This is a genomic window from Amazonocrinis nigriterrae CENA67 (assembly GCF_016056305.1).
Taxonomy (GTDB): Bacteria; Cyanobacteriota; Cyanobacteriia; order Cyanobacteriales; family Nostocaceae; genus Amazonocrinis; species Amazonocrinis nigriterrae.
Genome location: NZ_JAECZC010000027.1, coordinates 1 through 57,671 on the forward strand (window position 1 = coordinate 1; position 57,671 = coordinate 57,671).

49 protein-coding genes and 1 pseudogene are annotated in these 57,671 nt (G+C 41.0%); 24 read left to right on the forward strand and 26 right to left on the reverse strand.

All coding sequences use genetic code 11. The features are described 5' to 3' along the window. Positions 1-41: 41 nt before the first annotated feature. The 8 genes from I8748_RS15200 to I8748_RS15235 all read right to left on the reverse strand — a co-directional run bounded on the left by I8748_RS15200 (position 42) and on the right by I8748_RS15235 (position 8,124). A complete protein-coding gene (locus I8748_RS15200; RefSeq protein ID WP_198125418.1) occupies positions 42-500 on the reverse strand; it encodes a PPC domain-containing protein in 459 nt (152 codons plus the stop codon). A 271-nt stretch (positions 501-771) separates the two neighbouring features. Then, the gene (locus I8748_RS15205) at positions 772-1,446 is read right to left on the reverse strand and encodes a ComF family protein (RefSeq protein WP_198125419.1); all 675 of its coding nucleotides are present in this window, start codon (positions 1,444-1,446) and stop codon (positions 772-774) included. Between the two features lie 73 nt (positions 1,447-1,519). After that, positions 1,520-2,011: a GNAT family N-acetyltransferase gene (locus tag I8748_RS15210; RefSeq protein WP_198125420.1), complete on the reverse strand. Its 492-nt coding sequence runs from the start codon at positions 2,009-2,011 to the stop codon at positions 1,520-1,522. 312 nt (positions 2,012-2,323) lie between these two features. Next, positions 2,324-3,025, reverse strand: a complete 702-nt coding sequence (locus tag I8748_RS15215; RefSeq protein WP_198125421.1) for a DUF4142 domain-containing protein — start codon at positions 3,023-3,025, stop codon at positions 2,324-2,326. A gap of 615 nt (positions 3,026-3,640) precedes the next feature. After that, complete coding sequence (locus tag I8748_RS15220; RefSeq protein ID WP_198125422.1) at positions 3,641-4,042, reverse strand: VOC family protein; 402 nt, start codon at positions 4,040-4,042, stop codon at positions 3,641-3,643. A gap of 108 nt (positions 4,043-4,150) precedes the next feature. Continuing rightward, on the reverse strand, positions 4,151-4,750 hold the full coding sequence (miaE, locus tag I8748_RS15225) for a tRNA-(ms[2]io[6]A)-hydroxylase (RefSeq protein ID WP_198125423.1): 600 nt from the start codon (positions 4,748-4,750) through the stop codon (positions 4,151-4,153). 1,149 nt (positions 4,751-5,899) lie between these two features. After that, complete coding sequence (locus I8748_RS15230) at positions 5,900-7,312, reverse strand: cytochrome P450 (RefSeq protein WP_198125424.1); 1,413 nt, start codon at positions 7,310-7,312, stop codon at positions 5,900-5,902. A 38-nt stretch (positions 7,313-7,350) separates the two neighbouring features. After that, positions 7,351-8,124, reverse strand: coding sequence for an SDR family oxidoreductase (locus tag I8748_RS15235; RefSeq protein WP_198125425.1), 774 nt, complete (start codon positions 8,122-8,124; stop codon positions 7,351-7,353). 205 nt (positions 8,125-8,329) lie between these two features. Between I8748_RS15235 and I8748_RS15240 the strand changes: the two genes are divergently transcribed. Further along, a complete protein-coding gene (locus tag I8748_RS15240; RefSeq protein ID WP_198125426.1) occupies positions 8,330-9,868 on the forward strand; it encodes a hypothetical protein in 1,539 nt (512 codons plus the stop codon). Between the two features lie 142 nt (positions 9,869-10,010). On the opposite strand, the gene I8748_RS15245 is transcribed toward I8748_RS15240, so the two are convergent. Further along, positions 10,011-10,817, reverse strand: coding sequence for a nuclear transport factor 2 family protein (locus I8748_RS15245; RefSeq protein ID WP_198125427.1), 807 nt, complete (start codon positions 10,815-10,817; stop codon positions 10,011-10,013). An 84-nt stretch (positions 10,818-10,901) separates the two neighbouring features. Between I8748_RS15245 and murG the strand changes: the two genes are divergently transcribed. The 5 genes from murG (at position 10,902) to I8748_RS15270 (ending at position 14,968) form a co-directional block, all read left to right on the forward strand. After that, positions 10,902-11,975, forward strand: a complete 1,074-nt coding sequence (murG, locus tag I8748_RS15250) for an undecaprenyldiphospho-muramoylpentapeptide beta-N-acetylglucosaminyltransferase (RefSeq protein ID WP_198125428.1) — start codon at positions 10,902-10,904, stop codon at positions 11,973-11,975. 46 nt (positions 11,976-12,021) lie between these two features. Next, positions 12,022-13,035 (forward strand): DNA cytosine methyltransferase, encoded by a 1,014-nt coding sequence (locus I8748_RS15255; protein ID WP_198125429.1) that lies wholly within the window; start codon positions 12,022-12,024, stop codon positions 13,033-13,035. Between the two features lie 51 nt (positions 13,036-13,086). After that, positions 13,087-14,052, forward strand: coding sequence for a BsuBI/PstI family type II restriction endonuclease (locus I8748_RS15260; protein ID WP_198125430.1), 966 nt, complete (start codon positions 13,087-13,089; stop codon positions 14,050-14,052). Between the two features lie 52 nt (positions 14,053-14,104). Further along, positions 14,105-14,563 carry a hypothetical protein gene (locus tag I8748_RS15265; protein WP_225896427.1) on the forward strand — a complete coding sequence of 153 codons (459 nt, stop codon included), beginning with the start codon at positions 14,105-14,107 and terminating at the stop codon, positions 14,561-14,563. A gap of 162 nt (positions 14,564-14,725) precedes the next feature. Further along, a complete protein-coding gene (locus tag I8748_RS15270) occupies positions 14,726-14,968 on the forward strand; it encodes a DUF6737 family protein (protein WP_198125431.1) in 243 nt (80 codons plus the stop codon). A gap of 75 nt (positions 14,969-15,043) precedes the next feature. On the opposite strand, the gene I8748_RS15275 is transcribed toward I8748_RS15270, so the two are convergent. Further along, positions 15,044-15,634: a thioredoxin family protein gene (locus tag I8748_RS15275; RefSeq protein WP_198125432.1), complete on the reverse strand. Its 591-nt coding sequence runs from the start codon at positions 15,632-15,634 to the stop codon at positions 15,044-15,046. Between the two features lie 311 nt (positions 15,635-15,945). Here I8748_RS15275 and I8748_RS15280 point away from each other — a divergent pair, with 311 nt between their 5' ends. Both I8748_RS15280 and I8748_RS15285 read left to right on the forward strand, forming a co-directional pair. Further along, complete coding sequence (locus I8748_RS15280; protein ID WP_198125433.1) at positions 15,946-16,350, forward strand: NIL domain-containing protein; 405 nt, start codon at positions 15,946-15,948, stop codon at positions 16,348-16,350. 60 nt (positions 16,351-16,410) lie between these two features. Continuing rightward, positions 16,411-16,779, forward strand: coding sequence for a hypothetical protein (locus I8748_RS15285; protein ID WP_198125434.1), 369 nt, complete (start codon positions 16,411-16,413; stop codon positions 16,777-16,779). A gap of 67 nt (positions 16,780-16,846) precedes the next feature. Here the strand turns inward: I8748_RS15285 and I8748_RS15290 are convergent, their stop codons facing one another. Further along, positions 16,847-17,914, reverse strand: a complete 1,068-nt coding sequence (locus I8748_RS15290; protein WP_198125435.1) for a DUF3616 domain-containing protein — start codon at positions 17,912-17,914, stop codon at positions 16,847-16,849. Between the two features lie 296 nt (positions 17,915-18,210). Here I8748_RS15290 and I8748_RS15295 point away from each other — a divergent pair, with 296 nt between their 5' ends. Beyond that, on the forward strand, positions 18,211-19,179 hold the full coding sequence (locus I8748_RS15295; RefSeq protein WP_198125436.1) for a CHAD domain-containing protein: 969 nt from the start codon (positions 18,211-18,213) through the stop codon (positions 19,177-19,179). 85 nt (positions 19,180-19,264) lie between these two features. Here I8748_RS15295 and I8748_RS15300 read toward each other — a convergent pair whose 3' ends face one another. Next, on the reverse strand, positions 19,265-19,918 hold the full coding sequence (locus tag I8748_RS15300; protein ID WP_198125437.1) for a hypothetical protein: 654 nt from the start codon (positions 19,916-19,918) through the stop codon (positions 19,265-19,267). An 82-nt stretch (positions 19,919-20,000) separates the two neighbouring features. On the opposite strand from I8748_RS15300, the gene I8748_RS15305 reads away from it, so the two are divergent. Next, entirely contained in the window at positions 20,001-20,306 is a 306-nt protein-coding gene (locus I8748_RS15305) for a hypothetical protein (protein WP_198125438.1), read from the forward strand. A gap of 22 nt (positions 20,307-20,328) precedes the next feature. On the opposite strand, the gene I8748_RS15310 is transcribed toward I8748_RS15305, so the two are convergent. After that, positions 20,329-22,029, reverse strand: coding sequence for a serine/threonine protein kinase (locus I8748_RS15310; protein WP_198125439.1), 1,701 nt, complete (start codon positions 22,027-22,029; stop codon positions 20,329-20,331). Between the two features lie 79 nt (positions 22,030-22,108). After that, the gene (locus I8748_RS15315) at positions 22,109-22,948 is read right to left on the reverse strand and encodes an alpha/beta fold hydrolase (RefSeq protein ID WP_198125440.1); all 840 of its coding nucleotides are present in this window, start codon (positions 22,946-22,948) and stop codon (positions 22,109-22,111) included. 330 nt (positions 22,949-23,278) lie between these two features. Here I8748_RS15315 and I8748_RS15320 point away from each other — a divergent pair, with 330 nt between their 5' ends. From I8748_RS15320 to I8748_RS15355, 8 genes are all read left to right on the forward strand, one after another. After that, positions 23,279-23,566, forward strand: a complete 288-nt coding sequence (locus I8748_RS15320; protein WP_198125441.1) for a 2Fe-2S iron-sulfur cluster-binding protein — start codon at positions 23,279-23,281, stop codon at positions 23,564-23,566. 65 nt (positions 23,567-23,631) lie between these two features. Then, positions 23,632-23,844, forward strand: coding sequence for a hypothetical protein (locus I8748_RS15325; RefSeq protein WP_198125442.1), 213 nt, complete (start codon positions 23,632-23,634; stop codon positions 23,842-23,844). 178 nt (positions 23,845-24,022) lie between these two features. After that, on the forward strand, positions 24,023-24,778 hold the full coding sequence (locus tag I8748_RS15330; RefSeq protein WP_198125443.1) for a heme oxygenase-like domain-containing protein: 756 nt from the start codon (positions 24,023-24,025) through the stop codon (positions 24,776-24,778). A 7-nt stretch (positions 24,779-24,785) separates the two neighbouring features. Next, complete coding sequence (locus I8748_RS15335; protein ID WP_198125444.1) at positions 24,786-26,099, forward strand: ATP-grasp domain-containing protein; 1,314 nt, start codon at positions 24,786-24,788, stop codon at positions 26,097-26,099. A 233-nt stretch (positions 26,100-26,332) separates the two neighbouring features. Then, a complete protein-coding gene (locus I8748_RS15340) occupies positions 26,333-27,667 on the forward strand; it encodes an ATP-grasp domain-containing protein (protein ID WP_198125445.1) in 1,335 nt (444 codons plus the stop codon). A 136-nt stretch (positions 27,668-27,803) separates the two neighbouring features. Beyond that, the gene (locus I8748_RS15345; RefSeq protein WP_198125446.1) at positions 27,804-29,027 is read left to right on the forward strand and encodes an ATP-grasp domain-containing protein; all 1,224 of its coding nucleotides are present in this window, start codon (positions 27,804-27,806) and stop codon (positions 29,025-29,027) included. Positions 29,028-29,094: 67 nt separating this feature from the next. Next, positions 29,095-30,294, forward strand: a complete 1,200-nt coding sequence (locus I8748_RS15350; RefSeq protein WP_198125447.1) for an MFS transporter — start codon at positions 29,095-29,097, stop codon at positions 30,292-30,294. Positions 30,295-30,614: 320 nt separating this feature from the next. Continuing rightward, positions 30,615-31,727 (forward strand): LLM class flavin-dependent oxidoreductase, encoded by a 1,113-nt coding sequence (locus I8748_RS15355; RefSeq protein ID WP_198125448.1) that lies wholly within the window; start codon positions 30,615-30,617, stop codon positions 31,725-31,727. Positions 31,728-32,021: 294 nt separating this feature from the next. Here the strand turns inward: I8748_RS15355 and I8748_RS15360 are convergent, their stop codons facing one another. The 3 genes from I8748_RS15360 to I8748_RS15370 all read right to left on the reverse strand — a co-directional run bounded on the left by I8748_RS15360 (position 32,022) and on the right by I8748_RS15370 (position 41,619). Further along, positions 32,022-32,216, reverse strand: coding sequence for a hypothetical protein (locus I8748_RS15360; protein WP_198125449.1), 195 nt, complete (start codon positions 32,214-32,216; stop codon positions 32,022-32,024). A 904-nt stretch (positions 32,217-33,120) separates the two neighbouring features. Beyond that, a complete protein-coding gene (locus I8748_RS15365; RefSeq protein ID WP_198125450.1) occupies positions 33,121-36,699 on the reverse strand; it encodes a N,N-dimethylformamidase beta subunit family domain-containing protein in 3,579 nt (1,192 codons plus the stop codon). A 417-nt stretch (positions 36,700-37,116) separates the two neighbouring features. Beyond that, positions 37,117-41,619, reverse strand: coding sequence for a DUF4082 domain-containing protein (locus I8748_RS15370; protein WP_225896428.1), 4,503 nt, complete (start codon positions 41,617-41,619; stop codon positions 37,117-37,119). A gap of 530 nt (positions 41,620-42,149) precedes the next feature. On the opposite strand from I8748_RS15370, the gene I8748_RS34605 reads away from it, so the two are divergent. Next, the gene (locus I8748_RS34605) at positions 42,150-42,344 is read left to right on the forward strand and encodes a hypothetical protein (RefSeq protein WP_214662584.1); all 195 of its coding nucleotides are present in this window, start codon (positions 42,150-42,152) and stop codon (positions 42,342-42,344) included. A gap of 5 nt (positions 42,345-42,349) precedes the next feature. Here I8748_RS34605 and I8748_RS15375 read toward each other — a convergent pair whose 3' ends face one another. Next, positions 42,350-42,997, reverse strand: a complete 648-nt coding sequence (locus I8748_RS15375) for a GNAT family N-acetyltransferase (protein WP_198125452.1) — start codon at positions 42,995-42,997, stop codon at positions 42,350-42,352. A 77-nt stretch (positions 42,998-43,074) separates the two neighbouring features. Next, positions 43,075-43,452 carry a peptidoglycan-binding domain-containing protein gene (locus I8748_RS15380; protein ID WP_198125453.1) on the reverse strand — a complete coding sequence of 126 codons (378 nt, stop codon included), beginning with the start codon at positions 43,450-43,452 and terminating at the stop codon, positions 43,075-43,077. Positions 43,453-44,465: 1,013 nt separating this feature from the next. Between I8748_RS15380 and I8748_RS15385 the strand changes: the two genes are divergently transcribed. Further along, positions 44,466-45,074: a hypothetical protein gene (locus tag I8748_RS15385; RefSeq protein WP_198125454.1), complete on the forward strand. Its 609-nt coding sequence runs from the start codon at positions 44,466-44,468 to the stop codon at positions 45,072-45,074. Between the two features lie 337 nt (positions 45,075-45,411). On the opposite strand, the gene I8748_RS15390 is transcribed toward I8748_RS15385, so the two are convergent. From I8748_RS15390 to I8748_RS15405, 4 genes are all read right to left on the reverse strand, one after another. After that, a complete protein-coding gene (locus I8748_RS15390; protein WP_198125455.1) occupies positions 45,412-46,848 on the reverse strand; it encodes a carotenoid oxygenase family protein in 1,437 nt (478 codons plus the stop codon). Between the two features lie 707 nt (positions 46,849-47,555). Further along, positions 47,556-49,643: an NACHT domain-containing protein gene (locus I8748_RS15395; protein ID WP_198125456.1), complete on the reverse strand. Its 2,088-nt coding sequence runs from the start codon at positions 49,641-49,643 to the stop codon at positions 47,556-47,558. A gap of 152 nt (positions 49,644-49,795) precedes the next feature. Then, the gene (locus tag I8748_RS15400) at positions 49,796-50,170 is read right to left on the reverse strand and encodes a hypothetical protein (RefSeq protein ID WP_198125457.1); all 375 of its coding nucleotides are present in this window, start codon (positions 50,168-50,170) and stop codon (positions 49,796-49,798) included. Between the two features lie 170 nt (positions 50,171-50,340). Further along, a complete protein-coding gene (locus I8748_RS15405) occupies positions 50,341-50,706 on the reverse strand; it encodes a hypothetical protein (protein ID WP_198125458.1) in 366 nt (121 codons plus the stop codon). A gap of 526 nt (positions 50,707-51,232) precedes the next feature. On the opposite strand from I8748_RS15405, the gene I8748_RS15410 reads away from it, so the two are divergent. From I8748_RS15410 to I8748_RS15420, 3 genes are all read left to right on the forward strand, one after another. Beyond that, a complete protein-coding gene (locus tag I8748_RS15410) occupies positions 51,233-52,360 on the forward strand; it encodes a substrate-binding domain-containing protein (RefSeq protein WP_198125459.1) in 1,128 nt (375 codons plus the stop codon). 439 nt (positions 52,361-52,799) lie between these two features. Further along, a complete protein-coding gene (gene nifH / locus I8748_RS15415; protein WP_198125460.1) occupies positions 52,800-53,768 on the forward strand; it encodes a nitrogenase iron protein in 969 nt (322 codons plus the stop codon). A 607-nt stretch (positions 53,769-54,375) separates the two neighbouring features. Further along, positions 54,376-55,266: a type I restriction endonuclease gene (locus I8748_RS15420; protein WP_198125461.1), complete on the forward strand. Its 891-nt coding sequence runs from the start codon at positions 54,376-54,378 to the stop codon at positions 55,264-55,266. A gap of 19 nt (positions 55,267-55,285) precedes the next feature. Here the strand turns inward: I8748_RS15420 and I8748_RS15425 are convergent, their stop codons facing one another. From I8748_RS15425 to I8748_RS15430, 3 genes and pseudogenes are all read right to left on the reverse strand, one after another. After that, positions 55,286-56,014, reverse strand: coding sequence for an AIM24 family protein (locus tag I8748_RS15425; protein ID WP_198125462.1), 729 nt, complete (start codon positions 56,012-56,014; stop codon positions 55,286-55,288). Positions 56,015-56,324: 310 nt separating this feature from the next. Continuing rightward, a pseudogene (locus I8748_RS36060) lies at positions 56,325-56,441 on the reverse strand (DUF4350 domain-containing protein); the annotation flags it as partial. Next, positions 56,404-56,916: a DUF2243 domain-containing protein gene (locus tag I8748_RS15430; protein ID WP_198125463.1), complete on the reverse strand. Its 513-nt coding sequence runs from the start codon at positions 56,914-56,916 to the stop codon at positions 56,404-56,406. The gene I8748_RS15430 and the pseudogene I8748_RS36060, both read right to left, overlap by 38 nt. Positions 56,917-57,074: 158 nt before the next feature. Here I8748_RS15430 and I8748_RS15435 point away from each other — a divergent pair, with 158 nt between their 5' ends. Then, positions 57,075-57,560 carry an NADAR family protein gene (locus I8748_RS15435; RefSeq protein ID WP_198125464.1) on the forward strand — a complete coding sequence of 162 codons (486 nt, stop codon included), beginning with the start codon at positions 57,075-57,077 and terminating at the stop codon, positions 57,558-57,560. The last annotated feature ends 111 nt before the right edge of the window (positions 57,561-57,671 follow it).

The window sequence follows — 57,671 nt, forward strand, 5'->3', positions numbered from 1 at the left end:
CCTCATCCCCCTCATCCCCCTCATCCCCCTCACTCAGCACTTTACTTAATCGGTTGCAGCTTTGTCACTTTCAGTTTAAAGGCGCCAACCCCAGTTTCTCCAAAAGACCGGACACGAATAATATACGTTCCAGTTTCGTTGATGCGAGTAAACAGTAGGGAATTACTAGTGCCGTCGGGGCCATCATCATTTTCTGCTATTGTCGAGCCATCGGGCGCTAACAATGTGATGATGCTGTCAAAATTATCCGAGGATAAATCAACTGCTAGATTATCGCCCTTATTCAACTTCACCGCATAATCACGGGCGAATCCACCTTGACCTGTGGGAATGTCTTTATCTGAAAGCGTATCAGAAAGTTCTGTGCTGCCGGTAGTTAGAGGAATTGGACTGTATAACTTATTTTGAGCAAATGCCGTTCTTGTACTTATACCAATTGCCAACAATGTAGCAGGAACGATAATTAATTTTCTTAAATCCGCAGCAAAAGCTTTATTCATACATTTTAAGTAGTGTTCCCACAAACACGGGATAATCGTTTACCTAAAGTATGAAGTATGTAGACGGTTTGGCAGCTTGCTTAAGGCTAGGATGAAGTGTAAAGTGAAACACACGGATGAATCAGTTGATTCTGAATCCGATTTGTTACCTTCTTTTTCAAACTACCCTAGCCTGTGGCAACCCCACCGGGGAACGGTAATAACTTCGTAGAACGTCCTTTATACTTCATCCTTTCTTTGGTTAATTATAGATTTCTCAGCGAGAGCTTGCCTATGAATTCTTAATGTGTCTATCTTTGACAGTAGTGGCAACAGCTGCTAACCCTAAGACTGTAAGGCCACACTGACGAAGTGTTTGCACAGCAGAATTAGCAGTAGCACCTGTAGTGTAAATGTCGTCCACTAACAACACAGGAGTATCTAGGCGGCGATCGCGAAGTTCTGACCCAACAGCAAAAGCTTCAGCTAAGTTATTTTCTCGCTCAGATGCTGATAAACCAAACTGCGCTTTTGTCTCTCGCAACCGTTGTAAACCATTTTGTTTTAATTTTAACCCAGTTACTTGGCAGAAACTTTGTGCTATGAGTGCAGCTTGGTTGTAACCGCGTTGTTTTTGCTTACTAGCGTGGAGTGGAATAGGTACTACTACTAAGTGTCGCTCATTAGAGGGTAAATTTAATAACCATGCCTCTGCTAGATATTGACCCAAAGGACGAGCAATCTGGGGTTGATTTTCATATTTCATCACAGCGATCGCTCGTTTGAGAGAACCACCGTATACTCCCCAACTGAATATCGGTATTGGCTTTTGCCATAAACAGCTAGGGTCTTTGTGGTGACAGCTTTGCAATTGTTTAGCACAATATTGACATAAATCATCAGGTGTGCTTCTTTGACACAAGGGACAATTGGATTGCAGAAAAAGGTTGAGTAAGCCTTTGAGCATTTGTTAGTTGTTAGTTGTTAGTTGTCAGTTGTTAGTTGTCAGTTGTTAGTTGCTTTTTATCATTGACCACTGACTACTGACCATAGCGTAGCGACTTCACATAAACGCGATCGCAGCGTTTTGTTTCTACACCTGTTGCTGGTTTGTAGCCGTTGCTTTCATATAACTTGACTGCTTCCACCAAAACGCTGGCGGTTTCAATCCAAATTTGCTGAAAACCACGGGCGGCGATCGCTGCTTCTAGTTGTTGTAATAAATATTTCCCTAGACCCAAACCTCTGACGCTTGGTAAAAGATACATTTTGCGTATTTCTACGGCTTTTTCCCCACGCTGTACGGGGTAGTATGCCCCAGTACCTACTATCTGAGTTTGGTGTTCAATTACCCAAAATTCACCCCCAGTTGCTAAGTAATGTTCCTCTACTTGCAACACATCTTTGTCTGCGCCCTTGGGTTCCCAACCCAGACCATATTCTGATAGTACATAACTAATGACTGCGGCGGCTCTGGTGCGATCGCCCGCCTCCCAGTTACGAATCAAAAAATCTCTGTAATAATCTCTCATTACCATTTGTGGGTCAGGTTTGCACAGAAAAATCTTCTGGATATATATCCCAATTTACCCACTGAATAGCAATTCTGGCAGAACTCACATTAGACGATACTCTCAAAGCGTCAAAAATTTTGTTGATCATAATAATCAAATAAAGGGGGGAGGATGCAAGCGACGCTTGCCTTCTCCCCCTCCCTCACGCACAATTGTTATTTGCAGGCAGAGGATTTTGAGTATTTTAATTGATTGACAAAATACGCTTTATTTTAAATTCTCACGGAAGACTAGATCCAGATTTTGGTGGGCTAAGCCCACTCTACATGACTACGGGGTAGTGGTTGGCGTTGGGGTACTTTTTGAAGTTGGGGTAGTGGTTGGAGTTGGAGTGCTAGTTGAACTTCCAGCATTAACAATCGAACGAGCCTGTTGTAGATGTTCTTGAAGGGTTGGTAGGGCTTGAGCCGCAAATGCTTTCACGTCTGGATCTTGTCCCTGTTGAGCTTGAGTTTGAAATGCAGAAACATCCTTTTCATGATCTTGAAGCATCTGATTCATATATTCGCGATCAAAGTTAGCACCAGAAAGCCTAGATAAGCGTTGTTTCAGTTGCTGATTTTGGCTGTCGAGAGTAGTTGGCAGGGTGATACCTTTTTGGGTTGCCAACTGTTTGAGTTGATTATTGACTTGGGTATGATCTCTAACCATACGTTGTCCAAACTGTTTAACCTCATTGTTGGCTGCACGTTGTGATGCAAGTTGTCCTAGCTGGACTTCTGCTAAACCACCTTGAGCAGCTTCATTGATAAACTGTCTGTCTGAAGAACTAAGAGTATTTCGCCCTGATGGAGTTGGTGATACAGTTGGGGATATGGTTGGAGATGGACTGTTAGTCGCTTGTACAGGCTTACTTGTAACAGGTGGAGCTTCAGATGTGTTTTGGTTTTGCCGAGAAGCTGGTGTGCAACCAGTGGACACAGATAAGGCGATCGCCACCATACTAGTAGAGAGTATTTTAAAATTGGGCATGATTAATGTTCTCCTGGGATAAAGCTGTATCTTGCAACGTACACTTACAGGAATTTACATATCAATTTAGCGATCGCCCATTTAAGTACAATCACTAATTACAAACAAAATCTATTAATTCTAGTAGTGCTGAGTGAAATCGTTCTTTTTCTCGATAACTTAATTCCCTTGCTTTTTCTCCAGTCCAAAGCATCAACGTTAAAACCTCAGCCTCATATCTATAATTTTTAGATTTGTCAGTTTACCTCGAATAGTAAAAGAAATATTATTGAAAGATACCTGCCCAAAGACTGAAGATTTCTTTCATACAAAACATACTTTGTTATAACCGAAGAGGGTTAACAAAAGTATTAGGTTAAATAGGCGAGCGCTTTTTCCTTTAAAATTTCAGCAAGGAAAACGAGCTTTTAGAGAAAATGAAAATTATGTAACCTTTAGAGGTGTAGGATGAAAAAATTAGGTTTGAAATCAAGCAATGAAAATTTACTCGGCGCTTGCTTCTTTCCTAAATCCTCACACCCCTATACTTCTACACCCAGTGATAGCAGCAGTCAAAATCTACTCAATTGAAAAAAGAAAAAGTCTTGGCTAGTTGCTAACAGAGAAACTGTAATTTCAACTGCCCAAATTGCTAAATATTTCAATTAAATTGCCATCGGGATCGCGAAAATGTGCAGTTCGTAGTCCCCATGCTGGTCGGTCTTGAGGTTGAGTCACAATTATGGCGTTATTTTCTTTGAGATACTCGTAGAATTCATCTACATTATCTACAGCGAAAATCAAGGCAACTTTGTTGTGGCATTCAATAGCCGAAGGTTGATAGGCGCTGGGGACTGCTTCAGCCATTAACTCCTTTCTGAACAAAGCCAGCTTAATATTATCTCCGGTGTGTAATTCGGCGTACCAACTATTTTCATCGCCCCAATCAATAGCAAATCCCAGCACATCACGGTAAAACAGAAAACATTCTTTAAAGTTGGAGACTAACAGCCTGATATGTGTTAACTGAAGCATCATATCTATTAGATGATTATTAAGTATAAGACAGGAAGCAGGAGAAAAAAGGCCGAACAGCAACTGGTTTATCTGGTTGGCATTTTACATTTAATTATGTTTGTCAGCTTACTAGCTATGAATTCTAGGCTCTGGATGTAAACTTGTGAGTAACTCACTTTCGACTGTAGCCAATTCATCAAGCCGTTGCATGACAATTTCGCGGTCAAAATAAGTATCAGCTAAAACCCAGTATGTACCGTAGTGACGTGCCTCAGATGCCATTAAGCCGCGATAAAACTTGGCTAATTCTGGTTCTGGACAGTAAGTAGCTAATAGTCCTAAGCGTTCGTGACTGCGGGCTTCTATTAAACCTGTCACGAGTAAAGAATCTAAAAAGCGTTCTGGTTCCTGGGGTTTGACTTGGGCTTTGAGACCTGCACCGTAGGGAGGCGGCGACAAAGGCGCCAGGGGTATATTTCGGCGTTCTAGCCACTGGTTAACTAGTTCAAAGTGTTCTAGTTCTTCACGGGCGATCGCTGTTAATTCCCGTACCATTTTAGTATTGGAAGGATAGCGAAACATAAAATTTAATGCCACGCCTGCTGCTTTGCGTTCGCAGTGGGAATGGTCAAGCAATATAATGTCTAAATTCGCGATCGCTTGTTCTATCCAAGCATCACTGCTGGGTTGCTTGAGGGCGTTGATTGTCGGTAACACGGAAGTAAGCACAGTCTTGACAAAACTCCAGAAATCTCAATGCTTGCTGATTATGCCAGCAAATTGATTTTAATGGCTGATGGGGCGATCGGGTATGTGCTATCAAAATATAGCGGTTTTGATTCGAGTTCGGTACGGGCTTATTGTAGAAGCAATTTAGATAGCAAAGAACCCTGGCGACTAGAAGTCGCGGCTACACAAACAAAACCCCTTCGGGTGACGCTCGCAAGCTCGCTAACGCTGCGCTAAAGTTGCCTGCGGAGGGAAACCCTCCCGCAGCACTGGTCTCACCGCCTGCGCGGGTTAAAAACCTGACTTTTTTATTAGTCCACGGAGGTGGACTTAGCCTGTGTAGTAGCGAATTATATTCGCCCAAAACTTTTCAAACATACTCTTAAAATATATTTAATTATTCATCTAACAAGTATTATGATGATTACGTAACTTTCAAAACAGAAATTTACAACTTGCATTAATATAATTTAAAAAAGTTTCAAATAAGTAAATACCAGGGCGTAGGAAATTACTTACACCTGTTCAGAAGTATTACGATTGATAAATATCAACCTTACTGACTCAGGGGTAACTTCCTATCGCTCTGGTGTTTCCTAGCGGAAATTTCCGCAATAAGGGTAAAAGTAAAGGGCTTAGAAAGCATATAACAGTTATTTGGGAATTATTGTATCAAGCCACACATTTTTTCTCCTTCACTTGGAGATCAACAAGTAAACTTGACTGTCCGTTCCACCTTACCTGAAGAGATACATATGAGGCTTGTTGCTGTTCAAGCGAAATCATACCATTTTGGATTTTGGATTGTGAAACTCAGTAGGGGCGGGTTCACCCAGATCATCATTAATAATTGATCATCTTTTTAAACCCGCTCCTACCAGTCTTCCATCTGTCGCAATCATTTTTCCAATTGGTATCAGCAATCAGTACTTTGCTATAACTCAAGAAAAAATCGTAGGTATTTTTTTACCCACGAATTTAAAGCCTATATCTTTGGGACGATAAATAATTTGACTAGTAGCCTGCCAAAAAGATTTTGACAGGCGGGGGAAAGGATAAGGGGAAAAGGGGCGCATGTTTTTAATTTCTTTCCCTTTCCCCTTTTCCCTTTCCCCAGTCTTCACCTGTCATAATTTGTGTGGCGGACTACTAGTTTCTGTTGATTATATCAATTTGATAATCATCCTTAATCCGCTTCAGAGGAAATTGGATAAACTTTGCTTTCCCTGTTAACTGCCAATCAAACAAACGCAGTACATGAGATGTGAAGACTTTAGTAACTGCGATCGCCATTTGTGCGCCTAAACAAGCGTGTACACCACCACCAAAAGGAAAAAATTCGTACATTTTACCCTCGCCACGCTCTGGTAAAAAGCGTTCTGGGGCAAATACTTCTGGTTGGTGAAAATGCTCTGGCATGATGTGTGCAATGCGTGGTTCAGCCATCAAGACACAGCCTTTTTCATAAAGCATACCATCCAAGACCACTGATTTGGTAAGCAAACGGCTGGCTGTACCACTAGGAGGTAACTGACGCAAGGTTTCTTTAATAGTCGCCTCTAAAAAGACCATTTGCCGCAAATTATCAGGTGAAAATCCACTGAAATTGCTTTGATTACCGACGATGTTTGCTTGCTCTTCCCGTAAGTGCTGAATTACCTGGGGATATTCAGCAACCTGATAGATGAACGAAGATACGAGTGCTGTAATCTCGTAGAGTGAAGCCCACAGTTGCAACAGACACTGATTTTCTATGAAGGCGTTGCTAAATACTCCTTCAGGATTTTGCTGTTGGCTGGCTAGCATCATACCTAAGAAGTCTGTTGTGGTATTGGATTTATCCTCTGCTTGCCGCCGTCGGATGACTGCACGCATAAAATCAATGAGGGCGTCGCGTGCTTTGAGTCCTCTACCGTATTTCGTTAAGGAAGATTTCCACTTAGACAACCCATAGAAGCCGTCAAAGTATGTTTTGTACAAAGCTTTTAACTCTGCTTTGGAAGATAAAGGTAGCCCTGCAAAAGTTTCCGAATCAGAGTCATGCAAGCGGACTCCTAACAACAGGGGGACAAGTACATCAAAGCAGATTTTTTCCACAGCTGGATACAATGCAATTTTGCCAGGACTTACCCAAGTTTGCAGTCCACGAGCGATCGCATCATTAGTATAGGGCGTATATTCATCAAGCAAACGCCCTGTAAGTCCGGGGGCTAGGGCATTTTTCCGCTGGCGATGTAAGTCAGGGCGCTGAAACAAACTATACTCGCCGAACATATCCATCATGGTTGCCGGCAAAGCAATTTCTGTGTATTTTAAGTCCCCATTAAACGCCATTTGTACTGCTTTAGCAGAGCCAACAAAGATGTTAGTGCGACCAAAGAAATTGGTTTTGAATATGGGGCCATATTCTTGCAAATTTTGACGACAGAACTTTTCGGGGTCGGCAATATAATTAAATGTGTCGTACCACTTTGGTTGGCGTGGTGCAGTAACAGTACCTGGAGGCGGTGCTTGACCATCTTCAAGTATGAGTATTTCTTCTGTGTTGGCGGTAGTCTGCATAGCCTTACCAAACCTAATCTTGTAGAAATGTTTTTATTCTAACTACGCCGATATACTTGAGTAGCGCTAGCTTGGTCAACTGGCATGAGTATTACTTCATTAATATTGACATGAGGCGATCGCGTGACGCAGAAAAAGACTACATCAGCTACATCATCTGGGGTTAGGGGTGTAACTCCTTGGTAAACCTTATCTGCGCGTTCAGTATCTCCATGAAAGCGCACTTGACTAAATTCAGTTTCTACCATACCTGGGTCAACGGAAGTTACTCTGATGGAAGTTCCCAACAAATCTTGTTTTAATCCTTCAGTAATTAATTTCACTGCCGCTTTCGTACCACAATATACATTACCACCAGGGTAAGCTTGGTGTCCGGCAATGGAACCGAGATTGACCACATGACCGCGACCACGGCTAACCATACCGGGAACAACATAGCGGGTGAGGTAAAGCAAACCTTTGATGTTGGTATCAATCATTTCTTCCCAATCTTGAAAGTCGCCTTCGTGCAACTTGTCTAAACTGCGACTGAGACCAGCGTTGTTAATGAGGATGTCGATATTAGACCAGGCGGCGGGTAGGTTAGAAATGGCAGATTCCACAGCATTGCGATCGCGCACATCTAGCTGTATTAAATGAATATCTGTACCAAACTCTTTAGTGAGTGCATCTGCTAGCTGTTGCAAACGTTCCCAGCGCCGTGCTGCTAAAATCAGCTTTGCACCTGCACCAGCGAAAACTTTAGCACAAGCAGTACCAATACCACTACTTGCACCTGTAATCAAAATAATTTGATTTTGTAGGGAAATCATTGTTTGTCAATTGTCAATTGTCAATTGTCAATTGTCCAACAATTTGGAACTATATACCCGACTGATTGAAGAAATCGGTTATTTAATTTTTAAAATTTTTGCCCAATAAGATAAAATACTGTAGTCAAAGCCTATCATAAATCTATTATCAGAACAACTTATATTTAAAAAGCTTTAATTTTAATTAAATACTCAAAATTAAGCAATGCTAGCAAAAAAAGTAATTAATCGAATTTCGAGTTTACCTTTTCATTCTCCTTGGTTGATTATAATTCTTTTTTCAGTTCTCGGTTTAATAGGTATTCTCAACCATTCGATGTGGCGAGATGAACTAAATCCTTGGCTGATTGTCAGAGATAGTGAATCTTTTCAAGATTTAATTGCAAATATTCATTATGAAGGTCATCCTATTTTGTGGTATTTCTCTTTGGCATTTGTCAGACGAATCGCTGACACTCCCGTTGCCATGCAAATCTTTCATCTAGCGATTACAATTGCTGCAATTACTATTTTTTGCTTATACAGTCCTTTTAACTATAAACAAAAGTTTTTCTTTTCATTTGGTTTTTTCCCTTTTTATGAATATTTTATAATTTGTCGAAATTATGCGTTTAGCTTGCTGTTTATTTTCGCCTTTTGTAAAATTTTTACATCTAGAAAAAGAACTTATTTATATTTAGCAATTTTATTAGGTTTACTTGCTAATAGTAGTATCTACGCTTTCTTTGTATCATTTTCTCTGGCATTAACTTTGCTAGTCGAATTTTGTTTTGATAGTGAACATCGAAAGCAGTATTTTAGCCAAAGCCACAAATACGACTTATTTTTAAGTATTGGAATTATTATATTTTCTTTTATTTTGACAATTTATATTGTTACTCCTCCAGTAGATAGTTATCTTCATGGCGGATTAAATAATGGATGGATAATGCAATTAGATATCCGCAATTTATTGAGAAGTATAGATAGATTGTTTGCTAGTTACTTTTTAATTGTTCCACATAAAAGATGGCTGGATTTAACTGTATGTGCTTTTATTGCTCTATCTATCGTTACTTTCATCGTAATTAAATTATGTAAAAAGCCATTTCCTCTGTTTTTTTATATTATAGGTAATGGCGTAATCCTGGCATTTACATATTTGAGATTTGCAGGAAGTCCTCGGCATTTTGGACATTTTTATTTAGTCCTGATTGCAGCGTTATGGCTGGCAAGTTATTATCAGGATTCTACATTTTTAACCAATAAATTTTCTATCGGAACCAACTTACTGCAATTTGGTCAAAAATGGCATCATATTGCTTTTATGATAATTCTCTATGCCCAATTTCTGGGAGGAATTTCTAGTTTTGCAAGAGATTTAATCATTCCATTTTCAGCCAGTCGTGAAACGGCTCATTATATCCAAAAATCTCACTTAGAGAAGGAATTTATTGTTGCCAGTAGAGATGCAAATATGGCTGCATTATCGGGTTATCTTAATCGCCAGTTTTACTATCCAGAACGTCAAGAAATGGGTAGTTTTACATTATTTAAAAAAGGGCGTCAAGAAGTCGAACAACCTGAGATATTAAGACAAATAAGTGATTTATTAAAGAGTCAAGAGTCTCCAAAGAGAATTTTGCTGATTTTACATAGAAAACTGAAATTAAATCCAAATAATTTAAAGATTACTCCTATCAAAAATTTTGAGAGAGCATGGGTGGATAGTGAACGATTTTATCTTTATTGGGTAGATGAATGAATTGGGAGATGGGGGGGATTGGTAATTGGTAATTGGTAATTGGTAATTGGTTTTTACTATTACCCATTACCCATCACCCGTTACCCATTACCCATTCCCCATTCCCCATTCCCCACTCCCAATTCCCGCGCGCAGCGCCTTACTATTTCACCACTTGCAAACGCTGAGTTATCATTGTGATACCATTACCCCGGAGGATCACCGCAGAAATCCATTGATTACCAGGGATGGATGGTGCGCGTCCTGTTTTAAAAATTCCGCCAGATGTCAGTGGTTGCAAATCCACGGGTGTGGGGTTGAGATATTTGTTGGCTTGGACGGATTCTTCTAATGCCGATCCCAAGAGAAAATCATCACCCAGCGGTTCTTTGACAATGGCATCAAAACTATACTGCTGACCGACTTTTACCTGCTGTGGTAATTGAAAATCAACTTGGGGTGGCTGATTACCAGATGTAATCAAGGTACGTTCAGATAAAATGTCTTGGCGGACAATTTTTGCATCTGTAATACGCTGACGAGATGTAATTGTGGCATTCAAAGCCAAATTATTCGCGTTAGCAGAAGGTAAACCAGTTATTTTAGTCACTGTTTCGGCGACAATAGTATTACCCTCAGATTTCCAAGATTGTAGCTGTGTGCTGTATCGCAATTTGGGATATTGTTTCCACAGTGCAGTTAAAGATTGTTGCAGTGTCTGGCGGTTTAATCCATCTCCATGCACGAAATTGGGGCTATAGAATTGCATCACTTTGTTGACATCGCCAGCGCTTGCTGATGTATCAATTTCTGTCAACAGGTTTTTGAGATCAGCTGGTGCATTATTAGGTGTATTAGCTTGAGCAGATTGCATACTGGTTACACCGAGTGTCAGTAGCGATACAATCAGTCCGATACCAGCGGAAAAATTGTGTTGGCGTTTCAGTAATAAAGCAATAATGTTAGTCATTTGGTAAGAGTTTACTGATTTGAGTACAGAAGTCAGGAAATTGTTTTATCTTAGTGAAGCTAGGCGCTAAACGGTAGGGGTTCGATGGCAAACACACCGATAAAATTACTAATAGCTGCCAGTGGGACTGGTGGACACTTGTTTCCCGCGATCGCATTGGCGCAAGAACTCCCAGATTATGATATCGAATGGCTGGGTGTGCCCAATCGGCTGGAAACTCAACTTGTCCCCAAACAGTATCCTTTGAATACTATTGCAGTTGAAGGGTTTCAGCAAGGGTTTGGATTTTCCTCTGTTGTGATTTTGGGTAAACTCATTGGTTCGATTATCAAAGTTAGGCGCATCCTCAAACAGGGTAATTTTCAAGGAGTGTTCACTACAGGGGGTTATATCGCTGGGCCAGCAGTAATAGCGGCGCGTTCCCTGGGTTTACCTGTAGTTTTTCATGAGTCTAACGCTTTACCAGGAAAGGTGACACGTTTTTTTGGGCCTTGGTGTACGGCGGTGGCGTTAGGATTTGACGTGGCGGCGAAATATTTACCCCGCGCCACAAATGTATGTGTGGGTACTCCGGTGCGTTCCCAATTCCTAGATGCAGCCAGCAATGTGACGCTGGATTTACCAATTCCTGATGATGTTCCTTTAATTCTCGTGTTTGGTGGTAGTCAGGGTGCGGTTGCTGTCAACAAATTGGTACGCCAAGCGGCGCCAGCTTGGTTTGATGCGGGTGCGTATGTGGTACATTTAACAGGCGATCGCGATCCTGATGCCAATAGCCTCAAGCATCCGCAATACATAGAATTACCCTTCTACAACAATATGGCACCATTATTGCGACGCGCTTGTTTAGCAATTAGTCGTTCTGGTGCTGGTAGTTTGACAGAATTAGCGGTGTGTGGAACACCAGCAATTTTGATTCCTTATCCTTTTGCTGCTGAAGATCATCAATCTTACAATGCAGAGGTATTTACGAAAGCGGGTGCGGCGTTAGCGTTTAAACAATCGGAGTTAACAGCGCAAAGTTTGCAAAATCAGGTTTTGCATTTGTTGCAATCAACAGCAGAATTAGCAAAAATGAGCGAAAATGCCAAGGCGATCGCTGTTCCTGATAGTGCTGAGAAATTGGCTGCTTTAGTGCGTGAAGTGGTGGAGAGGTAAAAAGCTTATGATAGACAAACAATAAATTTGAGTAAACTAGTGCAGGATGAGCTACATCAATCAAATAAATCATCTACTGAAACCTAAATCTTCCCGCAGTCCATTAGTGGTAGACTTATTTGCTGGTTGTGGCGGTTTATCCCTTGGTTTTGAAGCACAGGGTTTTGAAACGCACGGTTTTGAAATGGATGCTGACTCATGTGCAACATATCGACGCAACTTAAAGGGAAACTGCACTCAAGTTATACTCACACCGGATATAGAATTACCATCGGCAACAGTGCTGATAGGTGGGCCACCTTGTCAACCTTTTAGTGTCGGAGGAAACCAAAAAGGGTTGCAAGATTCACGAGATGGCTTTCCAATTTTTATTAGCGCAGTCAAGAAACTTTGTCCTGAAATTTGGCTGTTTGAAAACGTTAGAGGACTGCTATATAAGAACAAGTGGTACTTAGATGAAGTTGTTCAAACTCTACAGAATTTAGGTTACATAGTAGACTGTAACTTATTAAATGCTGTTGACTTTGGCGTTCCTCAAAATCGTGAGCGCTTGATAGTAGTAGGTCATAAAGGAAACTTTAAATTACCGAAATTCTTGACAAGAAAAATTACTGCTGGTGAAGCTTTAGAAGAACTAGCTTTTTTATCTCCTCCAGAATCAAAGTTTCTCACACCTAGCATGGATGAATATGTAGCCAAGTATGAAAAAGCATCTTTTTGTAAACGTCCTCGTGACCTACATTTAGATAAACCAGCAAGAACTTTAACCTGTAGAAATTTGGCTGGGGCGACAGGTGATATGCATAGAATTAAACTTGCTGATGGTAGGCGGCGGCGTTTATTTCTCAGAGAAGCTGCTAGATTACAAAGTTTTCCTGATTGGTTTGAATTTGTTGGCACAGAAACCAGTTGTTTTAATCAAGTGGGTAATGCAGTACCACCATTATTTGCATTTCACCTAGCTGCAAGTGTTCGAGATTATCTACAATCAGATTACAGGTTGTCATCAAAAGAGATACAACAACGTCAACCACCAATTCAATTATCGTTACCTTTATAATTCTTTTGGATGTCTCAAATACCACAGTATGTTTCCAAATTAAATAAACCGATGCAACTGCAACGGCTGATTAATGAAGCTTTATACATACTTGAAAAATTTGGTGTACCTCTAGCAGGAATTACACAAAGGCGTATTGAAAGGATAGCAATGGCTTTTTTAGCTGTAGCTAACGTCAAACAAAGCAGTGATTGGGCAAATGTTGATCACTCCTATGCTTTAAGAACTAGAGAGATTATCAGATACTGGAATAATAATTTTGATGAAAATGTTTCTGAAAGTTCTTATGATGATATCCGAAGGAAAGATTTAAAGCTAACTGTTTTGGCGGGAATTATTAATGCAAGTGCTGCGAATCCAAATGCTGCACGAAATGATGGTACACGGCGATTTGCATTAAATCCAGAGTATGCTGCTTTAATCAAAGCCTTTGGGTCTAAAACTTGGGAAAACGATGTAGCAGAATTTTTAAAAAATAAGATTACACTAAAAGAACAGCTTTTAGATAATCGCAACTTACATACAATTTCTGTCATATTCCCATCAGGTAAAACTTTAGATTTCAGTCCAGGTAAGCATAATGAGTTGCAGAAAAAGATTATAGAAGAGTTTTTACCACGTTATGGATATGGTGCTGAAGTATTATATGTAGGTGACACTGCTAAGAGATTTTTGCATTTAGAATCTGACCGTCTAAAGGCTTTGAATTTTTTTGAATTATCAGATGGTGAATTACCTGACGTAGTAGCATATTCAAAGCAAAGAAATTGGCTGTATCTAATAGAAGCTGTACATAGTTCTGGTGTAATTTCTCCCATACGACTTTTAGAATTGAAAAAGCTTACAGAGCAATGTCAAGCTGATATCATTTTTGTTACAGCTTTTCTTGATCGTCAAACCTTCCGTCAATTTGCACCAGATATTGCCTGGGAAACTGAGGTTTGGATTGCTGATGTACCCGATCATATAATCCATTTCGATGGCGAGAAATTTTTAGGCCCCTACTCTCCCAAATAGTAGAATGTTAAAGTTGCATTGGGAATGAACAAAAACTTTTAGGTATCGCTTTATGACAAGTTTACTCTGGTATTCTCTCATGGCTTCTTTGTTAGTAGGAGTAAAAAGTCACGCGGACATTACTCAAATTCCTACAAACCATTTTGATATCAAGCTAAACACCTCCCAACTTGTCTCTGATTTAAACAACTATACCACTGCGAATGTTGTTCAGGATTCCAAAGAGATTGATGAAAAGACAGCTTTGAACTTAGTGTGGAAACTACGACAAGTACAACGTAAGGCAAAAGAAATTGAAAGACTCTCTAAGGGAAGTATACGAGTTGGGGCGATGGTTAATGGTTCTCCGACTCCAGATGAACCTTACTACACAGTTCAAGTATTTGAAAAACATCCCAACGAAAATGTCACAATTTATTGGTTCCGTGTTCTAAATCCAAGTGGCAGTATTCAGGCTTTAGATTTGTTAAAGAACGAATATGTATCTTTAGACAAATGGAAACCTGATTAAAATAATTCGTAATTAAGTTTTGCAATGGGGATTTAGACTGCGCCACAAAACTTACCGATAACCAAGTGGGGGACTTCAACCCCCAGAATTTATTAATTAAAAAAAACTTGAATTTGGTTTTCTTAACTTTGATGCTAATTGCCAATTTACTCAATAAAACTAATGTCTGAACAAAAGCCTTTAAGTCCTTGGAACTACAAACCTTGGTGGTGTCAGCCCTGGTCTATAATGCTTACGGGTGTAACCATGATTAGTGGTAGCTGGTTGTTATTTAAAGCTATCTGGTTAACAATCTTGATATCTATCCCTGTGTTAACATGGATGGGCTTTTTTTTGTTGATATGGCCGCAACTAGTTATTCGCAGTGGAATTTTAGATTCTTATCATAGTAGCGATGGGAGATAGGGAGTGGGGAGATAGGGAGATGGGGAGAAATAACAAACTCCTAACTCCTAACTCCTCAATTCTGCGATAAATTTGCTAATTCACTACTTGACTGCCATGACTGCGGGGATCATCTTGGCTAGGTGTTGGTGCAACTGGGGCTGAGAATTTAGAAACTTGACCACTAGCTTGAGCATATGGTAAGGAGGAATTAGTAACTAAAGCTTCTAAGTTGCTTGCCATCACCATGCGGGGTTGATCGCCGATCGCTTGGGCTATGGTTTCTCCATTTTTAGACAAAAACACAAAATGGGGAATGCCATCAACTCGATATTTCAGCATCTCTGGCAACCACTTGGTATTATCTACATTCAGCATGACAAAATTCACCTTGTCAGCGTATTGCTTTTCTAGTTCGGCGATGTCTGGCGCCATTTTCTGGCAGACAGTACACCAGTCAGCATAAAATTCCACTATTGAAGGCTTGCCGTTGCTAACAGCTACTTCTAGGGGTGTGGATGACTCGCCTAACTGACTCACAGAAGCTGTAGTTGTCTGGGTTCGTAGTCCCAAGATTAAGGCAACGCTGAGGGCGATCGCTACTATGGCAATTAAGAAATTTCTTACACGCGCCCCAAAGTTAGATTCTGGCTTGTCGGGAGAATTAACTGGTGAATCTGTACTCATAACTAATTTATTAAAACTTATTAAGCAATCTCTTTTTTAGTTTAACTGACCACAGCCGCTGTCCTAGCTGATATGAAGTAGGCAAGATTCAGAATCAAGCCATCAATTGTTAGTATTTTGTTATGGCAAAGTGCTGAGTGCTGAGTGCTGAGTAGAAAGCAAGTTATTTCAAGGCTAGTAGCAATCAGCACTGTCTTAAACTATGCTTCGACCGCTATAACTCCTGACTCCTTTACGGGTGCAAGGCATTGCACCCCTACTAACTCCTAACTCCCAACTCCTAACTTTTAACTCTCCACTCTTGTAAACCTGTGAAAAAACGAGTCACTCTCACCTTTCCCAAGCGTGCCATTCAAATGCCAGTGACTTACCTGCTGGCAAAAGAATTTAACGTAGCCGCAAGTATTATCCGCGCCCAAGTTGCCCCAAATCAAATTGGCAAACTAGTTTTAGAACTATCAGGAGACATCGATCAGTTAGATGCGGCTATCGAGTGGATGCGATCGCGCAATATTACTGTCTCCTCTACTTTAGGCGAAATTGCGATCGATGAAGATGTGTGCGTCCACTGTGGCTTGTGTACTGGGGTTTGTCCTACTGAAGCCCTCACCCTGAATCCAGAAACGTATAAACTGACGTTTACGCGATCGCGTTGTATTGTCTGTGAACAATGTATCCCTACCTGTCCTGTACAGGCAATTTCCACCAACCTTTAAATTCCCAAGAGCAAGTAATATAAGATACATTAATTACCTTGCTAAGTTGGTGGGGTGTGGATGAGGGAGAATTTTGTTGTGCGATCGCTTCTGTTTCATCCTCGCATCAAGATGCTGTTAGCAATGCTGCGTTGGGATGTTACTCCTGAAAAAGACGAAACTCGGTATATGACAATTGAGCCTAATGAATATACAGAACGTCCAGTTTTACCAACACCATTACAAATAATGGGTATTCGAGATAACCGCAGATTTCCTCCTCTGTCAGTAGCATCATCTCAGGTTATTGAAAAGCCAAAGCCAAAGAAGAAGATTAAAGACTCTCAGGACGACTCCCAAGAAAATACAAAAAGAGGTAATTCAGGAGACGGAAATAGTTACAATGCTGCAACAGCTAGACCTGCAAAACCACCAAAGCCAAAAAAATGAAATTGTAAGTGAGCGATCGCTACTTTTGTCGGTTTAATAAAAAACTAACTGCGATCGCAATTCATTCCTATCCCAGCCTGAACACATCAGCTAGCACGCTGCTATCATCCACCAGCCTAGCCTTTGCCGGGGAGTCATAAACAACCAGCAGCGAAGGTTCTCCAATAACATCCTCAAATAAAGTCATGCCTTCAGCATGATCATCTCGATTTCCATAAGGAATTTCTTGTATAACCTCTGGATTGTTCAGCACATTTTCTGACAAATGCACACCATTTTTTAAGCGATAAACTTGCACAGGCCCATCTAAATCCATTGTGGGCCCGGCTAAAATCAACAAATCTTCACCTTGCACGAGCAAATCCCGAATTCCCAACCCATTTAGCCAGATAAAATGCTTTTTATATCCTTTATTATCTTCTCCAATTTTTCGCAATTTCATCAAACCTGGTTTAGAATCTTCTAACTCTATTTCCATAATCATAGCCCAACCCCGGACAACAGGGCCGCGTAAACCTAGAAAAATTGAGTTTTGATAAATAGCTAACCCTTCAATATCAAAGCCATTGTCTTTTCCCGGAATTGCTGCTTTAATAAATGAACTCAAATGTGGATCATTCGCTAAAGCTTCCATGAGCAAGTTACCTTGACTTGTTACCTCTAGTTTCGCAGCACTCAACTGGACATCTGGATTTTGGGGGTGTGGACAAGACGAGAATAACTTACCATTTACAAGGGGAATTCTTCCTAAAATGTAGCGATTGAGTTCTGATTCAATTTTTGTGAGCCTGATAATATTTTTCTTATCGTTATTACCAGGTTTGGGTTTCTTGCGTTTGTAACTATGAGAACCTACTAGCCATAAATAATAATCAGCATAAGCCAGCCCTTCAATATCAATTTCTTGATCTTCTGGTGCAGGTAAATCAATAAATTCTGCCACCCGAAATTCTTGATGACCTGTAAATTTTTCAGTATCAACTAAAGAAAGACGTTCAATCGTTGAGGTTTCATCTGACCCTAACCATAAATGACTATCAGGAGTTAATAGCAAACCTGAAAGGTTTTCCCTATGTTCTTTAAAGCTATCAGCAAAGGTTAAAGAAACTTGATGGAGTAGATGCGAATTTGACATTTTAGCTCATCTCTCAGGTTTAAAAGTTGTTAATCCTGCTATCTTAGTGTGTCATCTAATACTTGGCAATAGACAATCATCTAACAACCTAACCAAAATACAAATTTGCAAGGTAAATAAATAACCTTAACTTATCCTAGCATTTGTATCTTGTCATCAAGATATCAAGTATCAATGGTAATAATAATATTTATATCCCAAGATTTATATGAAAAATAAATATCAAAAGATAGATGAAATTTTTTAACTAATGCTATCATGCAAGAACTTGATTAAGTAGTTTATTGCTATCAATTATGAAATTAGCTACAGAAACCACTGTAAAAACTTTAGGAGACTACGCTTACCAAGCGATTCAAAAACACTTTAAGAAAACCTTGAAGTGGGAAAAATCAGTTAAGAAAGATGAAGACCCAGAAGCATTACACCAAATGCGAGTAGGGATGCGTCGCCTACGCACAGCCATAAGTAGGTTTGAAATCGCACTAAAGTTGTCGAAGCCAGCCAGTGATAAAAATATAGGTAAAATTGCCCGTCGTCTTGGTAATCTCCGAGACTTAGATGTCCTCAAAGAAAGTTTAGAAACACTTTATCAACCAAATTTACCTCGCAAAGAACAGGAAACTCTGCAAACAGCTTTTGATGCTTTAGCTAAACAACGTAAAGATGCTTTCTCCAATGTAGAGTCAACTTTAAAGGATGAACCTTACAAATCTTTAAAACATGCATTAGAAGATTGGTTGGAAAAACCCAGTTATCAACCCTTAGCATCTCTACAAATTCAGCAGGTGCTACCAGATTTACTATTACCTGAAATCAGCCGTTTCTTGCTACATCCAGGTTGGCTAGTTGGCACCCAAGTTGTAAATTCAGAGGTAATAGTCATCACCGACTGGAAAGCAGAAAAGCTAGAACAACAATTGGCAACTCAAGGCGAAACTATTCATGATTTACGGAAACAAGCTAAACGCGTGCGTTACCAGATGGAGTTATTTACAGACTTATATGGAGAGTCTTACGCTGCTTACATTGCAGAAGTGAAAAGTATCCAAGACATTTTAGGTACTATGCAAGATAGTGTAGTGATGGGTGAGTGGCTTGTGGATGTCTTCAAGTCAGAAATTCACACAAAATTACCAACACTTGCTAGTTTGTTAGCACAAAATCGTTTCAAATCGTGGCAGCAGTGGCAACCTTTGCAGGAGAGGTATTTGAAACCTGAAAACAAACATAACTTCCATTTAACAATACTGCATCCAATTTAAGAAAGCGTTCTTCTTGGCGCTTCTGCATGAGGCACAAAAATCTGATTAATTCAGCTGAAAACAGCTGCATTTAGTCAAGTTCAAATTAGTGGTTAGTAGACAAACTAATTGGAGCTTCAAGGGACAAGACATAAACACTACTCTGTGGAATCTGTACAACACGAGTATTTTCTGGGGAGCGCAAGCCGGCGATCAATCCTACAGCGCTTCCTAGCATTGCTCCTCTGTCAAACTGATCCGGATCACCTTGGCTCAAAAAGCCCAACGTACTGCCACCAATTCTGCCCCAAACAGAACCATTTTCCACAGCTTTTTCATTAGCTCGTTTATGGGTGATGGTAGTGCCTGGAATTACTTGACTTGATGCTTGAATCGAGACAATTCGACCATTAATTACCAAAGACTGCGCCACAATTTTAGCACCTCCATCTTTTGGTTTAAGAACAATCGTTACAGGAGTATTTTCAGGCGCTATAGTGTTACCTTGAGCATCTTTAATTGGATTAGCTAAAGGAACTGTGAGGGGATAATCCTTTTTTTGACCAACATCTACGGTAACGGGCGCAGGAAATGAGATGATAATCGCTGTATCTTGAGGAATGCTAATCTCTTCATTAACTGTTTGAGACTGAGGTTGCACGGTAGGTTGAGTTGTAACTGGTTGGGCATTAGCTGGCATTACAAATGAACCCAACAAAGACATAGAACAGGCAAGACTCAACAAAATTTGCATTTTCATAACCGTTTCTCCGTTTAATATGAGTGTTTTATTCTGGGCTTGAATCCCTTCACTCAATCAATAGGTTTGTCGCTTTTAGTTTATGCAGCACCAAGTTGAACGACTGAAAATTGCAGCCTCAGTAGGGGAGCCAGTACGCTCGTTGCCTGACCACGCAGCTGGCTCCACGATAGCGGGTTCGCCGTTAGGCGTTCTCCTCGTACCCCTACGCTTAAGCAAGCTAGCAAGAGCGTCTTTGAAGGAGAAGAGTAGCCGCTTGGTGCGTCTACAGCACTCAGCAACGCCAGGTGCTTCAAGGCGGGAAACCCGTCCAACGCGCTGCCTCCCCAACGCACTGGCTCCTCAGCACTTTGCTATAAATCCTGAAAATCCAAAATCTAAAATCTAAAATTCCAAAAATATGAGATAAACTACAAATTACTAGATATAGTTTTAAACTTATCCACCGAACCCAAGGAATAATCCTTTAATTTAAAATCACCAAAAGGCTTCTTATCTAACCTATCTCTTAACGCTTCATCCAGAATTACACCTGCTGACTTTTTTTTGACACCCATAATAATTACACTTCTCTGGTATGCAGTTAAATCTTGATTTTTTTGACAATTATTCCGGAGAAATTGACCAAGATTTAATAAGCGATAATTTTTCACGCTTGGTGTATTATTAAATAACTTTTTTGCTAAAAATTGTACCTGCTTAGAACGCTCTAAAGCTATGCGTTGTCCAACCCCTACATTACCCTCACAAGTAGCTGTACCTACAGAGATAATTTCATTGGGATTTTCCATTATCTGCTGTATACCTTCTTGTTGTAAATTTAACTTTAAAACTTCAATACTAATAACTTGATCGTTATATTTTATTTGAAAATTGCTCCCGTAAAGCCATTTATACTCTATTGATAAAACAGCTATATTAAATTCGGCAATTCTACCTTGACTATCTCTACCTTCTGCATACGGAAAGTAATCAATCTTGCCTTTTCTTTGTGGATGTTGTCCATTGTTGGGAAAGGCGGTCAATTTGGGATAGCCTGTAACTAAACCTATGACATTCAGTAATCCCAATGACACCAGCAACGCTGCAAATAGTGCTGGGAGAGCCAATTTTTCTGGTTGCTTATGTGGTGATGACGAGAGTATATTCTGTTTTGGTTGGGCTAACTGTTCAGGTTGATAAATACCCAACGCATTGATGCGAGTATGTTGCTGTTCAATTTCTTCTAAGCGCTGCAAAATTTCCTGGGCATTAGTAGGACGGTTCTCTACCTCCGGCATCATTAACCAATCAATTAAATTCAACAGCAAGGGTGAGATATGAGTAGCATGACCTTGCCACTGCCATACATTTTGGTGAACATCGTACATATCTAGAGGATGATGCCCAGTTAGCAAAAACACAAAGGTGTGTCCCAAAGCAAAAAAATCTGATTGCGGTACAGCGATCGCGTTTATTTGTTCAGGAGCGCTGTAACTTGATGGTATCATTTTTGTGATGTTGCCACTGTCTTTGCTGAGTTGCGATAGGTAGGTTCTTGTTAGTTCGTTGATAGTGCCAAAATCAATCAATACCAACTGTCTATCCCTGCGGATCATGATGTTAGATGGCTGAATATTTCCATGCAGATATAGCTTGCCATGCACTAGATCTAAAATTTCTGCCAACTGTTTGAGCCAAGTTATAGCCTGTTCTTGAGAAATGAAATGATTTTGCTGTTGCTTTAGCCATTGTTCTAAGTTCAACCCGTCGATTTTTTCCATTACTATGCAGTGCAACACCAAATTATTTCTAGTTTGATGCTGAAAATAGTCATCAATTTTGGGAATGCCGGGATGATGCAACTTTTTCAACACATCTGCTTCTTGCCGAAACATTTTCACTGCTTTGGCGTCGTTTGATAAATTGTGTGCAAGTACCTTGAGGATTTTTGGTGTGTCTTGTTCGTATACTTCATAGACTTTGCCAAAATCAGTTTTGTCACTCAGCAAGTGCATCACCCGATAACGCCCCAGCAATTCTAGTGGAGAACCACAATTTTGACAGAAACGGTTTTGATGATTATCAGGGTTATTAGGTTTGAGACAAACTGGATTGATACAAAGGCTCATGACTGGCTGAATCTGTGGTAAAAGTAGCGATCGCTCTTGTTGAATTTTTGTCTTGGGTCGAGCGATAATGAGATGTATCTCACCTATATTCTTCTGCGAGGAAAGCTGCTACAGTCCGGTTAAATGCCTCTGGATTACTCAAAAAGGGCCAATGATTGCCGGGAACTCGGCACAAACGTAAGTTTTTCAAGTAGGTTTTGTAAGGTTGGAGTTGCCAATCTTGGCGGTTAACACCTTTTTCCGGTTGTATGAATAAACTAGGAATGTCAAGGGGAATTGTAAAACCTGGGACTTGCAGTACTTCCTCAAAAATCTCATTGCGGGCTGCAACAGTAAACTTGCTACCCCAACTACCATCAGGTTTTTGTTCAATTCCTGCTTGGAACACTTGCTGCTGTAAAACAGTCCATCCTTGATATAGGCTCAATTGACGTGCTTGCTGTTCTGCTTCCTCGTAACTTGTAAACGGCCCCATACCTTTGAGGAAAGGTAAGACACGGTACAAAATTGGCAATGTTAACTTCAGGAAATTAGGCATTTTCCAGATGAAAATCGGATCGACCAAAATCAAACTCCGCAAACGTTTAGGATTTTGTCTTGCCCAGATAGCAGCTAATTTACCCGTCCAAGAGTGACTGACAACATGAGCAGAAGACCATCCCAGCTGATCCATGAGTACTTCCAAGTCTGCGATCGCACTTGCAAAACTATAATCTTTCTCTGGTTTGCTGCTTTCACCATGACCACGCATATCTGGTGCAACTATGTGATAGTCTGCTGCCAAGTAATCACCTAAGCTAGACCAAACCACAGCGTTGTCTGCCAAGCCATGTAATAGCAGTAAAGGTTTTTGTCCTTGATGCCACTCCAAGTAAGAAAGTTGAATATCAGACTTAAATAAGGTTTTACGTTGAGCCATTATTATGCATCCACCTTCAGAAATAACTTTGCGCTTATATGTTACTGCCAAAGCTCTTGTCCACCAAGGGTAGAGTCCAAGGTATGAAGGTAAAGTCAATCACGGTTATTTAGGGAACTCTAAGAATTTACAGCTTATGCCTTGAGGGCTTTTTTTACTGCCTAACAGACTTTCCAAACATCCTTTAAGCTATGTAAGGTACTGCTCTTAAACTGATCTAGATTTTTTTTTCTTTTTTTGCGTAATTTAAAAGTTGGCGATTGTAGATTCAAGAGGAAATTAAAAAAATGCCTAAAAGCAAGGGCTTTTTCTACACCGCCAAAAAAATGTATGCCAAATGTATTAATTAAGCCTTCAGGCGAATTAATTGAACTACCAAAGAACTCAGCTTTAACTCTTTTAGAAGAAGTCAAAGAAACTATAATTCCCTTTGGCTGTCGTGCTGGAGCCTGTGGTGCATGTGTTATTGAAGTACTAGAAGGTACCAAAAATCTGACTGAAGCCAAGTATATAGAACGGGAATTTTTAACTACTTTAGGTTATCCCGAAGAGTACTATCGACTTGCCTGCCAATGTCGCTTACAAGGTGATATCACGATTCAACCTGTTAGCAGTTAGACTATTTATCCATCTCTTATTTTTTTTCATTTCATCATTCGTTAATTACTAACAGTAAATTAGCCATGAACGCTTCCACAAACACCGAATCAAATCCTAAAATGTCTTTTTTATATCGATTAGAATCTGCAATTGATTATGATAGAATCAATCACTATGATGGACAAGATATTGATATCAATAGCCACATCATATCTTATGCAAGAAGCTTTGAAAATGCATCATTTAATGAGTTTTCTTATCACTTTGATCAAGAATATACAAGTACCGATATTTAGTGAGACTAGAACAGTCACTACTCCTATATATTGGCTTGTGTAGTCATGTTTCACGGAAATTTATTAGAACTGAATATACCAGCACTTCAATCTGGAGATATTGTTCAGTATTTCAATCTTCTACTTTTAACTAATTTGTTCCATTTTCACCAATATCAACAATAACAGGAGACAAAATATGAATCGTTGTCAAAATATCGGCTTAGTTCGTCAAAAACCTTTCCTAAATCCCATTGCATCTGCTAATCTGCGTCAGGAAATTGATAAATTTATTGATTTACAAATTGAGAAATGGCAACAAACAGTTCCTTTTGCAAGCCATTTTGAAGGCGAACTCATAAATCAGCGTTATTATCAACGGCACTTGATTGAAACTGTTTGGCGTATTCGCCTCTTACGAGTAGTTGAATCCAAAGCCATAGCAGAAATAGCCAAACAAAGCCCAGAAGCAGCACAGATTTGGGCAAATTACGAAATGGAAGAAATGTTGCACGATGAACTGTTTATCCAAGACTTAGAAAAAGCTGGTGTATCCCGCGAACAGTTATTGAATACTGAACCCTACCTCTCTACTAAACTATTAGTTGGTTTCTTCTCTTATCTGTTAGATCACGAAGGGCCTCTTGGCGTTTTAGCTTATTCCTATCTTGTAGAATATGTCAACGTCAAAATGGAGCCAAAGAAGATTGATGCCATGACAAAATCCCTTGGTGCCGATCAAATTGGTGGTCAAATTGCTCATTCTTATACTGATACCAATGATGACCATCCTGGTGAAGTGTGGAATGCTATCCGTTACATCATCAAGAACGAACAAGACATTGCTAACTTGAAGAAATATCTGCAAGAACAACAGGACATTCTAGCTATGTACTTCCGTGAGATTTATGCAGATATCGTTGATTCTGCTCAAAAAAAATCAGTAGCAGCATAAGAAAACTATGAATAAAACAGGTGTTTTATTACTAAGCCACTGCGGTTATTCCTTCATGGAAGAGCTGATTAGTAATGCTGCTAAACACAGCTTAGAGAGTTTTGTACTCTCTTCCCTTCCCCTCCCAGCTAACAGTTACCGGATTCAGGAATTGCAAGAAAAAAGTGCGTGGTTGGCAGTGAGCGAAAACCATGCCCTCACCTGGGAAGATGTAGAGCAGGTAATGCAAGAATTAGCAGCACAGGGTTACCACATAGTTTGCTGTCTGAGCGTTTGGGAAGGCTATCGCACTCTGATGGCAAAAGCCAATCAAATCCTTGGTGTAGCTGATATGGAACCTGCTCAGGTCGAATTGTTGTTGAATAAATATCAATTACGACAGCAGTTAAATCAAGCAGGTTTGAGTCAAGTTAATTCCGTATTACTTGACGAGCATACATGGATAGATTTGCAAGCCAAAGGCAAACCAGCTTTCATCAAACCAGTCACAGGTATTGCTTCTTACGCCACCTTTCGTTTGACCACAGACAAAAGCTGGCAAGATATCGAAAAGATTCAAAGTGAGATAGCAACCGACTTGATATACAGTTCCATATTTTCTGCCAATCGTGGTTTTATGGCAGAAGATTACATACCCGGACAAGAGTTTAGCTTTGAGATTATCGCTGTTGATGGACAACCGTTCGTTGTTGCTATTCATGAAAAGATAGAAGTAGACGAATCTGGTAGTGCAGTTCTAGAAAATGCTTGTGTTGCACCACCCATTAACTTAAATGAATCACAGCTGCCAAAAGCTAGAGCTTGGATTGAAACAATTTTCCAGCATTTGCAGTTGCAATGGGGTTGCTATCATCTCGAAGCAAGGTGTTACAACGACCACTGGGAAGTAATTGAAATCAATCCGCGAGTGGGGGGTGCATTAATCTCACCCAGTGTCAGTATATTGACACAAGGCGTAAGCATGACTCAGCTATGGCTGAATAATCTGCTGTATCAGACAGCCGAGGAACAGTTACAGCAAAAAGCCCAACTAGCAAAGTTTGATCTGGGTACAGAAACTTATCAACAAAGTCCGATGAGCAGTTATTTTCGGGTTTATTTTGCCCACGCTGGTCGGATTCGCACAATTCAACAGAACATCTGCTGTCTAGAACCGGAACTTGTGCAAGTGTCTTTAAAGAGTGGTACAGAGGTGGTAGAAACGGCGCGAGAAGTATTTCTTGGACAAGTTCTCTGGGCTATCCCCCAAGATAAAAAAAATGAACTGCTGCCAAAATTAATCACTGAATCTCGCAATACTATTCAAGTTGATTACGAGTAATCAGCTACTGAACTTTTAAGTTGCATACTTTTTTTGCAACTCTGTCAAGAGTCAAAGGTTACTTTGGTCTGTTGACTCTTGACAAACTATACCAATGCGTAATTGGAGAGACGATTCGCCGAATCGTCTGTACTTCAGATATAGTTTGGGTTTTGGAATTTAAATGTATTGCGAAATTTTACAGAATTGGTATCACTAGTAAATAATTTTTCTGATTGCATAAACAAATGACCATGACACAAAATTCAAATTCATTTTTGCTAATTATTGATTACAATCTCAGCCGTATTGAAGATGTGGCATCTATGCGGAAATATGCATATGAGCGCTATGGTGTCAAAACCCTGCTACTCCGCGCTAACCCGGCTCCACATGATTACCGAATTGCTGACGTTGCATTAGCATTAGATCCCTGCAAGCCAGATTTTGTTATTGCTGGACTCAAAGCACTAGCACCCTTTCGCCAACAGTTGCGGGGTGGTTTGGTATTCTCCGATAATGCAGTACAAAGTGGCGCCCAGTTATTAGAACAATTAAACTTGCCTGTAGATAACGCCACTTTAGCGGCTGGGGCTTTTTCCAAAATTCTTTATCGTCAAATTGAAGCTGAACATCGCTCAATATTAGAACCTCAAGGCATGTTCATTCCTGCCCATACCACTATCCATAATGCTGACGAGTTATTGGATTTTGTGCGGCGTTACCCTGAAGGAGTAGTATTAAAACCAGCTTGTGAAGGCAATAACCGAGGAGTATTGTTTTTAAATACCAACGCAGATTTGCAGCAAGCTTTACAAGAAGTTGAGCCTTATTTCTCTGGTGGCATTATCTGCGAACAGGTAATTCCTCTACAACAAGAATATTCCTTTGACGGGCTGGGACATTTGCACTTTATTACAGAAAAATGCAGTGCTAGTGGTCGTTACCCAGTAGAAACAGGTCAGATTTTACCAGCCAGATTAAACCAGACTCAAGAGCATTTACTAACTCGTGTTGGTAAGTTAGCAAATGTTTTAGTTGGTCAATGTAATGGGCCTTTCCATAATGAAATCAAGATTGATACAGATGCTACTCAAGCCGCTGTTGTCGAACCAAACCGCCGCCCTGCGGGTATGAAAATTTGGTCGCTTGCTGAACGAGTGTACGGTTTGAATTTTTATCATCTTTGGGTTGATAGAGTATTAGGTCGGCCTTTACCAAAGCAATTACCTGCCCCCCAAGGAATTGCAGCTACTATTATGCTTGGTTGTGCCCATGATGGTTATTTAGACTTAACAGCAGTTAAAGATGAACCTGAACGTTTGTTTAACAGAGCTTTAAAGCTATACAACAAAGCTGAAATTAACCAGGAACTAGAGTGGTTTGGTTTTACCCTGCTGCCAATTCAAGGAAATCGGGTGAGAGCTATTCCCAAAGATAATGGTGATTTCATTGCAATGGTTTGTGTATATAGTCCCAATGCCGAGTTAGATATTTTGAAGTTGAAGACTGCTATTAGTGATTGTTGGCAACAGATTATAGCTGCCTATATCTATCACACTCAACCTATGATGGCTTTGGCTAGTTAAACAAAATTTAGCCTAGCAAATGGCTTTTTGAAAATATATTCTCATGTTCTCATTGTGAACTCTTGCATCTGAATATATGTACTTATCAGGGTTTTGTATTTATCTATTTTGTTGTTAGTAAATTCGAGGAAAACCAATGGAAATTTTGATTTTACACCGCATTCCATATCACAAAATTGATTACCATCGTGGCATCGACCATAATCTGCATGAAGTTACATATATTGGTACTGAAAAAGCGCTAACTAATATTCCTGAATTTGTAAACTGTAAAAAGCTGATTCGGCCTGGGGTTGGTAAAACTGCGGATGAAGTTGTTGAAATAATTGAACAACAACAGTTACAGTTTGACCGAATCATATCATTATCTGAATACGAACTGCTGGATGCTGCTAAAATCCGAGAACATTTTGGCATTCCAGGCTCTACCCTGGGGCAGGTAGAAAAAGTACGCAACAAAGTCATTATGAAAGCCATTGTTGCTGCTGCTGGAATTCGCGTACCTGAGTTTTTACCTCTATCAAAAATAGAACAACTCCCCAAATGGCAAGACCAAGTAGTTGTTAAACCAATTGATGGGGCATCTAGTGAAAATGTGAAGGTATTTGCTTCTATTCATTCATTGCTTTTGGCTTTACACGCACAGAATACTGGAATTGATTTGCTAGATCAGGAAAACCCTAATTTGACACAGTTTGAAGTGGAGGAGTTTATTCAAGGGCCTATCGTTCATTTTGATGGTTTGGTGCAAGATGGCGAAGTAAAAATTGTACTTGCCAGTCAATATGTAGGTGATTGTCTAGGATATGCTAACGGTCTACCTTTGGGATCTGTGCAAGTTGATATTAGTGATGCAGATAAAGTATGGGTGAGTCGAGTTTTAAGTGCTGTTGAACTTAATAATGGCAGCTTCCATTTAGAGGCGATCGCTAATAAAAACGGTTTAGTATTCTTGGAGGTTGCTAACCGGGTGGGCGGTGCTGATGTGGTTGATACTTTTAATTTAGCTACCAATATTCATTTGCCTTCAGCAGAACTAAAAATATGGCTAGGCGAGGACTTTGAATTTCCAGCAACAACTAATACAGGTAAGAAATTCGGTTGGTATGTTTTTCCTGGTCACCATTATCAAGCAGATTACTGCCGCATCTCTGGACATGAAAAGTTTCGCAATCATCCCTATGTAGTACGCTGGAACGAACTGTCTACAGAGCAAAAGTTGCCCCAGCACATTACCTACCAAGCAATTGAAATCCCTCTAGCAGGTGTTATCGGTAGTGACAGCAGCGAGTCATTACAGAGTTTCCTCAAAGAGATGTTTGCTCAAGTCAATATTGAACCAATCAAGAGTTCAGTGTAACCCTTACTGAGATATCAGTCTTTGTAACAGACTTAATTGATGAATCATTACGACAGGCAGGCAAGTTGTGAATAATTTCAAAGTTATTCAGTTTTTAGTATCACGTTTTTGTTCCGCTTTGGGCGACCAGTTTTTATTGTTCGCGGTTCCATTGATTATTTATAAAAGCACTCAGAATGTTTCACTGGTTGGGTTAGCTTTTTTCATTGAATGGACTCCGCGAGTACTTTCTCTTCCCATTGCTGGTTCTTTTAGCGATCGCTTGGGCGGCAAAAAAGTTTATCTACTTGCCGACTTTGTACGAATGACGGTTTGTTTGTCGGGTTTTTTATTGATCAACCTATTTCCCAGCCACATATTCATCATTGTTAGTCTGGTGATGAGTATTTGTGCATTCTTTTATGCACAAGCCTTTATTGCAATGGAATCCACGGTTCCCAAATTGGTAAGTAAGGCAGATTTACCCAAAGCACAAAGTATCCTTCAGGGGATTGACCAAACTTCTAGCATTCTTGGCCCCGCGCTAGCGGCAATGTTGGCACTGTATTTAAAAAACCAAGATTTTTTATTTGTTGCCGCAGGCGTATTCGGTTTAGGTTTTCTAGGGGTTATATCGTTAGGTTCAGCCTTAAATGTAAAGATTGATAAGTCAAGTAAAAAGCAGATTTGGCGTGATGTTGTCCAAGGGGCTAAGGTACTACTAGACTATCCCAATCTGCTCACCTTAACGGCTCTCAGCATTCTAGTTAACCTCATTATTGGCATAGCGCTAGCAACTGGTGCGCCCTTAATCACTGGTACTTTTAATAAGCCTGACAGTTACTTTGCTGTGTTAAATACCACTGCGGGTCTGTTAGGGGTAGTCTCCTTTTTGCTAGTGCCTAAATTAATCAAGCACTTTAGCGTATTCAACCTGGGCATTACTGCTTACCTTGCCATCTTGTGCGGCGGTATGTTGATGGGTCTTGCTAATAATTTTTACCTGTTTGTGCTTGGTTATGCATTAGCCTCCGGTTCTACTGGTTTGTTTAATGTATATATTCGCACTGAGCGCGTCCAATGGATTCCTAGCCAACACTTAGGCAAAACTGTAGGATTAATTGTGCTGTTAAATCAGTTAAGCCTGCCAGCAGCAGGTATATTAGTAGCCATAGGTTCTGCTCGTGTGGGAACCAAATCGTTATTTATTTTAAGTAGCCTAGTAGCGGCGGCATATATTGCTTGGATATACAAGCGTTTGAAAATTCAATCGAAAACTAATACGTAATCTTTATTTACCTAGTTTTCTTACAGCAACAACGTCTGAATCTAATTCTGCGTTAGCGAAGCTTACCGAAGGTATCGCGCCTTGTAGATTCTGATTTAACATTGTTCGCTGTTACACAAATGTGATTTGACGTGTTATCTCGTAGTTTTTTCAAAAATCAAATCTGATTCTTATAGGTACTGAATTTTTAACAATTATAGAGCTTGCAACTCCTTTTTAGGTGAGGGTTTTAGCCTCTTATAATCTCGCAAACGCAAATGCCTATAAAATCAAAAACTTTATGAATCCACAACTATAAATCAATTACTCAAGGTGTCATTATGTTTAATCCATTAAAGTTTCATTGGGCATTACCTATTGAAGCAGCAAAGAAAAACGAAGCACAGGCAGATCGTTCTGGTGGAATTGATCTTGAGGCTCTTGTGGAGTTTGTCAGTTGCGCTGACAAGCTTCAAATTGAGTCCTTATTGACACCGTTTGGTTTTCATATGCCTGATCCTATCGCCCTTTTAGGAAGGCTATCAGCCCATACCGAACGAGTAGGATTCATGCTGGCTTACCGAGCGGGGCTGATGTCACCGACGCTTTTTGTCCAGCAAGTTAATACGCTCTCGCATCTTTTCAATGGTCGGATTAGTCTCAACATTATCTGTGGATATTCTCCAGTTGAGCAAGGGTATTATGGAGACTTTCTTTCACATGATGAGCGGTTCGAGCGAGCAGGCGAGTATCTTGACATTTGCTCAGCCCTTTGGAATGCGACAAATCCAGTGAGTTACGCAGGTAAGCATTATCAGCTTCAAGATGCTCAGTTAAATACCAAGTTTACTTCACTTCGTTCAGAAGTCCGCCAGCCCAAGATTTATTTGAGCGGTAATTCAAAGATTGCCAATCATACAGCATCTCAACATGCACAGTGTTGGCTGAGGTACGGCGATACACCTGAAAAAATTGTAGCAAGTCACAGTTCAATAGCTCAAACCGAGTATAAACCAAGGATTCCTATAGGGCTTCGTATGTCAGTGATTGTGCGTCAAACACGTGAGGAATCCATTGAAGCAGCTTTTCGGGTTGTAGAAAATCCCGATCTGAAGTGGAAGGAATTTATTAAAACTGTGGTCGATAAGTCAGATTCGGTTGCCGTTAAGTCAACTTATGAATTAGCAGAAAAAGCAAACTCAGAGTGGCTCGGGCCCAATCTCTGGAGTGGAGCAGTACCTTACCGTGGAGGGCCAGCATTGGCATTGGTAGGAAATTACGACGAAGTTGCAAACGAGATTATGCGTTATAAATTTGCAGGTGTTAGCGAATTTATATTGTCAGGTTGGCCAACCCTTGCCGAAATGCAAGGCTTTTGTGACAATGTTCTGCCTCGCGTGCGTGCTATGGAGCAGCTTGAATCTTCAATTGAAGTTCAGGAGTACGCCGTATGAGTTTTATCAATTTCAACGATAGGTGCAAAACTCTACATTTTAAAATTAAAGATGTAGCATCAACGGCAACTTTAGTTGTTATAACATAATAAAATAGCAATACTGGAAGGGTAATCAACTATTTAAAAAACCCAATTGCTAGCTGATAGTAGATGCGGAATCTTGACACCTGCAACTCAAAACATAATCGTGTGACCAAGTTAAAGACTCTCTACATAGTTGTTTTAATTCATGTAGGGCAAGAGAAAATTCTTGCCCTGGAACAGGGGATTTTATCCCCTATATTCAAATAATTTATCTTCGAGGTGGACGAGGAGTAGGACGAGGAGTACGTCTGTTTTGATTCGTCTGAGGTTTGGCAGAAGTATCTTGCTGTGTAGTTAACAGATCTTGTTTGTAGGCAGCTTGAGCTTGAGATTCAGACAATAATCCTCCACCTATAGCAGTACTCAAAAGTACTCCTATAGCAACAGATGCTATACGTTTCATGGGAGTTTCCTTTTTTCAAAGATTATGTCTAACTATTCTGTTCAATCTCAAAATCCTATTTCTCTAGCTGAGGAAAGATGATGATTTACTAACATTAGATAGATGATCAATTGCATAGACTTTTGCTAAATAACTTCCTGAAAAAAATTCATCTAATTGATCCCAACTAGGTGGCGATCGCCTAACATTGATTTTTATCAATGCCCATCAATTCATAATGATGAAATAATTTATGTTACAAGGCTTTTTTAAAAAAGTTAGGTAAGAAATAGAATTTCTTACCTCAACCAAAAGTAGTATTTATAAGGTTTATTGAAAGGAGCAATCGTTCAAAAAGGGTAAACAGCATTGGCTCTCAAAAATGCTGATATTACTTGGCTGTAGCCATAAAACAAAGAAAACAAGTCTTGACTTTTCTGACTTTGGGGTTTTTGAAAGATTTTCCCCTCTGCTACTATGGGGCGATCGCTCTGTGTCATCGCACCCCACTAAAAAACCCAGTTGTTGTGACTGGGTTTTTTTGGGGTTATATTCCCCAGGTTTTTATAGAAGTTATTTATAATTTAGCAATCTGATAGTTACTACATCCCCTAGCTTAACTATTTCGGAAAATTAGGGTAATTTCAGAAATTAAATTATCCAATTTTGACAAAGAGTTTTAGCCTTAACCCAAGCGTATTGCGGTATGGTTATAAATTCGAGGGCGATCGCTCAGCAGAAAAAAGCCTCAAAATTCTGTAATACAAAACTTCGAGGCTTTTGATTTTCAGGAATTAGTCAGATGATGTGAATCTGACGATTATTCTTAGGGTTACCAACCTGTGGAAGAGAGTGTAAGTCTTTTGCCGAAGTTGGTCAAAAACACAGAAAGATTGAGAACCAGATTGATGACTCAATAAGTGTTCTAGTTCGGAGCAAATACGATATCAACCCAGTAGTTGCTTGATTGATAAGTGTTGTTTGGAAACGTTGCTGTAGAGCTATATTTATAAACACCATTGCTTCCACTCACCCCATTTGCTAGGGCGTGCAACGGTGGATTATCCACACCAGCGTTAGCAAAGTATCCTTCATCTACGGAGTAGTGTCCAACATTAGTGTGATAAGACGCTACATAGGTAGTGTTAGCGGTAATTGTCTGTGGAGTAGCAAAATTTACCTGTTGCCAACCCGATGCAGTTTCGTTACTGAAAGTTGCTCTCTTCAGCTGTGTACCAGTGCTACTCCATAAAGTGCCTACATGAGTACCCGTATTGGTTGCGCTTTTGTAAAAACGGATACCAGTTATTTTCCCTTTGACATCTGAGCGGAACTTGACACCAACTTCAATCGCAGCGTTATCAGGGTCTGCCACCACAGTAGGAGTTACACTATTATTCCAGATGCTAGTTGCTCCTGTTCCAGTGGTAAAAGACCAGGTAACATTTGCTGCCAAGGCATTGCCTGCTACGTCTTTCACTCTGGGATCAGTGCTGCCGCCTTTGACGGTAGCGCTATAAGTTGTGGAAATTGCTAGTGGACTATTCGGTGTCAGCGTGGCGGTATTGTTGTTGGCGTTGTAGGTGACAGTGGCTGATATGGTACTGTTTGGCCCCTGCAACTCAAATGTACTGGTATTAATTGTTGTTGAGTCCATAGCTTCACTGAAGGTAGCAGTGACACTAGTTCCTGTACTCACTCCTGTAGCATTGTTACTGGGAGTTGTGGAAGTTACTGTTGGTGGAGTTGTGTCAGCTGCCGCTGTGGTAAATGACCAAGTAAAGTCTGCTGCCAAGGCATTGCCAGCTTGGTCTTTCACCCGTGGGTCAGTAGTCCCACCTTTAATAGTAGCGCTATAAATTGTTGAAGGTGTCAATGAGCTACTTGGTATGAGCGTGGCGGTATTGTTGTTGGCGTTGTAGGTGACAGTGGCTGATATGGTACTGTTTGGCCCCTGCAACTTAAATGTATCGGTATTAATTGTTGTTGAGTCCATAGCCTCACTGAAAGTAGCAGTGACACTCCCTCCAACACTGACATTCGTAGCACCGTTGCTGGGAGTCGTTACACTCACTGTCGGTGGGGTTGTGTCAGGAGTTGTACTAGTTGTGAAGACTACATCCACCCAATAGTTGGTTGACTGGAAAGTTGAGGTAGGGAAGGTTGAAGTTGAGCTATAGCTATAGACACCATTGCCCCCACTGTCTCCATTGCGGAGAGCGTGGAGTGGGGCGTTATCAACTCCGGCGCTAGCAAAGTATCCATCATCTGATGCATACCGCCCAACATTGGTATGGTAGGAAGCCACGTAAACGGTGTTAGCAGTAATCGCTACAGGACTCGAAAAATCGACCTGTTGCCAACCAGAAGTGGTTTCATTGTTGAAAGTCGCTGTGGCTAGCTGCGTACCAGTGCTGCTCCAAAGAGTGCCGACATGAGTACCTGTATTACTGCTTCCTTTATAAAATCGGATACCAGTAATCTTGCCGTCCTTATCTGAGCGGAATTTGACTCCTACCTCGACTGCACTGGTATCGCTGTCTGATGGGTTTGTTGGTGTTGCTGTGCTATCCCAGATAGTGCAAGGACAGGTACGTTCTCCTCCAACTGTGACAGTAATACCTGCTCCTGGAGTCTCCACATTTACGCTATCATCACTAGCGCGGGTATTAATGGTGATAGAACCAGAGTTAACAGGTGTCCAACTATAACTCCAGCTAGCACGACCATTGGCAGGATGCCATGTCGTCCCGCCGTCTACCGATACCTCAACAGCACCCACGACACCACCAGCATCAGTTGCAGTACCAGTGATTGTCGCCTGTGAACCAACCGGTATATTTGTACCAGTAGTCGGTGAGGTAATTGTTGATGTAGGAGCGGTTGTATCTGTGGAAGCAGTAGCAGCTAATAAATTGCTCTGCAAGGTAGCAGGTTGTACACCCATATCAGCCAATAGGTTAACGGTTGCCTGCTGCATCCGCACATCCGTTGTATTACCTCGGTCTGTATTGTCGTGATTGGCATCTAAACCCCAAGACCACTGTATGGTTCCAGCACCAAAGACTAGGGCACCACTACTATGCTTGTAGAGTGTTAAATGGTGAGTCGCCGTACCATTTGCATATGTTGAGCCGTAGTCTTGTAGAACTTCCACATTATTGGCCGTGGTGCTTGACAAGCGAACCAAGCCAGCAGGTCTTGAGCCGTTATCAGAGTCTTCATCCCACTCATAACCTAGGGAGGCGGGAGCCAGTGTGGCAGTACTCCCTGCTGAAAGGTTAGCAATGTCAGTGTTGCGCCATAAGCGCATCTTACCATCTGCTTCGGGTACTTGGATAGCAGTAGTCCCACCATTGACTTTAAAGATTGTTCCAGTCAGGGCGTTCTCAGGACGACCACCATCAGCTGGGGGGCTAAAGCGCGGGTCGCGCCAAGTACCTGTCCAGGTAGGAGGATCTTGGGGATCGATGACAGCGTTGGCTTGGGTTTCCTTGTAAGTAACCAAGGTGCGATAGGGTGTAGCCGATGAATCAATACTGTTTTCCCAACGAGTTTTCCAGAAGACTTCATTGCCGCTAAAGAAAGCCAGATGGGTACCAAGATTCCTGGCATTTTCGACGTTAGCGCGTTGATTGTTTGACCAGTACTCGTCGTGAGCAACAGATAGAAAAACTTTATGATTGCGAATTAAATTACCACGGCGATCGCTATCGACTCCAGTAAAGTAGCTAACGTTGTAACCATTGGCTTCTAGCCAGCGAACCATTGGGTATTCAGCGTTAAACAAAAAATCTTGACCGCTATCAACTGCACGGGTATTGAACGGACGGTTATAGCTAACTTTGTATGCCCTACCAGCAGGTGAGCCTGTATAAAGGCTATTGCCACCGTAGTTATTGTAAGCTTGCCAAGTCGTATCAGAGGTTTGGAAAAGCAAATCTGAAGTGCTAGTGTCGTCTCGAACAATAAAGACGATATGGCTTGCTCCTCCAGTATCTGTACGCACAACTTTGGCGAAATATATCCCTGACGTGGCGTTTGTTGGCACAGACCACGATGCAGATACTGACCAGTTGCCACAATCTATCAGTCCAGTTGTTGTATCTTGAAGGCAGTTTGGTTGGTTCTGGGCTTGTGTTAACGAACGTTGAATCGTTGTTACTTTGCGGGCACCGTTGCCACTGTAGTAGCCCATGCGATAAATATCCAGCCGATAGTTAGTGGCGTTAGTTTTGATTTTAAAAGAAATAGTGTCTCCCTTATTGACGCTAATATCACTAGCAAAACCCTGAATACTTGAGTCACCAGCACCACTGATATTCCATTCACTAGAGGGATTACCAGCTTGACAGTTCTCGGCAACTATTGCATTGACTGGGGAAGTACAGGGATCAGCTTGTGCCAGCACCCTCTGCATCGATAGAGGAAACCCCATATGCGATCCCAAGACCAAAAGTGTTGTTATTAGCATCAGGATCATCATTTTAATGAGCCTTTTCATTCAGCCTCCTTCCCAGAACAATAGCAGTTGTAAATATAGAACATTGTTTGAGTTTTAAAAACTTAGGTTAATCAATTGGAATGAATACTAATTTGCTAAATGAAAGCTACAAATCATCTCCTCTGCTCCTCTTTTTGCCCGCCCCAGTCACCTGAACTTTAGGAATCAATGCCCATGGCTGCCTCCTCTGTTATTTTCCTGGTCATATATAGTCCTTGATAAATAGACTAAATCCTCGGTCAATCCTGCCATTCCCTGTTTCTTTTTGATTTGAATCTCCTCCTCTATAAAGAGGAGGAGAGTTTGGCATTTCGCTCCAGATCACAAAAGTTTTTGTGTTTAGTTTCCTAACAAAATAGGGTTTTTTGATACAAAAAAAGTTGCTCCTGGTTAAGTTTTACTCAGAAAATCGTGGGGTTAGTTATTAGTAGAAAAGACAACATCGACCCAATAATTGCTGGAATTGTAAGAAGAATTGGGGAAAGCAGGATTAGCACTGTAGTTATACACACCATTACCGTTACCAGAGGCATTACTCAGAGCGTGCAGCGGTGAATTATCCACACCAGCATTAGCAAAGTACCCTTGGTCAAGTGAGTAATATCCAACATTAGTGTGGTAAGACACCACATAAGTAGTATTGGCAGTAATAGCCACTGGCGTAGTCAAGTTGACCTGCTGCCAACCCGAAGCAGTTTCATTGCTAAAAGTCGCCCTCGCCAACTGTGTACCAGTACTACTCCAAACAGTACCGACATGAGTCCCAGTATTACTAGTACCCTTATAGAAACGAATACCAGTAATGTAGCCATTGACATCCGACTGGAACTTCACACCCAACTCCACAGCATTGGGGTCAGGAACAGTCACCACGCTAGGAGTCGTTGCACCATTCCAGATGTTGCACGGACAGGTGGGTATAGCCACGGTGGTAAAAGAGCGAGTAAAATTTGCTGCCAGGGCATTGCCCGCCAAGTCTTTCACCCGTGGGTCAGTACTGCCACCTTTGACAGTCACAGTATAAGTAGTAGAATTTGCCAATGGGCTAGTTGGTGTGAGTGTGGCTGTGCGATTAGCAGTGTTATAGCTAATAGTCGCTGTCACTGGAGCATTACTGGAGTTACGTAACTCAAAGCTGTTGCTATTAATCGTTGCCGAGTCCATAGCCTCATTAAAAGTGACTGTGACAGTTGTGCTTGTGCTAACTCCACTTGCACCACTATTGGGAGATGCTGATGTCACCGTTGGTGGCGTGGTGTCTGGGCCGATACTAGTGACAAACACCACATCAACCCAATAGTTACTTGCTTGGAAACTATGATTCGGGAAGCTACTAGCACCATAATTGTAGACACCATTACCGCCACTTGAGCCATCACGCAGTAGGTGCAGTGGTGGGTTATCAACTCCCGCACCAGCAAAGAAACCACTATCGGCAGCGTAGTTGCCGACATCGGTGTGGTAAGAAGCCACGTAAACTGTATTAGTACTAATAGCCACTGGGGAGTTAAAGTTAACCTGTTGCCAGCCCAAGGCAGTTTCATTGCTGAAAGTAGCCGTTGCTAGTTGTGTACCATCGCTACTCCACAAGTTGCCGATGTGAGTCCCTGTGTTGCCACTTCCCTTGTAAAACCGCACACCAGTAATGAAACCATCAATATCAGATTGGAATTTCACACCCAACTCCACAGCATTGGGGTCGGAAATAGATGGATTGGTGGGAGTTGTGGAATTATTCCAGATGCTTAAAGATGGTGGTGTATTGGTAGTGGTAAATGAGAAAGTAAAGTTATTGGCTAAGGCGTTGCCTGCAAGATCTAGTACCCGTGGGTCAATGGCTCCACCAATGATTGTGAGGTTGTAAGTTGTTGAGATTGCCAATGAACTAGTTGGTGTGAGTGTGACCGTGCGGGTTGCTGCATCGTAGGTGACATTGGTGGTAATCAACGTGTTGGCTTGGTTTCGCAATTCCAAGCTACTACTGTTAATGGTGGCAGGGTTGATGGCTTCGCTGAAGGTAGCTGTAATTGTTGTGGCTGTACTGACACCTGTGGCGTTGCTGCTGGGTGTTGTGGCAATCACTGTGGGGGGTGTTGTGTCTTGGATGTATGTGGCAATGTAAGAACCTGTATCACCAGGGAACAAGGCGTATTCAATGCCTTTGATTCCTTGTGCTGTGTAGCTGACAGCGTTACCATTGCGGGTAATACTATTCAAAACTAGGTTCTGACGGCGAGTTGGTAGCATGGCCTGCAAGTTATTCGCCCCTGTTGCTTTGGTGATTGTAAAGTTGAGGGTGTTGTTGCTCCATGACAGTGAACTGAATGATGAACTGTTGCGACCGTCGAGCCATGTCAACATTTGTTTGGCGGAGACGATGGGGACTCCCCGGGCTTGGGCTGAGGTGACTACTGCATCGGCTACTGATGAGTTGGTGGCATCTGTGTGGGCGTTGACGTTGAAAACACCGTAATAGCCTTGGCTGCCTATTGCTCGGTCTAGGAGAGTGTCGATTGAGGATGGATATGTTTGTCCTGATTCATCGGTTAGTTGGGTGGTGGCGTTGTAGACATCAATGATTGTGCCGTTGGTGTTGGCTAGGCGCATTGGCATTCCAGAGCCTGTGAAGAATCCTGGACGGTCGGCAACCCAACTCGGTGGCCAGTAGTAGTAGGTGGTGTCGAACCTGATGCCATGATTGAGTTCGATAGTTGGGGTACTAAACCAGTCACTCCACACTAGACAGTGATGTCGCTGGGTGCTGGGTGCTGAAATGCTGCTGTAGTTGGTTGTAAAGCTACTGAGTTGTTGTGTGTAGAAGTTTTCTAATGTGCTGGCTGTGAAGTCTGCACAGTTGGTGTTGATGTGTAAGGCGACTTCAAACCCTTCTGCTGTGTAGGCGGCTGCCTGCTGGTTGGTTAGTGGGGAGTTGGGGAAGATATATGATGTGCCGCGTACACAATCCCAATTTTCGACTACGCAGTTGGCTGGACTTTTGGCTTTAAATTGGTCAAATCTTCCTGCTGTGCCGCCGTTGGCATGGTCGTCACCTGTCATGAGTACGACTGCTTTTTTGCCGTTGGGGAAGTACCAAAAACGTGGTAGTGGTTTTTTATCTAGGTTGATTTTGATGATTAGGTTGGCTAGCAGGCGTTGTTGTTCGTCGGCTTGAGGAATTGCGACTTTGTTGAGATTTACCCAATCTATTTGCATGTCGCTACTGGCGTTGCCAAAGAAGAGGTCGTCGGAACGAATTGGTGATAGTCCATCGCGTTCCTGGTTGGCCCAGGCGATGTTTCCTTGGCGTGTGTAGATGACTGAACGTGCTAGGTCGTAGGTAAATGCTGCTGCTGTACCGCCGTTGTTGCCGACGTTACGCACTGTGATGGCTGGGTTGCTGGTGGCTGTTGTGGCGTCTGTGTAGAGGTTGGCGATGCTAGATGCTCCGTTGAGTGTGTAACGGTCGGCTGTTCCGTGGTATTGGATGGTCTGGTCTACTATGCCGTAGCCTGCTTCTGTGGAGGTGTCTACAAGCAAATAGCTGTTGTCGAGGCTGGATGATGTGTCCAAAAGCCCCAATAATGTTGCTAGTTTTTTGTCGGGGCGCATGGCTATCAGGTTGCCGCCATCGGCTACCCAATCGGTGAATATGGCTACTTGATCTGTGCTGAGGGCGATTTCTCCTAGTAGCACTACGTCGTATTGTGCTAGTGTCTGTTGGCTGATGTCGGTGATGTCGCTGATGTTGAAGTTGTTTAATCCTTCGTTGAGTAGTATTTCGCTGTAGTAGTTGCTAAACGGGTTGCTAGTGCTGGTGACTATCAGTATTGATGCTCCTGATGACGATGCTGCTGAACCAACTAGTGTTTGTTTAATAGTGCCTACAGTACCTGTGATCACTGAGTTAATAGATTCTGAGGTCTTGCTTGTATTTAGGTTTAGGGATAAAAGGCTAGTAGCTGTGTTTAATAAGCTAGTTGTTAATTGGATTGTTTGTTTAACAAGTCCAGTTGCGGTGTCCCAAATGCTGATATCACCATTTTGGTATCCACTAGCAAAGGTAAGACCGTCTGGACTAACGGCAATGGCTTTGATGGCAGTATTTTGTATGCTGCGAAGAGTTGAGCGCAACTCTCCACTTGTGACGCCCCACAAGTAGATATTTTTGTCATCTCCTCCTGTGAGCAAGATTGTAGCATCGCGGTTGAAGGCAACTGTTCTCAGGGCTTTGGTGGCTTTACGCAGCACTTTTAGTTGTTGCCCTTTGCTCACATCCCACAACCTGGCTGTGGTATCTTGACTGACGCTGGCTAGTTTATTTGCGTCATTAGGGTCAGGACTAAAGGCCACCCCTGTAATTGCATCTGCGTGACCTAGTAGGGTTCGCTGTAGTTTCCCTTCTTTAATATCCCACAGGTTAATCCAACCGTTGTCATCTGCACTGGCTAAGAGTGTGCCACTGCTGTTAAAAGCTATGCTATTGACGAAACTTTCGTGTCCCTCCAGCACTTTCACTAGTTTGTTGGTTGTCAAATCCCAAACTGCAACTTTCGGGTCTTCGCCTGCACTGGCTAACAACTTACCGTCTGGACTGACTGCAATTGCCCTAGGTGGGTTCTCTGACCCTTGCAAGATTGGCAGTTTTTTGCCAGTGACTAAATCCCACTGCTGTACTACTGTGTCTCGGCTAACGCTTGTCAGTTTCCCATCCGCAGTGTACGCTAATGCCGCTATGGCAGCACCTGAGTCGTTTTTCAGGGTTTGCACCAGTTTCCCAGTACTGACATTGACCAATCCAATTTGCCCATCATCTGTACCGCTGGCTAAGATATTTCCTTTGGGGTTAAATGCGATCGCATTGACTTGGTTCGATTTCTGGGAACTATCTTGAGCCGTCGTATACCCTTCGATTTGACCCAAGAAAAGTATCAGTAATATTGTGCAGCAAAATATTATTAAGTATCTCAAACGTCGATTCATTGCATGATTATCCTTATGATAAAATCTTGTTTTTCAAACTGACACTCTCCTGTATGGCATATATGGCAATACTTCGCTTTACCAAGGGACATAACACTGAGTTGAAAAGTGCAAACGCACACAGCTTAGTTTGAGACTCAGATTTTATTGTTGTGCTGCCAGTCCTAATTTTTTTGGCACACAGTAGAACTAATTTTCTCAACTAATTTGTTTTTTTGATTACACTGATGCTGGCTAAGTACAATTAGCTCAAAGATGACATCAAGCCAGTAATTGAATGCATCATATGAGTGTGTATTAAACCCACCTCCTATTCAAGCCTTGCTATCAAGTGTAATTTGTTAGTTTCGCCACTTGGTAGACAGCATTTTGATTTTTTGTGTTTAATATTATCTTCATTCAGTACTATTACCAGACCTGTACCAGTTTTTGCAACAAAATGTCTAATATTATATTAATAAGCAGTTATTATGCTTGTAATTGATTTTTTTTCTTCAAAAAAAATCTTTCAGGTGGGTTTGATTTATCTACCAATAGGAGAAACTGCATCAGAGTCTCAGCCCCAAAGGTTTATTAAGATATACAAATTCGCTGGCAAGAAGATTGCCAGCGAACAGTGCCTCTTTGACACAAGCGATCGCTTTGGGTATATTTTGCTCAATTAGTAAAACTAACTATTATTCAGTGCCATTAATGAAATTTTTTCATTAGAATAAAGCCATTTCTGAAAATTGCCTTGACAACGCAACCATTCTTTATCTGTCATTGCAAACCAATCGGTATCTCGGTTTCTGCCACGTACGAACATATGTTGTCGAAAACGACCTTCAAAAATAAATCCCATTCTTGCAGCCGCAGTCCGACTCGCATGGTTTAAAGAATCACATTTCCATTCAATCCGACGATAACAATGGCGGTTAAAAAGATGTTTAAGCAGTAGAAACTGTGATTCTGTATTAACTTTCGTTTTGTGAACTGCTGGAGTCAACCACACATGTCCAATTTCAGCACGACCGTGGTTTGGAACAATCGCTAGCAATGCCACAATTCCTACCTGAGTATTTGTTGAGTTTTCAAACACTGTCCAAACAAGAGGATCGGACTTACCTACCATCTCCTTTTCCATCCAGTCTTTCATTGTGGAAGGGCTATCAAATGGGCCGTAAAATAAGTAGTTCCACACGGCTTCCTTTTGAGGACTGCCATGTGAAGCAGCATATAAAGCTTCCACATCTCTTTCTGGAAAAAGAGGTGTAAGTGTTACAAATTGGCCGTCGAGTTGAATAAATTCAGGTGGCTGCCAAGTTTGGTTTTTCATGATTTGATTGCTGATGCACAGACGGGTTGCTGACTGTTAACTGTTAACAGTCAGCAACGACCAATTCAAATTCAAGCCTACTGATTCCGCCAACGACGAGCAAACTCATTGAGGGTCTCTACTGGAATTTGGTTTTGCAGCCACTCTAATGCAGCCGTTTGATGAGTAAATTGGTTGGGATTGTAATTGAGACAGACATCTACTAGACGAATCGGTTGTTGAGTCACCGCTCGTAAGGCTACCCAAGTTTTAGCTCCGACAATTCCGTCTGCAACAAGACCACTGCTTTGCTGAAACTTAATGACTGCTGTCTGGGTGCTAGCACCAAAGATGCCGTCAACGACTAGCTTTGCACCTTTTGCATTGAGCAACTTTTGTAATTCAGATACAGCAGAACCAGAGTCGCCTTGGCGGAGTGTAGGATCTGCACTTTTAGCTGTTTGAGTATTAGTCATAGAACAACTCCTCTAATAATAAAGCTTGTTGAGTATATAGAAAGACTACATGAGTTGTCAGATGAGTTACGGAATAAATAATAAATTAATTTTACATGGCTTTTTTGGCTTGCCCAAAACTTGTATCTTTAACACCAAAAGCAGTCAAGCGATCGCACTTCATCAAAACTTTACTGATTAGATGAGCGCGATCGCACCATTCATGAAGAGTGCGTTACAGCAACGCCTTTTTTATCTATCTTGAGATAGTTGTGCCACAACGCAATGCTGTTCAGTTTTATCAGTGCTACAGCTATGGGCAAGAAAGCAACGCACTGGCTCCCATAGTTCATATTTTCTTTATAAATAACTTTGAGAAATTTATTAACTGAATGTTAAATCTGAATTTGAATTTAGAAATGTGTACACCTCTGTAAAAGTTTATTAATTATGAATACCAAGGTGGACATCAGTTTTAAGACGAGAAAGTCTTACAACAACATTATTTGTGTATAGCTAAATTGCCATTATCCTGAACCTCAAAAGTTTGAGCTTTATGTAAAGAATATTAAATTGTTTAATTAGTAATGCTAGTATTCAAGTATACGGTTTTGATAATATCAAGCAAAAAGGGTTTAGTTATGTTTGACACTTAGTTTCAAGGAATGTCTGACAAACTTTCACAACCACCAGAATTTCTCCTGATATGATTACAGACGAGGATATTCATGTGCTACTTTTGAGTTCAACGTTGTAAAAGTAAACAGCAGACACACATCCTGCTCTTGCAGTAATTCTGGTTAATGGTAAACATTCATAAGTATCTTTACTTAAATAAAGGTACTTATGAATAATGCTGACAAATTTTTGCATCAAAGTTTAATTTGTCTCCTCTGACAAATAATTAACTAGCTGGCTCTTGTGCGATCGCCATCAGTCTGCAATCAGCAAATGCCGTCTTTTATAGGACGGTGAATTTGTCCAGCGCAAAAAACTAAATATTTTGTAAAAACTAACGATTCTTGGAGAAGAAAATGAAAACAGCAACAGCAATGGTCACCTCTTTAGCAGTACTCAGTCTGACGACTGTTCCAGCTTTAGCTGCCGCTTACAAATACCAAGTCAACGGAAATAATGCCTATGCCTCTTTTTATCAATATGATGATTGCAGCTATACCGACGTTTACGTTTCTGCTTTTGACAACCTGACAAAAAGTGCGCCAGGCGCCCCAACTACCCAAGAAGGAGCTTCCCTCTCGTATAGTACCTACAACTATTGCAATGGAACATATTCGTATGGTTATGGCTTTAGTGACACCGCAGACGTGACAATTAGCAATTCATTGCAATCTGCCTCTTTGACTGGCACTTTCACACTTTATGATTATTACTCAGGAACTTCCAAGACTGCGGATGTCAATTTGACTTGGGCTGGTACGGGTAATACTTACCGTAGTAACTCTGTTAGCCACTATCAAGGGCCAGGCTACCTATCAAACTATCGCTCTAAAAGTACATCTCGTGACGCAACTGTCACGGGTACTGTTACCATAGACGGTACCAACGTGATTTCCGGTCTATCCTCCTATGCTGCAATCAGTTCTTCTAACTCTGGTTCACTGAATATTTATAAACCGAACTAGACATTAGACTGTAGTTGAATTAGCAAGACTTTTTTGTTGCAAAGTTGTTGTGCATTTAGGTTGCACATAAACTTGTAAGGGTTGTCCTTAGTCATTTGTGTTTACAAAGAGCAAATGACTAATAACGGTCTTTACTCAAAAAATGCAATATATAGGTGCATTAGCAAACCTTTGAGCCAAAAAAGAGTCTTCTCCTTTTGGGCAACATTAAGCCTGACTTTTCACGGTATGTGGAAAAGTCAGAGGGTGTGGGGTGTAGTAAAACTTTCTTTAGTTCCCTACACCCTACCTCCATTCTTGATGAGAGTTTCAGTACTTCCCGTGAAAACTCAGGAAATTAAGCTGATTTCCAGGTGCCATGGAAACTGTGGGGGATAACACTGGGTAATCCTAATTTACACACAGGTTCTTCATTCAGACGATCGCTATCAAATACCCAAACTTCGCTACTATCAGAATTACCATCGTACACCACTGTCAAAACCCAGCCTTGGTGAGGATTTTGGGTATCTTGGGCGTGGATGGGTTCTGTAACATAGCGATTTTCACCTAAGTCTGCTTCGGTGAGTGTTTCGCTATTGTAGTCAAAACGAGCGATCGCACCAAACCATTCGTTAGTGATATCTGCATTCTGTCCCAGCAATGAAAAATAAGTGTAACGGGAACTTTGTGCAACTTGCGATTGCGGCACTACTGGAAACTCACACTTGCGGTTGACAACTTGTTGTGCATTTATGACTTTACCCATTTGCGGATTCAGACGTACTTGCCAGAGTGTGCCATTAGCGATGGTGTGCGTTTTACCACTGGCAAATTCTCTCAAGAATTCATTACTTTGTTCAAAGTCTGAATATCTCACCACATCCAGAATGATTGTTCCTTGATCATCTTCATAGCCATTACCAAAATGCCAATGGAACCAAGGATCAGTTTCACCACGACTAACTAACGATAAGTTTTCCCGGTCAAAGATTAATACTTGCGTTCCTAACTGGGGTTTCCATAGCAGAGATTCGCTCAAGGTAGTTAAACCTAACAGCAATGGTAGTGTATTCAGTGCCATTGGAGGCATGAAAAACACTAGATATTTTTGTGTTAGCACAAAATCATGGATGACGGAGTAGCGGTCTAACTTGAAAGCAGTTTTTTGAATAATTTTACCAGTGCGATCGCTTCTGTAGAGGTTCAGCTGTACGGAACTGCCTATACTGACTCCAAAGTTAAAAATTTCGCCTGTGTGTGGATCGCGCTTATAATGAGCAGAATAAGGTAATCCTTTAGTTAACGCACCTAAATTATCTAAACCTATAGTTTCCAAAGTTTGCAAATCAAGGGCGTAGGGATTGGTTGCTTCCCACAAAGCCAACAGTTTATCAGGTAAAGCCAAAACTGAAGTATTGGCTGCATTCTTAAATTGCTGATTCCACCGCTTCCAGATAGGGCCTGGTGTGTGCGTTCCATAAACACCATAGAGAAAGCGTCCGGCTTGAGTTTCTGCTTGGTATTCTGCTGTTTGCACATAGCGATAGACTCCCGTGGCTCCTGCATCGGTAAAATGGACAGCAAGAATTGCGCCATCTCCATCAAACCAGTGTCCCACAGACACACCACCGCGTTCTAAGCGTGCTGGGCCATTACGGTAAAGTGTACCGCGCAAGCCATCGGGGATTTTGCCTGAGAGGATTGGCAGTTGGGTTAAAGGAAATTCAGTTGCAGGTTTTGCGATCGCGCCTGCCCAAGCTTTTTTACTTGACTTTTTCTCAATTGTCTGCATATAAAATTGTGGTTTTATCAGTTAAGGATGTATAAACACATTTTTACATTTTCATTTGTGTTGCAATTTTTTTACAATGCCTTTAGCTGCGGAGATATAAAGGTTTTTGCTTGGGTGAAGAGATAAAATTTGTCGTTACCACAGAGTTTGCATTGATAAGGAAAATAAACCCTGTGGTTATGAATGAATATTCTGTGGTAACCAATGATTATTCATTGATAAGGAACCTTTAAGCTGTCGTTACCACGACTTAAACTGTGGTTATGAATGAATATTCTGCGGTAACCAATGATTATTCATTGATAAGAAACCTTTAAGCTGTCGTTACCACGGCTTAAGCTGTGGTTATGAATGAATATTCTGCGGTTACCACAGGGTTTAATTGATAAGTTAAATTAAGTTAGGATAGATAGTTATAATTTCCACAGTTATTGCACCCCACCCCCAACCCCTCCCCGCGTGCGGGGAGGGGAGATAAAGCGTAGCTTTAGCGGGGTGGGGTTCTTCGGTTTTAATAAGTAATCAAGCGGACGTGATATTAAATCAAGTCTGTAGTCACAACAGCCAAAGCTCTGCTTATATAGCACAAGCCTTGGTGTTTAGGACATCAACAGATGATAAAATCTAGACACAAAAAGACTTTTCACCCAGTCCCCAGTCCCCAGTCCCCAGCTATATTTGCAGGATGGGAAATACTTTTCATGCTATCAAAAAACCAACAACATCCGCGGCTCTATTGCTTCCCAGGTTTGGGGTGACACCCGTACTGCTGCTTGTTTGCACTGGATAATCAGGTGATTGGCGTAGAGATAATTATTCAGTGCTTCCGCCTCTTCTTTAGAGAAATTAACCATGTCTTGGGTGAGATGGAAAGCATTGAGTAAGGTTTGTTGCAGGTGTTTGCGAAATGCTTGACGGACTTCTTTTGACTGTTGATCATCAGGAATTTTAGCTTTTAGGTCTTCAAGTTGGTCAATCAGCATAGTAAAATCAACGTCATTGAAGATTTTTGATTCTTCAAGTTGACGAGTGTATTTAATGGCGTTGGCGTAGGCGATGACGATGGCGATGACGATGGCGATGGCGTTGACGTTGGCGTAGGCATAGGCGTTGGTGATGGCGTAGGCGTTGGCGTAGGCTTTGGCGATGGCGATGGCGTAGGCGTTGGCGTTGGCGATGGCGATGGCGTTGGCGTTGGCGATCGCTACTGCACGTTTCCCCACTGGTTTATAATTCCCTTCAGATCCGGCTGTTATTTGTTCTGCCCACTTTAATAAAGCTTGCAATTTTGGCGTGTTAATATACTTTTGCGCTTCCTTTTCCATTAGCAATAGCAACTCATCTGCACCACCGCGCATTAAACCAGCTACTAGTAAAAATACTTCTTTCCAGCGTCTATCTATCAAATGTTCAGTAACTAATTTTTCAACTTGGCGATGGTCATCAATATATTGTGCTGTTAAATATTCTTGTAGCGTCAGATGAGAAAAAGAATATACTTCCTCTGCTCGTTCTACCAAAATTCCTTGTTGAACAGCAATAGCATCCAAAACTGCCTCACCATTTAAATGTTGAGGTGCATTCAAATTATTCGCTAAAAATGCTTTGATTTGCTGAACAATATCACGCTGAGCAAAGAATAGCTTGTCAGACTCAAAATATGTATAAGCAATTTCTGATAGTAATATCTCTTCTAATTCTGTATGCAGTCCTTGATAAATTTTGTCTCGGTTGATTCGCTTTTCTGATGCCCATTCTTCTAATAATATCCGCAAAGCCTTACGATAAAGAACACTACGATTATCTGGAAAGTTTTGCGATCGGTCATATACTAAACACAGAAATGTCAGTAATAAAGGCGTGTGTGCCAACTCTTTAGCAGCAGAATTTTCTGACTTTTGTAGCAACTCCCAGCATTTCTCACTTGTCTTTACCTGTCTATCTACTTCTGAGTGAAACCAGTTATCAATAAATTGCTGAATTTGGACATCATCAAAATCTGCCATTGCTACATCGCTAAAGCGGCGAAAACCACTACGATGAGCCGCTGTGCGACAAGAAGCAATGAAGCGATTTTGATCGTACTTGTCAACAAAGTTTTGAATTTGGTTAATTGCCTCTGTCAAGTTTTTTTGTGGTACTTCATCCAATCCATCTAGCAAAATTAGTAACTTGCCTTTTTCTAAAGCTTTAGCTGTAAATTCTTCAGGGAATGGAAAGCGACAGATACCAAACTCTTCAGCAATTAGTTTTTCAATATCGATATTGCTTGTCAACCTTTTCAATTCCAGAAAAACTGGTATACAGTCGTGCTGAAATTCTGCTTTTTTACCTTTCAGTGCTTCTAGTCCCATCTTTCGCAAAAAGGTAGACTTACCTGCACCAGGGCCACCAAGTACCATCAGATATTGCTGAACATTAGCAACTTTAATTCCTGCTTGTTTACCCCTATCTTGAGATAGAAACCTGCGGCCATTAGCTTGGCGATAGAATTTTTCTAAATTTTCAATAGATTCAAAACTACGTATACCATCATGATCTAAAAATTGAACTGCCGTATAGACCGATTCCAACTTGACATGTTCACGCATTCCCAATACTTTGAGAATACCGTGCCGTTCTTCGTAGTTTTTGACATATTGCTTTGATGCAGTGAAAATTAACTCTTGAGTTGTTTTATCTACACTATTGGCAACCGTTCCCAAAAGCTTACCTGCGCCTTCCCGAAGCATTTGAAAAATCGGAACAGCTAACCTAATAACGGTTTGTTCAGCTAAAGATTCCACTCCTGACATAAAATTAACAATAAATATATTTGAAATTTACAAGATTATTGTAATATTTTGTAGTCTCCAGTATAGCAATTCACTGACTTTAATATAGTAGGGTGCGTTATGGATTGAGTCCTAACGCACCGAAAAAGTGTGATGCTACTTTCTTACATCTCTCACATACTAGGCAAGTCACCTTCAGGCAAGATATTATTGATGCTGAGTACCCACGGTATACCTTTGTCAACTGGAGAACTGACAGTAATTTTAGCTGTGTTAGTGAACTGTTTTAACTTGTCAGTAAAATGGGGAATAGTTTTCATGATGTTGCGATAACTTTCCATATTGTGACAAATCATGATCAATGTCAGAATGCCACTATTGATTCGGAAATACCAATGGCAACTACATAATAAGGTACGTGTCATTTGATCGCACGCCAAGAAAAAGCTTTTTTTAGTTGCTTCTTCAAGTTGCCTGAATAGTATTTCACTCATCCTTGTTGTTTGATCTGAAGGCAAATCATCTGGAGGTAGACATGATTGATTCATAAGATTTTGGTTAGCAGCAAAGTATAAAAGCTGCGGTTAAGATTGGTATTAGGGCATAGGGCATAGGGCATAGAGCATAGGTGGGCCAGTACCTTGGCAAACAAAGCTGGACACCAGTCCCCAGCCCAAACCTTTAATTACTTATTTTTCATGTGTCAGTCGTATTAGCATTATTGTTCTTGCGTGACAATTAAGAGCAAATCTAACCATAACTGGGGATAAGCTTCCTTAAGATTCGACAAAGGATCACGCATCAAATTGTTAGCATTCAAACAAACAACTTCAACTAATCCCACATATTCGGCTACTTCTCTGAGTAGGTTTTTTTGCGCTTCTACAGTATGAATTAGTTTGTCTGGACAATAAATTCCAATGTATTTTGCATGGCAAATGCAACTTTTTAGATTTGCTCTTGTTAAATAAGGCTTAGGATTAATTACCTTCACATAACACTGACGTAGTAATTTCCATACCTGTGGGTGAGCGTGTTCGATAATTACAGTAAATTGGTGCGCTAAGTCTTCTTCGGTAATCATTATTCTCTCCATTGCTGTAATGCAAACAACTATAATTGCATTTCATCTATTGCACTTTTGGTAAATACCCAATTGTGCAATATATGTCTGCATATTCCTTTAAGTGAAAACGGTAATTTTTTTACTGAGGGTAAAATTTACCCCAAACAGCAAAATTGGTTGGTGATATATTGCTTACGGCTTGTATGACTCGCCTATCAAGCATCTAAACCCAAACTAATTTCTAAAACTGTATTGAACGCTACTTAATACCATAATAGTTGGTATAAGCAAAAATTCTTCAAAATCCCTTATTTGGAGATGATTAGAGGGTTTTGAGTTCTAAGGAGGAGGTAAAAAAAACAAATTAGTGCAAAAAAAATTGCCGATTGCAAAAAAACTTGCTATTCTTTGAATAGAGGGAATCAAGACAGCGAAAGCACAAAAGGTCGTCCGAGAGAAATGATATAAACTCACTGACCATGCTTTTGCCTTGGCAGATTTAGTTAAATCCGCTACGGCTTTTTAAAACTAACAGACAAAGCCAATGAAGCAGGATAATGATCTCCGTAACAACTTGAAGTCAATCAGAACCCGCCTAGGCATGAGCCAACAAGATTTGGCAAACTTAGCTGGTGTCACCCGTCAAACTATTAGTGGTGTAGAGTCGGGACAATACGCTCCCTCAGTGGCTATCACACTTCGTTTAGCGAAAGCGCTTGGCTGTCAAGTAGAGGATTTATTCTGGTTAGAGCGGGATTTACCTGAAATTGAAGCAGTGCTTGCCAAACCTGTTCCTGCTGGTCAGCAGACGCGAGTCAGTCTGGCGCGTGTGGGAGGGCAATGGGTAGCTTATCCTTTGATTGGCAAGGATGCTTTTCGCCAAGATATGATTCCGGCTGACGGAGAAACTCGCATAGATAAGGATAAAGTTCGAGTCCGGCTTCTAGACGATAATTTGGACACACTTCACAACACCGTTGTGATTGCTGGCTGTGCGCCTGTGATTTCACTATGGGCAAGAGCTACCGAACGTTGGCATCCCCAACTGCGAGTCCAATTTAACTTTGCTAACAGCATGTCTGCATTGCAGAGTCTATGCCGAGGTGAGGCTCATATCGCTGGGACGCACCTTTATGACTCGAAAACTGGTGAGTATAATACTCCTTTTGTTCGAGATGTTCTGGCTGGAAGAGAAGCAGTTTTGATTACCCTCGGTGTTTGGGAGGAAGGACTTTTAGTCAAGTCTGGTAACCCGATGGGAATCAAAACAGTTAGTGACTTAGTGGAACGGGGAGCCACTATTGTCAACCGCGAAATTGGTGCTGGTAGTCGTTTACTTTTAGAACAAACACTCCAAAACGAGCAGATACCATTCCATGCTGTCCAAGGCTTTGACCATATTGTCACAAGCCACCAAGATGTTGCCCAAGCTGTAGCATTAGGAGTTGTGGATGCAGGTATCAGTACGGCATCTGTAGCTACCGCCTTTGGGTTGGGATTTATTCCCTTACATCAGTCAAGATACGATTTAGTGATTCTCAAGGAATATCTGGAAGAAGCGCCAGTACAGCAATTGCTCAGTACTTTGGGGCATCCGATGGTTCACTCACAGTTAGAAATTCTCGGTGGTTACGATATCAGTAAAATCGGGGAAGTTGTCGCAACCGTTTAGAGTCGATTGCAAGTAAAGGTTGGTTGTGTGGTTTAAGGAAAACTCTGCGTAAATTTAAATACCTGCTGCAACCACTCTCTGGGTATGAGCAACCAAATGGATTTTGCGACAACAACTGAGATATTGCAAAGTGCTGAGGAGCCACTGCGGTCTTGGGCAAAGCCCAAGTGGAGCATGTGGCGTTGCTGAGTGCTTTATTAGTGCTGAGTGCTGAGTGAAAAAGCAGTTATCAGTCATCAGTTATCAGCCATCAGTTATCAGTCATCAGTCATCAGTCATCAGCCATAACTAATCATATGTACTCAATACTAGATGTTTTTGTTGTAGAGCGATCGCCTCCAACGACGTTCTACTAACCGGTCACATCTGTAACTAATCAGTGTGAACACAAAAACGCTCCAAAAGACCCACCAAACAAACTATTGCAGGAAATATCATCATGTCCGACGAAAAAATTAGACAAATAGCTTTCTACGGTAAAGGCGGTATTGGTAAATCTACCACCTCTCAAAATACCTTAGCCGCTATGGCAGAAGTAGGTCAACGCATCTTGATTGTCGGATGTGACCCCAAAGCAGACTCCACCCGTTTGATTCTCCACTGTAAAGCCCAAACTACTGTGCTGCACTTGGCTGCGGAACGAGGCGCTGTAGAAGACTTAGAACTTGAAGAAGTGGTGATTGAAGGCTTTCGAGGTATTAGATGCGTAGAATCTGGTGGGCCAGAACCTGGTGTAGGTTGCGCTGGTCGTGGGATCATCACCGCTATCAACTTCCTCGAAGAAAACGGCGCTTACAGTGGGGTAGATTTCGTATCCTACGACGTGTTAGGTGACGTTGTATGCGGTGGCTTCGCCATGCCAATTCGCGAGGGGAAAGCACAAGAAATCTACATTGTTACCTCCGGTGAAATGATGGCGATGTTTGCTGCTAATAACATTTCTCGCGGTGTTCTCAAGTATGCTCACACTGGTGGTGTGCGCTTGGGTGGTCTAATTTGTAATAGCCGCAAAACTGACCGAGAAGACGAACTGATTACCACCCTAGCATCTCGTTTAAGCACCCAGATGATTCACTTCGTCCCCCGTGACAACATCGTGCAACACGCTGAATTGCGGCGGATGACTGTCAATGAGTATGCACCTGATAGCAACCAAGCAAATGAATACCGTAAATTAGCAGGCAAGATTATCAACAATACAAATCTTGCCATTCCTACACCCATCGAAATGGACGAGCTAGAAGATTTGTTGATTGAATACGGTATCCTCGAAAGCGACGCGGACAAAGAAAAATTAGTGGGTGTCAGCATAGCTGCTGAAGAAGCTGCTAAAAAGCAAGAAGATGCTGAAGGCGAAGCACTAGAAGCACTGCAAAAAGGCAACGTAGAAATACTTGCTGGTAACTAGAACAAGTTATGAACATTAATCTGTCAATGTTAACGCGGTAAAACCGCTCTTGTAAGTTTTTTGTTTTCTCCTTCTTTCCATTGGTTGGTCATTGAAGTTAATTAGGGAATGGGAAATCCTCTTTTTCATTCCCTTTTATTTCATGCTTGAAATATGCAGCTTTTTTTAATCCAGCTAACATATAAAAACTTTTATCTCTTGTCACCAAAATGAAACCTACCTCAGAACAAATTAACCATTCACTCAGTGAGTTAAATGGCGAAAAACAACAACATAAGCCAATTTTTAGAACAGTCAGCAAAAGTTAAGCTTTAACATGAGTTTGATGAGTACTGTTTTGACCCCTCTCCAAACCTCTCACGCCAGTTTGCTCAAGTCGGGAAACCCTTCCTGTGCAACTGGCTCCCCTATAAGGAGAGAGGCTTAAAAACCAGATACATATTACCAATAATGTTGGTAATATGTATCTAACGATACAATCTTGTAGAGCTATTTTAGCTTTGATAGTTAGTATCAAGCCGTATACGCCATGTGTGAATATACCAACCAATGTCAGCAAGCTAGGCGCAAACTTCTGCATTGACTAAAAAATAGGTCTTCTACTTTCATGAATCCAGCACAGCTAAGACAAACAACTGTGAAGGCGAGGTATATTGCAAGAAAACTTCGCCGCCGCTTTGACCTCAGACAATGTGCGATCGCACCATCTTTGCTGACTTGGTTTGAGGTCATTGGCTACACAGTTTTGTTAGAACCAGATATTGCTTGGGGGAAGTATCGCATAGGACGCAGTAGTTATAGTGAAGTGGTTTTACGGGATAGACTTCATAGTGCTTTACACAAGATTAACCCGACAAAACCCCATGAAGCGATCGCTAAAGCTATTCATCAGGTGACTTGCACAGAGAGTTCTGACTTACTAGAAAATAACCGCCGCTTTCACAAACTTTTGACCGATGGTGTTGAAGTTGAATACCTCTTCAACAAAGAAATAGTCCATGACAAAGTATGGCTCATTGATCCATCTAATCTACTGAACAATGATTGGTTAGTTATTCATCCCTTAACTGTAGTTGAAGGGAATTATGCTCACTGTCCTGATGTAGTTGTCTTTATCAACGGTTTACCATTAGCAGTTATTATCTCAATTCAACCGAGTGATGAATATGCCACATTCAAAGCAGGTTATCAACGAATTAAAACTTACTTACAACAGATACCAAAGCTGTTTGTTTATAATACATTCCTAGTTATTACTTGCCAAAATCGTTGCCGAGTTGGTACATTAACTTCGGATTGGCAAGAGTTTTTACCTTGGCACACAATTGATGGTGAAGATTTTACTGTCTTGGGTGCAACTGAGCTAGAAGTTTTAATTCAAGGCATTTTTGACAAACGGCGTTTCTTGGAACTAATAAAGCACTTCATAGTTTTTGATTCCAATGGAATTAGCATCAGTAAAAAATTGCTTCGACGACCTTTTTGTACTGTACAGTAGCCAGTTGATTTATCCTATATTATCCCAGAGCCATACCACTAGTTTCAGATACTAATAATTTACCCTCACCGTTATAAAACCAAACATAACCTTCTCCTCCTCCTTTACCAAAATGACCTAATTTGCGATAATCTTCTTCAATACCCTTGGTAAATCCTTTAACCATATCATAATCAGCAATCAAAACTTCACCTTTGTTTAGTTCAATAATTTTAGTTGGTGCAAATGTAGCCGTCACCACTTGAGCTTTTTGCCCAGGTAAAGCTGACAGAGCAATTCTCCATCTCCCATCATCAGAACCAGCAATTTGGCGGAACTTTAATCGTTTAGTACCTATAACTACATTGTCAGAACAAAACTGAAATACACCATCATCAAACTCCCATTGTTCGTGTTCTAATATTTCAATATTGGTGTAATGCAAAAAGTCTCCTTTTTGTCTAGGTTCGAGTTTAACCGTACCAGTACCTCTATAAACAGGAGCGTTGTAATCTATGTCTGTCCTCAAAGATATCCAGATATCTTTTAAGCGGTTATCAGTTTTATAAACACCATAGGTTAATTTACCAACACAACTGTACATCGAACCTTTTTGAATGACAACTCCAGAGTTTTCTAGCTTGATTTCAACTTGTTGAACAAAAGGAATATCTTTGGTAGGGTGATAATATCTGTTAGTTTCTTTATTAATATTGTTTTCTAAATACCATAAATCTGTTGGTTCTAAAATCTTTACTTGGTGCTGCATTAATTTTTACCTTTGATTTTGCTGAAATTCTCAAAGTATAAATTATAAGTGACCAGGTGATAATTGCCTGGCTGAATTTACATAATTTGATTTGTTTTTTATTGCTACTGGGCTTTTTTGTGTAGCGAGATTGCTCAATGGCTATTATCAGTTAAGGTAGGATGTATTAGGCGGATATTTTTGATATAATTTGTCATTAAACATATGATTCAAGAGTTTAACGCACCGTGTTATGCATCGGTGCGTTAGGCTGAAGCCATAACGCACCCTACTGGCGTGGCTACTTAAGATTTACTTTATAAATAGTTTCTTGCTGTTCTATAAAAGCATACCAAGCCCCATACCCATCGGCAGCAAGATTGTAAGTGGAGCGATTATTAATTTTGCTATTATTGGGAACTGCTATCAACGTAACTGAAATTATCACTCTTCAAGCGATTTTGTAGTAGTAACCAGCCGACTAAAACAAGCAACGCACCAAACACCAAAAAACCTATATCCCAAGCTAACTGATTCGGCCCTGGTTTCACATGATGGATACCCAGAATTTGGTGGTCAATGACTCCTTCAACCACATTGAATAACCCCGCACCCATCAGCAAAGACCCAACAAAGGTGTGTGATGACCAAGGAACATCTTTACGACCTCCAGCCCGCCACAGCAATGCTACTCCTATTACAGTTAATATCCAATCTAGGGCATGAAACAAGCCGTCCCATACCATGTTCAAATCAATATTAGAGGTGGTGGAGAGAGGTCTAATGTTACTCAACATATGATGCCATTGCAGAATCTGATGGAGCAGGATGCCATCAACAAAGCCTCCCAAACCTAGACCAAGGAAAATTCCAGCTACAACCAGTGGCATCTGCTGATGTCTTATACCACTTTCTATCTCCATTGTCAACCTCGCAGACAAGTTTCTCTGACACAATAAAATTTTTTCCTAGCAATATCTTCTCTCTAGAGGCAAGTCTTGAGTTTCAATCTAAAGTTGACAACTTCCTGTTAGCATCTACAGGCATTATAGAAGTTGATATATAAAAGAGAAATTTTCATATGACCATTTACTTTTACAAGGTTTGGCAGCCTTATGGTTGTTTTTCTAACTTTTCTCCCCACGGAATCCACATCCAAGGTACTTACTGGTCAACGGTGGAGCATTATTATCAAGCACAAAAGTTTGTAGATAGTATAGATTCAGTAATTATACCTATAATACGTGCCGCTGAAACCCCAGAAGAAGCTGCTGCTTTGGGACGATGTAGCACACGCCAATGTCGCCCAGACTGGGAAATAGTCAAAACCCAAGTTATGCGACAAGCAGTACTCAAAAAGTTTCTCACTCATGCAGATATTAGAGAAATTCTTCTGACCACAGGTGATGAGATATTGGTGGAGAACTCGCCAACTGATTATTTCTGGGGCTGTGGTGCAAATAAAACTGGTCAAAACCATCTCGGCAAAATTCTCATGAGTGTACGTGAAGAAATTCGCCAATTATGTTTATCTACAGTAATTTCTGCTGAATTTATGTCTGAATAGTTACTAAAACTAATAATTTCACAGTGTGAGGGGGATGTTGATATTCCCCCCCCATGCATAAACTTATTACAAATTAAATAAGTAAAATTGCTTATTTAATTGCTATTAAAT

Bases quoted from the DNA above. Each gene is read 5' to 3' on its own strand.
- I8748_RS15200 (WP_198125418.1), bottom strand. From the start codon at position 500: ATGAATAAAGCTTTTGCTGCGGATTTAAGAAAATTAATTATCGTTCCT.
- I8748_RS15205 (WP_198125419.1), bottom strand. From the start codon at position 1,446: ATGCTCAAAGGCTTACTCAACCTTTTTCTGCAATCCAATTGTCCCTTG.
- I8748_RS15210 (WP_198125420.1), bottom strand. From the start codon at position 2,011: ATGAGAGATTATTACAGAGATTTTTTGATTCGTAACTGGGAGGCGGGC.
- I8748_RS15215 (WP_198125421.1), bottom strand. From the start codon at position 3,025: ATGCCCAATTTTAAAATACTCTCTACTAGTATGGTGGCGATCGCCTTA.
- I8748_RS15220 (WP_198125422.1), bottom strand. From the start codon at position 4,042: ATGATGCTTCAGTTAACACATATCAGGCTGTTAGTCTCCAACTTTAAA.
- I8748_RS15230 (WP_198125424.1), bottom strand. From the start codon at position 7,312: ATGCAGACTACCGCCAACACAGAAGAAATACTCATACTTGAAGATGGT.
- I8748_RS15235 (WP_198125425.1), bottom strand. From the start codon at position 8,124: ATGATTTCCCTACAAAATCAAATTATTTTGATTACAGGTGCAAGTAGT.
- I8748_RS15240 (WP_198125426.1), top strand. From the start codon at position 8,330: ATGCTAGCAAAAAAAGTAATTAATCGAATTTCGAGTTTACCTTTTCAT.
- I8748_RS15245 (WP_198125427.1), bottom strand. From the start codon at position 10,817: ATGACTAACATTATTGCTTTATTACTGAAACGCCAACACAATTTTTCC.
- murG (WP_198125428.1), top strand. From the start codon at position 10,902: ATGGCAAACACACCGATAAAATTACTAATAGCTGCCAGTGGGACTGGT.
- I8748_RS15255 (WP_198125429.1), top strand. From the start codon at position 12,022: ATGAGCTACATCAATCAAATAAATCATCTACTGAAACCTAAATCTTCC.
- I8748_RS15260 (WP_198125430.1), top strand. From the start codon at position 13,087: ATGCAACTGCAACGGCTGATTAATGAAGCTTTATACATACTTGAAAAA.
- I8748_RS15265 (WP_225896427.1), top strand. From the start codon at position 14,105: ATGACAAGTTTACTCTGGTATTCTCTCATGGCTTCTTTGTTAGTAGGA.
- I8748_RS15270 (WP_198125431.1), top strand. From the start codon at position 14,726: ATGTCTGAACAAAAGCCTTTAAGTCCTTGGAACTACAAACCTTGGTGG.
- I8748_RS15275 (WP_198125432.1), bottom strand. From the start codon at position 15,634: ATGAGTACAGATTCACCAGTTAATTCTCCCGACAAGCCAGAATCTAAC.
- I8748_RS15285 (WP_198125434.1), top strand. From the start codon at position 16,411: ATGAGGGAGAATTTTGTTGTGCGATCGCTTCTGTTTCATCCTCGCATC.
- I8748_RS15290 (WP_198125435.1), bottom strand. From the start codon at position 17,914: ATGTCAAATTCGCATCTACTCCATCAAGTTTCTTTAACCTTTGCTGAT.
- I8748_RS15295 (WP_198125436.1), top strand. From the start codon at position 18,211: ATGAAATTAGCTACAGAAACCACTGTAAAAACTTTAGGAGACTACGCT.
- I8748_RS15300 (WP_198125437.1), bottom strand. From the start codon at position 19,918: ATGAAAATGCAAATTTTGTTGAGTCTTGCCTGTTCTATGTCTTTGTTG.
- I8748_RS15305 (WP_198125438.1), top strand. From the start codon at position 20,001: ATGCAGCACCAAGTTGAACGACTGAAAATTGCAGCCTCAGTAGGGGAG.
- I8748_RS15310 (WP_198125439.1), bottom strand. From the start codon at position 22,029: ATGAGCCTTTGTATCAATCCAGTTTGTCTCAAACCTAATAACCCTGAT.
- I8748_RS15315 (WP_198125440.1), bottom strand. From the start codon at position 22,948: ATGGCTCAACGTAAAACCTTATTTAAGTCTGATATTCAACTTTCTTAC.
- I8748_RS15320 (WP_198125441.1), top strand. From the start codon at position 23,279: ATGCCAAATGTATTAATTAAGCCTTCAGGCGAATTAATTGAACTACCA.
- I8748_RS15325 (WP_198125442.1), top strand. From the start codon at position 23,632: ATGAACGCTTCCACAAACACCGAATCAAATCCTAAAATGTCTTTTTTA.
- I8748_RS15330 (WP_198125443.1), top strand. From the start codon at position 24,023: ATGAATCGTTGTCAAAATATCGGCTTAGTTCGTCAAAAACCTTTCCTA.
- I8748_RS15335 (WP_198125444.1), top strand. From the start codon at position 24,786: ATGAATAAAACAGGTGTTTTATTACTAAGCCACTGCGGTTATTCCTTC.
- I8748_RS15340 (WP_198125445.1), top strand. From the start codon at position 26,333: ATGACACAAAATTCAAATTCATTTTTGCTAATTATTGATTACAATCTC.
- I8748_RS15345 (WP_198125446.1), top strand. From the start codon at position 27,804: ATGGAAATTTTGATTTTACACCGCATTCCATATCACAAAATTGATTAC.
- I8748_RS15355 (WP_198125448.1), top strand. From the start codon at position 30,615: ATGTTTAATCCATTAAAGTTTCATTGGGCATTACCTATTGAAGCAGCA.
- I8748_RS15360 (WP_198125449.1), bottom strand. From the start codon at position 32,216: ATGAAACGTATAGCATCTGTTGCTATAGGAGTACTTTTGAGTACTGCT.
- I8748_RS15365 (WP_198125450.1), bottom strand. From the start codon at position 36,699: ATGAAAAGGCTCATTAAAATGATGATCCTGATGCTAATAACAACACTT.
- I8748_RS34605 (WP_214662584.1), top strand. From the start codon at position 42,150: ATGCTTGTAATTGATTTTTTTTCTTCAAAAAAAATCTTTCAGGTGGGT.
- I8748_RS15375 (WP_198125452.1), bottom strand. From the start codon at position 42,997: ATGAAAAACCAAACTTGGCAGCCACCTGAATTTATTCAACTCGACGGC.
- I8748_RS15380 (WP_198125453.1), bottom strand. From the start codon at position 43,452: ATGACTAATACTCAAACAGCTAAAAGTGCAGATCCTACACTCCGCCAA.
- I8748_RS15385 (WP_198125454.1), top strand. From the start codon at position 44,466: ATGAAAACAGCAACAGCAATGGTCACCTCTTTAGCAGTACTCAGTCTG.
- I8748_RS15390 (WP_198125455.1), bottom strand. From the start codon at position 46,848: ATGCAGACAATTGAGAAAAAGTCAAGTAAAAAAGCTTGGGCAGGCGCG.
- I8748_RS15395 (WP_198125456.1), bottom strand. From the start codon at position 49,643: ATGTCAGGAGTGGAATCTTTAGCTGAACAAACCGTTATTAGGTTAGCT.
- I8748_RS15400 (WP_198125457.1), bottom strand. From the start codon at position 50,170: ATGAATCAATCATGTCTACCTCCAGATGATTTGCCTTCAGATCAAACA.
- I8748_RS15405 (WP_198125458.1), bottom strand. From the start codon at position 50,706: ATGATTACCGAAGAAGACTTAGCGCACCAATTTACTGTAATTATCGAA.
- I8748_RS15410 (WP_198125459.1), top strand. From the start codon at position 51,233: ATGAAGCAGGATAATGATCTCCGTAACAACTTGAAGTCAATCAGAACC.
- nifH (WP_198125460.1), top strand. From the start codon at position 52,800: ATGTCCGACGAAAAAATTAGACAAATAGCTTTCTACGGTAAAGGCGGT.
- I8748_RS15420 (WP_198125461.1), top strand. From the start codon at position 54,376: ATGAATCCAGCACAGCTAAGACAAACAACTGTGAAGGCGAGGTATATT.
- I8748_RS15425 (WP_198125462.1), bottom strand. From the start codon at position 56,014: ATGCAGCACCAAGTAAAGATTTTAGAACCAACAGATTTATGGTATTTA.
- I8748_RS15430 (WP_198125463.1), bottom strand. From the start codon at position 56,916: ATGGAGATAGAAAGTGGTATAAGACATCAGCAGATGCCACTGGTTGTA.
- I8748_RS15435 (WP_198125464.1), top strand. From the start codon at position 57,075: ATGACCATTTACTTTTACAAGGTTTGGCAGCCTTATGGTTGTTTTTCT.